Origin of the sequence: Nocardioides psychrotolerans, assembly GCF_943371775.1 — a bacterium.
GTDB lineage: Bacteria > Actinomycetota > Actinomycetes > Propionibacteriales > Nocardioidaceae > Nocardioides > Nocardioides psychrotolerans_A.
In genome coordinates, this window is record NZ_CALRWD010000031.1 from 1 (window position 1) to 45224 (window position 45224).

The window sequence follows — 45224 nt, forward strand, 5'->3', positions numbered from 1 at the left end:
GATCGGGCTCGTCCCGCCCGCTGAGTTCGAGGCCAACCACTGGACCCATCAGCAACCCAGAGTCGGACCCCAGCACTACCCTCAGACACCGGTCCCGATCGGGGCTGGTTCCAAGTAACCGAGCCTCCACGAAACCCGGGGCGATTCACAGGTCGTCGCCGATCACCGCTGTGTACCTCTCTCGTGCTGCTGGGTCAGTGCCGCCAGCGCGGCTGACCGAGAACCACAGGCGGTGGAGACATCAGCCGCCCCAAGCGTCGGCTCGACATCGAGTGACGTCCGCAAGAGGCAGCAATAGACGCTTACGCTATCGCTGCCACCCACCGGTCGCGATCGAGTTCCGGGCAGCGTCACGTGGCCTTACCCCGCCACGGTGTTGAGAAGGAGCTCGCGGAGAACAACGGCCTGTCGCAGCGCGCGTTCCCCGAGCTCGCCGAAATCCCTCCGCGCAGCCAAGACGGCCGATCGGCCATGGTCGGCCCCTACGGGCCGGGCCACTCCGACGGCGTCCTCAGCGGCGTCCGCGAACTCGGGTTCCGAACGCGCGGAAGGAAGCAGCTCGTCCCGAGCTGTGCGCGCGAAAGTCATGCTCGTCGGCGAGCTCTGGTGGCACGACGAGCATCTTTCCGGCTACACCGCCGACGTGATGGGGGTCCGGCCACACAAGCTCTGCGTCGGATCCGCGAACTTCACAACCAGCTCTAGGTCCAGCCTCGAGATGGGCATGTGGACCAACGACCCCGAACTCCTGACTATCGCCCGCGACTGGCTTCTCGGCCTGGTCGAGATGTCAGAGCCGCTCGGCTCCGGCCTCGACCACCTCGAGCCCGAGTTGCTCCCCGTCGAGTACGACGACGAGGCCATCCGCGAGTACATGGCCGAGACCGGGTGGGGCGCGTACCTCGACGAGGACGAGTAGCACCGGCACCCTGTCGGTCGGACGAGGAAGAATCGACGCGTGATCAGCTCCCCAGACTCCCAAGCGCGGGACGAGCTCGCAGAAGAGCTCAACCGCATCGTCGACGACGTCGACCTACTACGCCCTCACCCTGACCGCCTCCCCCGACGGCCGACTCCAACGAACCACCCAGACCCAGTTCGTCGAGCTCGGCACCAAGCCCATGTGGGAGATGCGAACGGCCAGCCCCGTCAACGCCGAGAACATGCGTTACCTCTGGAAGGAGACCGGCCAACCATCCGTCGTCGTGAACTCCGAGCGAACCCTGACGTTCTTCATGCGCGCCGGGGGAAACGCCGTCATCGCCGAACCCGTCTTCCGCCAGTGGTTCGGCAACCTCCTCGAACCAGTCGAATGCGTACCCAGCCGCGTCGGCGAAGGTATCCGCGCGGTGTCATCCGCCACCCCCGCCGAACTCCAGCACGCCCCGTCACGCAACATCCGCATGGAGGTCCTCAAGCGCGACCAGTTTCGGTGCAAAGCCTGCGGCCAGCGCCCCGCCGAGGACCCGAACATCGTGCTCCACGTCCACCACGTACGCCCTTGGGGCCAAGGAGGACTCACCGGGATGCACAACCTCCTGACTCTGTGCCACACCTGCCACACCGGCCTCGACCCACACTTCGAGTGGCAGCTTCTTACGATGGTCCCCGACGGCGTCGTCGCAACCATGCCGGAGCTGGAAGACAACCTGAAGGCCTTCGCCGAAGGCGTCCGCCGGTATCGCGAAATCGTGGCCGCCCAGCTCAAGACTCTCGAAGCCGAGACCCCCGCCTGACCCGCATGCGTCCCGGGTGAGCCGACACGGTTCGAGGTTGCGGAGGACGGGTCCGCTGCGCGGATCGGTGACAGCTGGCGAAGGCCGATAACGGCGCCACGTCGCCCAACAGGGGCAATGTGCTCTTCCACGCTCAAATCCTGCGGGTAGAACTCGCCCGCCAAAGTTGGAAAGGGAGCGTGCAACCACCGCGCCGTGCGATGGGGGTAAGGGCCTCCGACTATTTGGTTTCGCAACTCCCCCGCCGTTGGTCGCAACGCCACCAGCACGCCCGTCGGAGTAGCCCTTTGCGCCCACTTTGACGCAACCGGGATTTCACCGGATCGTGGCGACACGGACGCCACACGAGACCCTCGGCTATCTCGACGAAGACGCAACAAGGGGCAGCGAGGCTCGACCGTGACACCATGGCCTGATGGAACGGGACTGCTGAGGGTTTGGTTGTCACGGTGACGTGCCTTATGTGTTGGTTCCCCGATTGGCTGATGAATCGAGGGCCTTCTTGGAAGGCTGCGCATCGTGCCTCGTCCCTACCCACCGGAGTTCCGTCAGCGAGCCGTAGCGCTCGTTCGTGCCGGCAAGCAGATCAACCAGGTCGCCTACGAGCTCGACATCAGCGCCGGGTGCCCGCACACCTGGGTCCGCCAGGACCGCATCGACCGCGGTGAACTCACCGGGGTCACCACCACCGAGTCCGCTGAGCTCCGGGCGGCGCGCAAGCGAATCCGTGAGCTCGAGACCGAGCTGGCCATCATCCGCCAAGCCTCGAAGTCCCTGGCGGAGGAGAAGCCGCACCCAAAAGGGTTCACCCGGTGATCGACCGCCTCGTCGACGCCGGCATCCCGGTCAAAAAGTGCTGCCGGGTGCTGGGTGTCTCCAGTCCCGGCTACTACCGCTACAAGAACCGACCCACCTCGGCACCCAGCTGCGCCGTGAATGGCTGACCGGCCTGATCCGCGAGATCCACGTCGCCTCCCGCGGCACCTACGGCTACCGCCGCATCCACGCCGAGCTCACGATGGCGATGAACGTCCAGGTCAGCTCTCGGCTGATCTCGGTCCTGATGACCCAGGCCGGGATCTACGGCCTACCAGGCCCCGCGCGCATCAAGCGGTTGCGTGGTGTCGTCACCAGCGAGGACCTGATCAGCCGCAAGTTCCACCGCTTGGTCCCGAACGAGTTGTGGGTCACCGACATCACCGAACACCCGACCCGCGAGGGCAAGGTCTTCTGCGCCGCCGTCCTCGACGCCTATAGCCGCCGGATCGTCGGCTGGTCGATCGACACCCGCCACGACAGCTCCCTAGTCATCAACGCCCTCGACATGGCCATCCGCAACCGCCGACCAGCACCCGCCGAGATAGTGCACGCCGACCACGGAGTCCAGTTCACCTCCTGGGCCTTCGGCGTCAAGATCCGCTCCGCAGGCCTCATGCCGTCCTTCGGCAGCGTCGGCGACGGTTTCGACAACGCGATGATGGAGAGCTTCTGGTCCTCGATGCAGATCGAACTGCTCAACCGCAAGAAGTGGAAGACCAGAGTCGAGCTGGCCAACGCGATCTTCGAGTACATCGAGATCTTCTACACCGCCAACGACGCCACTCCAGCATCGGGTACCGCACACCGATCGGGTACGAACTACGCTCCGAAACCACCACCGTCACCGCCTGAGATTCCAGACGTCAACGGGTAACCAGGCCGTGGGGCACGTCAGAGTGACAACCAGACCTTCAGCAGTCCCAGCCTCCCAACCATCAGCCGACTTCCTGGACCTTAAAGTCCTTTGGGCTGCTCGAGACCAAGAAGTCGGCGACGTCACGACGCCACAAAATCTGACGGAACGACTGCTTGCCTGCGCCAAACCACTCGGGACTCGCCACCACCCCGGGCTGCGCCGCGACGATCGACTCAGGGGGCCCGGGAAGCACGTCCATTCCGACCGGCATCCAGCGAGTCACCCCGCAGTCCGCGCATGTCTCAGAGGCATCCCCATGAATCGGCGCAATTAGCCGATTGAGGTCCGCCGAGTCGAACCATGAAGCGACCGATGACTCGATGACCACCTGGCTCGCCCCGATCGCAGGCTCACTGACGGACGCGACCGGCCGCAGGCCGATCCCGAAGCGCTCACTTACGACATCCGCGATTGACTGCGCAAGGCAGTAAACGTCGAACTGCCAGTTAGGCACCCAAGCACCCTCGATCTTCAACCCCTTGCGCTGGAGGATGATCGAGCCCGTCTGTGGATGTTTGGGCACGCCGCAGGACTGGCACCAGCCGTCCTCGCCGTACATCGGCGTCAGGCCCCATGTATCTTCGGGCCATGGCCATCCCCTATTCCTGCGGAGAATGATCTCGACATAATTGTTCATCCGAGCCTCAGTGCTTGAAGAAATTCTGGATAGTCGCGGTAGATGTTCCTTGCAGCGTTGTTGACCATGCTTGGAGTGACGTTCCTGCTTCCGTATGGGATCGCTTGCCTCCACGCGTTGGTGAAAACCTGATGCTCGACACGCGTGACCACGATCGCTGACATGTCGGCGGTGTTCTGCCCCATAACGGCGGCGAACCGCTTCTCGACGAGATGGTGCGCCTGAATGGCGCCGCCCTGACCGGCTGTGATCAAGCGTTGCGTGCTGTAGGGCGCGATGCCGGATGAGGCATGCGTCAGTTTCCCGAACTTGCTCGCGGCGTTTGCGGCTGCGGTTGCCGCGACAGCGGACTGCTCCGCCCTTCGAGCCACTACAAGTGCTCTGCCGAAGTTGAAAGCGCCGCCCCCCGCCAAGCTTGTGACCACAAGTTCCTGCATTAATGGGTTGCTAATCCATTTGCACCAAATGTAATCAGAACACGTGCTTTCCGGCTTACTGAGTTGGAGATGTATAAATCCCTCGCGAAAGTTGTTCAACTTATCGAGGCTATTGGCGTAGCCAGTGTCAATTTGAATGAGATCTTGCGCGATCTCCGGAGCGACGGTTTCATACAGGGTGTGATATTCGGCCGTTATGTCGCTCGACGTGACGCCCGAACTTGCATCCGGTGGCGTATAGGGGAAGGGCTGATCTGGCACGTCAATCGGATTCAAATCTGAGTCTGCTGGCTTAAGCCCTGACGGGTCGCTCTGAGCAATCGGATTGTTCCGAGCGTATGAGTAGGGATTAAGTGACAGGGGGTCCCGAGGAGCGAGCAGGGGATCTGGTGTGGTGAGGATGCTTAGTCTGCCCGTGTAGTTGCGGTGGTCGAGTCGCACGTCGCCGTTGGGGTCGACGGGCTTGTTGAGGTAGCCCCGTTCGCCGACGGGCGTAGTAGCGCTGGTGGGGTCACCGAATGGCAGGTAGGTGGGTCGGGTGTTGACTCCATTGGTGCTGCGGGTATAGCGGGTGGTGTCTTGGGCGTCGGCGAGGAGCCATGTCCAAGTTGGGCTTCCGCCCGACGGGGTGCTCTCTTGGATGGCGAGGGGGGTGCCGTCGGTCGATGCGTAGTTTCGTCGGGCAGTGGTGAATGGGGTGGTGCTGCCTGTGACTGTGACTTCGGTTGCCCCGAGGTAGTAGACGGTGGCGGGGTTACCGCAGTTCTGGCTTCGTCGGGCTGTGCGGAGGCCGTCGCCGTCGTAGGCGTAGGTGAGCTCGGCGTTCTGTGTGCTGGTTTGGCAGGGGTATGTGGTGGTGCGCAGGGTGCCTACGGGGTTGTATGTCTGCGTCGTGGTGGCGGTTCCTGCGGAGCCGGGGAACGTGGTCCGGCTGATGATTCTGCCTGCGTGGTCGTAAGTGAGGGTGGACGGCTCCGGGAGGTCGGGGTCGAGATTGGTGTCAGTGAGGCCGGTTCCGGTGATGGTGCTGGTGGCGTGGGGAGAGGTGGTGTTTGCGTAGTTGTAGGTGAGTTTCTGTCCGGTGGCCTCTTGGGCTTTGGACGTGACGGCGGTGAGGCGGTCGTCTTGGTAGGTGTAGGCGAGGTTCTGGTCTCCGCCTGTGATGGTGTCGGCGTCGGTTCCAGTGCCGCAGTTGGTGCTGTCGTTGGCGCCGGTTTTGGCGGTGCTGAGTCGGTTGAGTGGGTCGTAGGTGTAGCACCAGGCCGCTGACTGTGCGCCGCTGGTGGCGGCGATCTTGGTGGGGTTGCCGACGAGGTCGTAGGTGTATTCGAGGGCGCCGAAGTTGCTACCTTGCATGCGGGCGAGGCGGCCGGTGGCTTCTTCCCACTTGTAGGTGCGGTGGAGGCGTCCGGTGGCGCCGGTGACGTTGAGTTCGTTCGCGGGCGCGGATTGGAGGCCGCGGGGGCGGCCGTTCTTGTAGTAGGTGGCGTCGGCGAGGTAATAGGTGGGTTGCCCGGTGCCGGAGGTCGCGGTGATCGCGTCGAGCGCGGCGTTGTTGGTGTAGCTGTTGGTGACGGTGGTGGCGGGGAGCCCGCCCACGGCGCTATACGTGGTCGTGGCAGGTAGGTCGTCTGTGTAGGTGTAGCTCTCGGTGACGCTGGGACCGCCGGTGACGCTACTGGTGCGGCCCCGGGGGTTGCCGTTCTTGTCGTAGCCGTTGATCTTGGTGGTGAAGTCGCCGAGGTCCGTGTAGCTGGTGGTGGAGACGAGACGGCCTTTGAGGTTCTCGGTGCTCCCGGTGGTGGCGGTGTCGTAGGTCCAGTCGGCGAGCTTGGTTCGGGTGCTGCCGGCGCCGTCGGAGATTTGGGTTTGGCGTCCGCGGTCGTCGTAGTCGGTGCGGATCGTGACGAGCATTGGTGCCCCGGTGGTGGGACCGCTAGGGCTGGTCACGGTGGTGTAGTTGTCGGTGCCGGGCTGGTCGTTGCGATAGGCGTAGGTGGTGGTGCCGGTGTCGGGGTCTTCGGCGCTGGTGCGTCGTCCGGCGAGGTCGTAGGTGTAGCGCCAGGTTCGGTCGGTGCCTGCGATGTTGCTTCTGATCGTCGCGAGCTGTCCGGCTGCCGTGTACGTGTAGCTGGCTGCGTGGGCGACGGATCCGGCGGTGTTGTCGTCGTATTGCTCGACGCTGGTGGGTCGGTCCCAGAAGTCGAGGGTCGTGACGGTGCGCCCGCCTCGGGCGGGTCGTTGGATGACCGTGTTGCCTTGGAAGTCGGTGCTTGTCTCGCTGTGGACGTTGCCCCGGTTCATGGTCGCAACGCGGGTCGCCCGTCCGAGTGCGTCGTAGTCAGTGACCGTGTACGAGGGGTTCGCGGCGGGGTTGGCGTTGAGGAGCTGGCTGCCGGGAGCGTTCTGGTTGTAAGCGAGCGGGACCTGGAGGGTGGGTAGTCCTCGCTCGTCGTAGCCGGTTGCGGACACGAGTCGACCGCCCTCCGGGCCGGCTGTCTGGGTCTCGATGGTGCGTCCCCAACCGTCGAGGTAGGCGTAGGAGGTGTCCCACTTAGTCCCTCGACGAGTGCTGGTGGTGACCTTCGAGGGCTGGGAGGTGTTGATGTCGTAGGCGTAGGTGACCGAGGCGTAGTTGCTGCCCTGGCGCTCGGGGGTACGGACCTTCGTCAGTCGACCGAGACCGTCGTACTCCATCGTGGTGGACGCGTTGTTCTCGTCGACCTGCTCGATGGGTTGCCCCCGTCGGGGGTCGAGCCGAAGGACCGTGGTCGGCCGTGTCCCGTTCGGGGCGGCGGCGGGTCCTGTGGTGGTGACGCTGCGAAGACGGTCGTTGACGCCGAGCCCTCCGGCGTTGACGTTGTAGGCGATATCGGTTGCCTTGGCGCGAGCGTCGATGCTTTGGGTGAGACGGCCGTACTCGTCGTAGGTGGACTGGGTCGTGATCGTCTCGTCACTCGGGTCCGGGCCGGCTTCGGTGACGACACGGGTCACGTTGCCGCGGCTGATTCCGTCGGTCAAGTTGGCCGGGTTGGTGCCGAAGTTGTCGTAGTAGTTGGTGGACTCTGACACCACGGTGGAGCAGGTGCTGTCGCTCTTGAGGGTGGATGCGTGGGGGGCACGGATCCAGGTGGCGTCGTTGATGGCCCAGGCGGTGATCCGGCAGACGGGTCCGCCCTGGGGGTAAGGGGATCCAGTCTCCTTGGCTTCGAGGAGGGTCCCGGCGCGGAGGCTTCGCCCTGCGGTTCCGCTTCCAGCGGATCCGTCGTGGAACGTGCGCTTGATGATGCGCGTTCTCGTGGCGCCAGCGCCTTCTCCGTGCGAATACGTGCGGGTCACGTTCTCCAGGACCTGGTGCGCGTAGTTGCCGTCGGGGTCCGCAGCGGTGCGCAGAGACTGGTATCCGTGGTAAGTCCGGTTGAGCCAACCGCCGTTGCCACGTAGGGACACCTCCTCGACGACGCGCCCGGCGAGCCTGTTGAGGTCCTCGATGCCGTCGGGATGCTCGACGCTCTTCACGACGACCTGTGCGAAGTCACCTTGGGGTGAGGTTCGGCTTCGGCTCATCCCGCGGTACCGAGTAATGCGCTTGATTCCGACGGAACCGGCCTGGAGCTCGTTCATCTCGTAGTTACGAGTCTTGATGAGTGTCGTGGCGTAGCCGCGCCAGTCGTTCCACCCACGCTTCTTGACCGGGATGTTCTGAGAGGCGTCGAATCGCCACGCCGGGGCGCCCTGGTACTCATAGTCGATGCGTTGCGCAGATCCCAGGCTGCGCATGGGGACCAGAGACGCCGGCAGCCCGAGGGTGTCGTCCCCGATGGTCAGGGACTTCACGAGGTACTTGTGGAACCAGACCCACTTGGGAGTCGCGTTGGGTGGTGCGTACTGCTGGGCAAAGCATTCGCGGTCGGTCTGATGGGGCGCCCGAGCGTCCACGGTCGTCGCGTCGCATGCGCGCCCGTCGGCGTGGCCGTAGGCCACCTGCACTCGTCCGCCTGTCTCGTTGCGAATCTGGTGGACGCGGAACTTACGGAAGGCCCGCGCACCGGCTGGGACCGACACACGGTTACGCAGCGCGACACCGTCGAACCGCACGGGAGGCACCGAGACACCGCCACCGCTGCGACTGATCTGGTTAAGCCACAGGTCGGGTTCGTCCTTGCCAGAGAGCCCATCGGGGTCAGGCATCGTGTACGTCAGGTCATAACGCGCTACCTGCAACGTCGCACCCTCAGACACCACACTGGTCTCGATGCTGTCGTAGCGGTACGTGGTGAAGAAGCTCGGCGAGACAGTGGGGCACTTCCCGCTCGCAGTGCAGATGAGATCTCCAGGGACATCAGGCCACAGCTTCGGCCGCTCCCGCGGACCGTTGGCAACGGTGTCGTTCTGAGCAGAGTCCTTCGTGTCGCAGTCCCCTGCGGCGCTGCGCAACAGGTCGGTACATCTCAATGCGGAGTTGATCTGGACGCGGACTCGCGCCGGAGCTCCAGCGTTGTTACCGCGCGGGAACGCATAAGAGATCGACGCGACACGGCCCGCCCGGTCGTAGGCGACCCGGTCGTTACCCCACCTCTTGTAGTGGTTCTGCTCAACCTCGTAGGTGTACGTCACCACGTTGCCGTTAGGGCTAACGACCTCCTCGAGGTTCCAGCGCCACGCCTGCTGGCACGAAGCATTCGCCGGGGTCGCGTTGAAGCAGGGCTCGCCGGCGTTGTTGCCGAACACGGGTACGGTCCACACCGAGTTCGCGCTCCAACCGAAGCGGTACTTGGTACCGTCGGGGCTGGCGATCTCGATCGCCTCGTTGTTGTTGTCGTCGTTGACCGGTCCGTTGGTGGCGCCGAGTTCGTCTGTGCCGTCTTCGGCGTTGAAGTAGACGACACGCCATCCGGGGTCATCAGCGAGGCGCCATTTCCTGGACGCGGTGTCGCGGACCAGGCGTGAGGTGCGCCCCGCGACCGAGACGGTGAGCTCGTTGACCAGGCGCCCGTTGAGGGTCTTCCAGCACTGGTCCCCCTTCGTACGATGTCCGTCCTTCGCGCACGAGGCGTAGCTGCGGGAAACATACCCGGGCTCCATGGTCCATCCGAGACCGGCTGCTGATGCCTGTCCGCTCTCGGCACGGCTCATGCCGTCCACGTTCGCGGACGAATAGGTCATCGCCAGCTCCGGTGCCTCATCGGCCATGCCGGCAGGAAGGTCGATCGGGTAGGACCAGGTGAACTCGCCCGAACCCTCGCCGACTTGCCATGTGCCCGAAGGGTTGACTGCGGTCGCGGTCAGCGAGTCCGCGTATCCGCCCGCAGACGCGGTGACGCTGTAGACCAGGCCTTTGCAGTGAGCGGCGTTAGACGTGATTCCCCAGCCCGCCTCCGGACCCGGGGAGTCAGCCGTGGGGTCGGTGGCCGACTGCTCAGGCGACGTGCCGCCGTCGCTTTCGACGTCCTCGACACCGTCGTTGTTGTCATCGAGATCTTCATCGACCGCACTGTCCGGCGGGAGAGTCGAGTCCGAAGGCGGCGCCGGAATCTCACCTTCCTCGGTCAGCCCGTCTGTCGCGGACTCCTCCGCCTCCCCCAAAGGGGCCGGCGTGGTGTCATTGGCCGTCCACATGCTCTCGGCGTTCTCAGACATGTCGGGGAAGCACGACGTCACCTGCCCCGGAACTCCGGTCGTGCCGACAGCGTCGACGGGCCCAGCCGAGAACGCGAGCGTTTGCGAGGTCGGGTTGTTCACGGTGGGAAGCACGACGCCCTCGCTGCAAGCCGCGTCATTCGGAGTGACCGCGTAGCACTCGGGAAAGGCGGTCACCATGAGCCGCTCAGACCAGCCGCCACCGAATGCGGAACTCATCGACCCGTACGCAATGCGGGCAGCAATGCCGGTTGAGGTCGCGGTCTCAGTCTGAGCATCAGCCGAGGCCCTCGTTTGACCAGATGACAACTCGGCCTGTCCGAAAGTCAGTAGGAACTCGCTGGGAACCGAGTCGACGTCAGGCACTACCGGGGTCCACGTAGCACCTACGGACGCCCCCGCCTTGACGGCCTGATCGGCAGACGGACTCTCCACCATCGATCCCGATGCGGTGCTCGTAGAGGCACGCTGACGAATCTGAACAGGGCTAGTACCGACGTCCGTCCACGTCGCGTTGATGCGAGCCGTGCCTGTCTTAGCGACCACGGGCACTGTGCCATCGGGCAGGTCCAGAATCTGCTCCGCGGGGTCTACCGTCTCCACGACTGCCGGAGTCCCCACCGGGTCGGCAGCCGGCCAGTCATCGACCTCGCCGTCGTCAACGTCGGCGGCATACCAACCCTGAACATCGACGATGATGTGCACCGGCGCACCGCTGCGGTTGCGCACCTTGATCGTCCCTGCCGCGCTGAGAGCCACGATCGCGGTGTTCGACACCACCGCGCTGGCAGCGAAGTTCAGAACCGATGACACAGGCTCCGGGTCGTCAGACCGCCAGGCCGTCAAGTACCCGCCGGAAGCACCCGGCACCACCGCAACGGTCGTCGTGACCGCCGACGCGCCCGTCGCCGGCACTCCGCCGACACCAGCGATCGGAATCTCCAAAGTCGCGCCCGCCGCGATGGGAGCGGCGGGACCGGGCTGAGCCGGCGGGACAGCCGGTGTCGAAACACGGGTATCGACGATCCGTCCACCCAAGTTGGCCGTGTAGCCGCCGCCCTCACCTGATCGGTTCGCAGCCGTGAAGTACCCCGTCACGTCAGCGATCAAGTGCGCGTTCGTCCCCACCAACTTCACCTTGAAGCTACCGGCGTCGTCGCCGCTCTGAGCCAGCGGAACCACCCCACTGACCGAGTCTGCAGCCACATTCGGGAAGTTGAAGCCGCCCGTCGGCACTGCCGCATCCGTCGGAAACGGCGTGATGTACCCGGCAGCGGTCTGACCCGTAATCGTGAAGTTCACGGCCAGAGCTGAAGCATCGGCCGGGACCTCATAAAGACTCCCGGTGGCAACCGTGGGAGAGGCCCCGTTCTGGATCATTCCGGAAGGCAGGCCAGTGCCATCGCGAGTGTCGACCAGCCGCGTCGGGGTGATCGGCACGTAACCACCACCGGCTGTTGCCCCCGACGTGTAATAACCCTGCACGTTGACGACCAGGTGCGTGCCCGCCGACGGACGAACCGAAATCATCCCGCCGGTCCCCAACGGCACGATCCCCGAGTTGGATTCGGTGCCGCCAGCCGTGTAGTTCAAGAACGAGATCGTCGTCGGCGCGACACCCTTGGGCGTCGCGTACAGGACACCGCCCGCCGAGGGCAGGGCCACCGTGAACGTGAGGGCAACAGCTTTCACTCCCGTAGTCGGGATCCCGGCCACCCCACCGATACTGATGTCACGCCACTGCCCACCCGTCAACGGCGGCGGCGTCACGGTGCTACCCGCGGCCTTCTGGCGAGAGTCGAAGACCTGGGCCTGCAGCGGCACAAACAGGCCGCCGTCGCCAACAGGCGCCGCAGCCGCAGGGGCCACTGTGACCGCACCAGCGGGCACCACCGGCAGGGCTGGAAGAGTCCCGACCCACAACGCAACGGCCAGGCATGAGACGAGGAGGTAATTCACCCGGGAGAACAGCACCGGCGGATCATGCATCCCCGCAGGCAACGTGCCAAATCGTTACCGTTCCGGCCCTGAAGCAGTAACGGTGCAACACACGACTCGCGCCAGTCGCTCGCTCGCCTCACCACTCCCATCGGGTCCACTGCCCCCCCCCTGAACACGATCGGTCCGCTTTCGGTCCAGGATCGAAGGACTCGCTCGCCGCAGCGATCTCGAGGCACGACCTCAGGCGCGGGAACTCACCCCGGCATCTGCACGCGCCCATTGCTGCCGCTCCCACTCACAGATCTGGACGCGGACCGCATCGTCCGCGCGGCCAGGGGCAAAACTCAGGAAGCGTGTCTTTCGGACTTCTGAGCCAGGCCACTCCCCCACTCTCGTGGCGGTGGACGGATGCCCTTCCTAGAGCGGCCGACCGCAGCCATCGCAGGCGGGGTTCTGCTGTGCGGATCGGCGCTTTGACCCAACGGCACGGGAAGCTCCAACAGCGGCACAGTGCATGTTCACGCTCAAATCGCGAGGGGTAGCGTCGCCCGCCACAATCTCAAAAGGAATGTGCACATTACGGTCCGGGTCGAGACGCCACCGACCGACTTGCCGCACCAGGTCAGCCCAAGGTCGGATCACGCTGTCACCGGTTCGTGCAGCAGTCCCTTGCGGTGCTCCGCAATCTAGGGTGGGTCTTTCCGCCTCGAATGGCTGCCGCAGGGGCCGGGCGCACCGTTCTAGATGCGTCGTCACCCGACGCGCTACGCCGGCTCGGGTGAGGAGCCAACCTGCTTTGTCGGCAACTTCTTGAGCGCTCGCCCGATCTGAATCCTCTCGATCCCTGCCTCGACCCCGATGCCGACGCCCCCCCCGATGATGCCGAGCGTGACGAGAGCCCAAGGAGCATCGAGATCAAGCGTCACCGAAACCCAGCCAAGCGACAGTGCGGTCAAGACGACGGCTGCGCGAGACAGCCAAGCGACGGGGCGCTTAGCTTCGGCGGCTCGACGAGCGCTGTAGGCCTGGACGCTGTTACGCGCGTGCGCTTTGACTTGATCGATCATCGGGTCGTCTGGCCCAAAGAGAGCCGACGCCTTCTCATGCAATTGAAGGTCCTCTAGCGCTGCCGTTCGAGCGCGTCGAAGCCGCGTCCCCCGATTCAAGAGAAATGCCGCGATGGCGCCGATGACGGGCACCACAAACGGCACCCACATTGAGTTCTGCACAGCGGGCGACCATACATGCCATCACCGACGCGGCATCGAGAAGCGTCAAGACTCGTTGATACCGACCGCAGACCCATTGTCTTGGCAAACCGCCCTAGGCCATTCGCCGACGAGACTGCGTTCACACCGACGGGCCGACATCAGGGCAAGTCAACGGATAGCAGCCGAGTCGCACGCCCAACGCACCCGCGTCTTAGCGCCGCGTGAGGGCGGCTACGCCTGAGACCCGCTGCTGGTCACCCTCTTGTTGGCGATTTCGGCCCGCCAGGAGGATCACGGTGACACCCTGCGAAGGTCACGCCGCTATCGTCCGGGGGTCCCCGTCATGGCTTGGTTCGATCGCTTCCGCCGCTCAGCCCGAGTTCCGCGCCCTACGGGCGCGACCGAGCCGAGACCGACAACTCTGGCACCGGCCTCACAGACCGCGCCCTCGTCAGTTCCGCGTCCTGGTTCCCACCCACGATTCGTCGTGCTCGACGTCGAGACCACCGGCCTGTCGGCCACCACCCATCGCGTGCTCGAGATCGCGCTGGTCACGACCGACCCATCGGGACGCGTGCTTGACGAATGGACCACCAGGCTGAACCCCCAGGGCCCGGTCGGCGCCACCCACATCCACGGCATCACCGACGCCGACGTCCGTCACGCCCCCCTGTTTCCCGACGTCCTCGATGAGCTCAACCAACGGCTCACCGGCGCCGCCCTCGTCGCGCACAACGCCCGCTTCGACCTCGCCTTCCTACGCGCCGAGTACGCCCGCGCACAGTGGCGCCTGCCCTACCTCCCAGCGCTCTGCACCCTCGACGCCTCATCCCACCACCTGCCGAACCTCCCACGCCGCCGCCTAACCGACTGCTGCCACGCAATCGGCCACCCACTCGTTCACGCCCACTCCGCTCTCGGCGACGCCCGAGGCACCGCGGCCCTCCTCGCGCACTACCTCCACCCCCACCACGGCGTCCCAGCGCAACCCGAACACCTACGGATGCCGCACGATGCGCTAGCCATCACCTGGCCCTCAGGTCCAGAAGCGGCACCCGTGCCCGTCGCCACCGGCGCCAGATCCGCGAGCCTCACACGGCGACGCGATCTGACGGACCGAGCGCGGCGCAACGTCGAAGCGCTGAACCTCACCACCGTGCGCCCGACCCAGCCCCTGGTGCAGCTGGTCGAACGATTCGCCCTCGCTGACGCCATCGACGAGGGCGCGCCGACCGGCGCGCTCGCCTACCTGGAGAAGCTCGCCGAGGTCCTCGAGGACGGAGTCCTCACTCCCGACGAGGCCGCTGACCTCGACGAGGTCGCATCAATGCACGACCTCGACCAGTCCTCGATCACCCTCACCCACTGCGCCTTCGTCCTCGCACTCGTCCACGCCGCACTCGCAGACGGCAAGGTCACTCGCGCAGAGACCGACGAAGTCCGCGTCGTCGCCGCATTACTCGACGTCGACCCCACCGTCGTCCGCACCCTGGTCACAGAGGCCGAGACCACACGACAGACCCGCCTGTCCGCCAACCTCGGACCACTGCCGGACGACTGGGCACACGGCGAACCACTCCGCGTCGGCGACCGCGTCGTCTTTACCGGATGCGAGGGCGCCGGCCGCGACGAGCTCGAGCAACGGTCAACCGAGCTCGGTGTGCGAGTCATCGGAACCGTGTCCTCTAAGACCGCGATGCTCGTCACCGACGGCACGATGCTCGGAGGGAAGTACCAGAAGGCCACCAGCCTCGGGATCCGGACCATCGGCCCTACCACCTACCGCGTCCTGCTGCAGCATCTGCAGCCCGCGGCAACCCCACCTCGCGAGGAGACCCGTCGAACGCAGCTCGGAGTCTTAGCGCCCAAAATCGCAGCCCTTCCCACCGACCCCCCGACCGCACCGGTCAAGGTCGCTACCCCAGCGCCTTCCGACAACCTCAACGCCGCGGTACCCCCGGCCGCGGTACGCGCCTGGGGACGCGACAACGGCTGGGAGGTCGGACAGCGGGGTCGGCTACCCGCTGGTCTGCTCGAGGCCTACGACGCAGCGCGACAGGACTAGGTCAGCGGCGGCTTTCCATTCATCAACTCTGCCGCGTTGAGGGTGCTGCGCTTGCCGTGATCTGCCGCAACCCCCGCGCGCGAGGCGGTTGCGTCTTACCGCCGCGTGTGGACGCCGTATGACTCGCGTCGACACGTCGCCATGTCCGTCAGCCTGCGAGCGACATCACTCGGTCTGTCTCACAGGGTCAGTCGGTCGCGCTCTTCTGGGCCGGGGCCTTCTTCGCGGTGCGCTTCTCTCCCGGCTTGGCCAGCGCTGCGCGGGTCACGGCCGACGGGCCCGCTCCGGGCTGCTCCCGCTTGTCCGGCGCTTCTGAAGGCCTGGTGTCCCCGGCATCGGGCGGGAGTCCGAGGCCACGCTCGAGCGCGATCAGCGCCTCACCTGTGTAGACGGCCAGCCGCTGTAGATGCGGCACCGCTTCCCGGTCACCGATGAAGCCGAAGTTCATCGTGTCGGCGTAGGTCTCCAGGGTGATGTTCAGCGCCATCCCGTGCGCCGGGATGGACACGGGGTAGACCGCCTCCAGGCGCGAGCCGCGCAGGTACAGCGTCTTCTTCGGCCCGGGCACGTTCGAGAGCACCAGGTTGAAGGTGGTCGGCAGCGGGTTCTTGACCCCGGCGATCGCGGCCAACGTCTGCGCGAGGCTGGGCGCCAGCAGGTAACCGGAGTAGGCCAGTGCGGGCACCTGGCCCAGCCCAGCCATCTGTTTCTTCGCCTGGCTGGTCGAGTCGATCACCGCCTCCAACCGCCCCACCGGGTCCTCCACGTCGGTGCCCATCGAGGCCATCAGCACAGCGACCTTGTTGCCGCCGCCCTCGTCCCCCTCCTCGCGGATGTTCACCGGAACGAAGGCCACCAGAGGCTTCTCCGGCAACTCGCCAAGCTCCTCGAGATAGGCGCGAAGCCCGCCGCCGCAGACCGCCATCACCACGTCGTTCAGGGTGCCGCCCGAGGCCTTGGCGATGGCCTTGAACCGGGAGGTGTCAAACTGTTGGGTGGCGAACCGGCGGGTGCGGCTGGTGCGCTGATTGAGGATCGAGTCGGGCGCGCTCCACCCGCCCTTCAGGTTCTTGTGCTCCTCTCCGCGGCTGAGCTCGAGCTTGGCGACGGCCTTGGCCACACCGGCCGCGGACCCGACCGCGCCGAACGCGCCCTTGGCCACCCCGGAGGCGGTGCCGCTCACAGCGCTGACCAGCGACGCCGACTGCTTCGGCGGCTTCGAGCGCTTCGGCGGGTCGAGGCTGAAGAAGAACTTCCCCTTGCTCTCCGGGTCCTCCGAGAGCGAGCGACCAAGCATCTTCACCGCGGTGAAGCCGTCCACCAGCGCGTGGTGCACCTTGGTGTAAAGAGCGAATCGACCACCCTCGAGACCCTCGATGACATGCAGCTCCCACGGCGGGCGGGTGAAGTCGAGCTGATGGCTGTGAAGCCGCGAGACCAGGATGCCCAGCTCGCGCTCGTCGCCCGGGCTGGCCAGCGCGGAACGCCGCACGTGGTAGTCGAAATCGAAGTTCTCGTCCTCGACCCACGCCTGAAGCGGATGGCGCAGCAGGAACGGGTGAGTCAGCTTCATGTTCCACGGCGACAAGACGGGCTCCTCGCGCGCCTCGTCCAGGACGTCGCGCAGGTACGTCGGTCCGGCATTGGCCGGCGGCGTAAACGGCATCAACGACGCCACATGCATCATCGTCTCCGGCGTCTCGGTCCACAGGAACATCGCGTCCTGCGGCGGAACCCTGCGCTTCTTGCTCATGGGCCGATCCTGCCGCACCCGCGATGGTGCGTCATTCCCCCGCGACTGCATCATCTTATGGTTCTCGCGGCCGATGCCGGAAGCCTTGTAGCCACCGAAGGCCGCATGCGCGGGATAGGCGTGGTAGCAGTTCGTCCACACGCGTCCCGCCTGGATCCCGCGGCCCATGCGGAAGGAAGTTCCTGCGTTGCGCGACCACACACCGGCGCCGAGGCCGCGCCCGCGCTCGATCAGGTTCGAGACCTGATCGGCAGACAGGGCGTCGGAGGTGACGAGATCTCCGGTCGACATACCGGCGTCGACCACCTTGAAGGCGAGGCCGGCGGCTGCTGCGGCGACTGCGCCGGCGGACGCACCGACCTTGCTGGCTGCAAGTACGTCCTCGGTGACGGACTCGTGGTGGGCGGAGACGTCGTAGCTGGTTACTGGGTGCCGGCCCGCGACCAGTAGCAGCTGTCCGGTCGGTGCGGTCTGGCGGCGACTTCCCTGCATCGCGGCCTCGATCCGGTCGACGTAGCGGTCCAGCACCCTGAGGGGCCCGGCGGGGTGAGCAGAGGGTCAGCCTCATCTCGAGCGCGCACCACGGCGGCGCTGGCGGGCGCCAGCAGACGGGACGGCGGCACCGGGGTGGCCTCGCTCCAACGCTCGGCGAAAATCGCGTCGTCGACCGGCTGGCGCCGCGACCACCCCGCTCGTTCGAGACCCGAGGCCGGGGGACGTTCGCCCGGCCAGCCCAGACAGAGCCACCCGAGCGTCGCCACTCCTTTGGGCACGCCGACGAGAGTCTCAAGCTCCATCTGCTCGAACAGGGTCACCCATCCCACGCCGAGCCCTCGGCCCGCGCGGAAAGCCAAAGGTTCTGAATGGCACAGGCACACGACCACATGTCGGCATCGGGAAACGTCGCCCGGCCGAGCACTCCCGCAGCCGCCGTACGCCGGTCACCGGCGACGACCACCCCGATTGGCGCCATGCGGATCCCCTCGAGCTGCAGGTCCAGCAACCGACGTGCCGCGTCCAGTTCCATCTGGCGTGCCTGCCGCAGGCGCTGCTCGTCGGCCATCCGGGCGGCCCGTCCTTGGTGGCGGGGTCGAAGACCACGATGAAGCGCCACGGCTGGCTGTGCCCCCCCGACGGCGCCGAGTGGGCACCCGCCGCACGAGTTCGGGGTCGACCGGGTCGGGGCGGTAGCGACGTACGTCGCGCCGGGCACCGAGGACTTCGTAGAAAGCCTTCCGAGCGGCCGCGGGGAAGGCCCATCCCCCGACGTTGGAGGCACGTTGGCGCGCCGAGGTTGAGTCGCCGACAAGAGGCAGCCGGTTCCACGTCATGGGGCGCGAGTGGGGGTGGGCTCCTCCAGATAGATCGAGGAACCCAACTCCACGAACTGCGTGGACTTCTCGGCCATACCGGAGGCGACGTAGTCCCGGACGTCTTGGCTGATCCGCATCGAGCAGAACTTGGGGCCGCACATCGAGCAGAAGTGGGCGGTCTTGCTGGCTTCAGCTGGCAGCGTCTCGTCGTGGAAGGACTCTGCGGTGTGTGGGTCGAGGGAGAGCGCGAACTGGTCGTGCCAGCGGAATTCGAAGCGCGCCTTCGACAGCGCGTCGTCCCAGTCGCGGGCACCGGGGTGGCCCTTCGCGATGTCCGCAGCGTGGGCGGAGAGTTTGTAGGTGATCACGCCGGTCTTGACGTCGTCGCGGTTCGGCAGCCCAAGGTGTTCTTTGGGGGTGACGTAGCAGAGCATCGCTGTGCCGTGCATCGCGATGGCGGCTGCCCCGATGGCCGAGGTGATGTGGTCGTAGCCCGGTGCGATGTCGGTGGCGAGCGGGCCGAGGGTGTAGAACGGCGCGCCGTGGCACCAGTCCTGTTGGAGTACGACGTTCTCCTCGACGAGGTTCAGTGGCACGTGGCCAGGCCCCTCGACCATTACCTGCACGTCGTGATCCCAGGCCCGTGCGGTGAGCTCGGCCAGGGTGCGCAGCTCGGAGAACTGGGCCTCGTCGTTGGCGTCCGCGGTGCAGCCGGGGCGCAGTCCGTCTCCGAGTGAGAACGAGACGTCGTAGCGGGCGAATATTTCGCAGAGCTCGTCGAAGTGGGTGTAGAGGAAGTTTTCCTCGTGGTGGGCCAGGCACCATCCGGCCATGATCGCGCCGCCGCGCGAGACGATTCCGGTGATGCGCTGGGCGGTGAGTGGGACGTAGCGCAGCAGCACGCCGGCGTGCACGGTCATATAGTCGACGCCTTGCTCGCACTGCTCGATGACGGTGTCGCGGTAGATCTCCCAGGTCATCTTCGAGGCGTCTCCGTCGACCTTCTCCAGTGCCTGGTAGATCGGGACGGTGCCGATCGGGACCGGCGAGTTCCGCACGATCCACTCGCGGGTGGTGTGGATGTCGTCACCGGTGGAAAGGTCCATGACGGTGTCGGCGCCCCACGTCACCGCCCAGGTCATCTTGTCGACCTCCTCAGCGATCGAGCTGGTCACCGCAGAGTTGCCGATGTTGGCGTTGACCTTCACCAGGAACCTCTTGCCGATGATCATCGGCTCGGCCTCGGGGTGGTTGACGTTGGCCGGGATGATGGCGCGGCCGGCGGCGACCTCGGAGCGGACCACCTCGACGTCCATACCCTCGCGGATGGCGACGTACTCCATCTCAGCAGTGACGACGCCCTGACGGGCGTAGTGCATCTGGGTGACGGTGCGACCGGGCTTCGCGCGCCTCAGCCGGGCGCGTTGTCCACGCCACTGCTCACGAGCCTGGCCCCGGCGCACCGCCGCCTTGCCGTTGTCGAGCAGCTGGGCCACGCGGCCGTCGTACTCCTCGGTGTCGCCGCGCTCCTCGACCCACGCGGTGCGCAGGGCGGGCAGACCGACCTCGGGGTCGCTGCCGGGTCCGGCGGTGGCGTAACGGTCGAAGGTGTCGCCGTTGGTCAGCGCCACACGGGTGAACGGCACGGCGACGTCGTCGCGTGAGCCGGTGCGGTGGACAGTGCTGTGCGAGGGATGAATGTGCATCAGTTCTCCTTGTGGAAATGGGTGATCACGTGGGCGACCGGGCCTCGGCCGTGGCCGAGCTGCCAGGTCGCGGAGGTAGCGAGCGCGTGGGCCACGAAAACCTGCGCTTGCCGGGCCGCGGTCTCGAGGTCGAGGCCGCGGGCGAGGTGGACGGCGAGGGCGGCGCTGTAGGTGCAGCCCGTGCCGTGGTCGTTGGCCGTCACGACGGCCCGGTGCTCGAGCACCGTCGTAACCCCGTCTCGTACGACGACGTCGCGGCACGTGCCGGCGCGTGGGTCCCCACCGGTGAGCACGACGGCCGGTCCAAGCGCGTGCAGCGCGAGCGCGAGCTGCTCGGGCTGGGTCTCACGCGGCAGGCCGGTGAGCGCCAGGGCCTCGTAGCGGTTCGGGGTGACGACGTCGGCGCGCGGCAACAAGACGTCGCGGTACGCCGCTACGAGGGCATCGTCACCGAGCACCGCGCCGCTCGTGGAGACCAGGACCGGGTCGATCACGAGCGGCACCACACCGGCGAGCAGCTCAGCGACGACGTGGGCGACCGGGGCCGAGCCGAGCATCCCTGCCTTGGCGGCCGCCACCGGCAGGTCGCCGAGAACGGCCTCGATCTGGGCGCGCACATCATCGGCGCCGAGCAAGATGGTGCGGTGGACTCCGGTGGTGTCCTGGGCCGTCACGGCCGTGACCGCACAGGCTCCGTGCGCGCCCAGCGCCGCGAAGGTGGCGAAGTCGGCGGCGAGCCCCGCGGCGCCACCAGAGTCGGTGCCGGCCACGGTGAGGACGACGGGCGGGGTCGTCATCGGCCCTCCAGCTCGGCCAGCAGCCCGACCACCACGGCAGCGGGGTCGGCGGCCCGCATGACGATGCCCATGACCGCGACGCCATGGGCACCCGCCGCCCGCAGGCCAGCCACCGTGGCCAACTCGACGCCACCGAGTGCGAAGACCGGTGTGCCACCTGCGGCGGCGACCGCGCGGCGTACGCCGTCGGTGCCGAGGGGCGGGCCGTAGCCCGGCTTGGACGGGCTCGGCGCCACAGGCGACACGGTCACCCAGGACGCACCCTCGCCCACGGCCCGGGCGACGTCGTCCGCGCCGTGGCAGGACCTGCCGTGGAGAAGACCCCGGGCATCGCTGATCGGCTGGTGGGAGGCGAGCTGGACACCGGCTGCGCACGCGAGTGCCGTGCGCGCCGAGACGACCTGCACGCATACCGCGAGGACCTCCGCGAGCTCCGCGCGCTCGCCCTCGCACAGGTCGAGCTCACGCAGCACGACGGTCGTCGCGCCGGCCTCCGTACATCGGGTGATGGTGTCGACGAGCCCCCGACCATCGGGCAGCTGCCGGCGGTCGGTGAGCAGGAGCAGACGGGGCGTCGTCACCGACCCACCCGCCCGCGCATCGGGCTGGAGGCGCGTGCGCTCTCCCGGCGTGGGATTCGTCCGGCCCCGCGGGCGAGCCCACCGGCCTCGACCGCGAGCCGCATGGCCCGGGCCATGACGACGGGATCCTCGGCCCGGGTGACTGCGGTCGCCACGAGCACGGCGTCGCAGCCCAGCTCCATCGCCTGGGCCGCCTCGCTGGGTGTGCCGATCCCGGCGTCCAGCACCACCGGGACGTCGACCGCCGCCCGTACCGTCTCGATGGTGTGGGGATCCGCGATCCCGCGCCCCGAGCCGATCGGCGAGCCCAGCGGCATCACCGCGGCGCAGCCGACGTCGACCAGCCGGCGGGCCACCACAGGGTCACCGGTCGTGTAGGGCAACACCGTGAAGCCCCGCCCGACCAGGGTCTCGGCGGCCTCGAGGAGCTCGACGACATCGGGCAGCAGGCTGTGCTCGTCGCCGATCACCTCGAGCTTGACCCAGTCGGTGCCGAGAGCCTCCCGGGCCAGCTCGGCAGTCAGCACCGCCTCCCGCGCCCCCAGGCAGCCGGCGGTGTTGGGCAGCACCCGGACGCCGAGCGCGCTCAAGGTGGCCAGCAGGCTGCCGTCCCCCGTGTCCGAAACCCGCCGCAGGGACACCGTCACCAGACCCGGAGCGCCTGCAGCGACCACCCGTCGTACGGTCTCGAGGCTGGTCAGCCCCCCGGTGCCGAGCCACAGCGGGGCCAGCTCCTCACCGGCGATCTGCACGCTCCTCACCCACCCTGGTGGGCGGTGACGACCTCGACCCGGTCGCCCTCGTACAGCGCGGTGGCAGGCCAATCGGCGGCATGTACGACGCTGCCGTTGACAGCGACGGCGATCCCGCGGGGGTCGGCCGCCAGCGCGGCGACCAGCCCGTTCAGCACGGCGCCCTCGGGCAGCTCATGCGGTCGTCCGTTCACGCTCAGGTGCATGGGTCCTCGTTCCTCTCGAAGCGGTGAGTCTCGAAGCGGTCAGGGGTGAAGGGCCGGGCTGCGTCCGGCACGTCGAGGCCGTCGACGTGGGCGCGCAGCGTTGCCGCGGTCACCGGGGCAAGCAGCACGCCGCCACGGTGGTGGCCGCCGGCCAGCAGAACTCGCGCGGAACCGGGGCTCGCGACCGGACCTAGCAGGGGGCCGTTGTCGGGGCTGCCGGGCCGGTCCCGGGCGACCACCTCCAGGAGCTCGGCGCGGTCGAGCCCGGGCACCAATGCCCGGGCGGCCTCCAACAGCCGGGCGACACCGCCCACCGTCGGCAACGGCGTGCCCTGGCCGGCCGAGTGCTCCTCCTCGGTGGCCCCGATCACCAGCTCCCCGTCGGCCCTCGGCACGACGTACACCCGCTCGCCATGGACCCGCGCCCGCAGCACCCGCGACGGGGCGTCGTGCGAGCGGACCCGCACCACCTCGCCCCGCACCGGCCGCACGTGTGGCATCCCGACGGCGCCGGTGGCCAGCACGACAACGTCGGCGGTGATCCGGCTGCCGTCGTCGAGGACGACCCCGTCCGGCGTCGCTGTGGCGCGGGCTCGGACGACGCGCTCCCCCAGAACGATCAGCAGAGCGTCAGCAACGCGGCGCGGATTGACGTGGCGGTCGTCCGGCAGCAGCGCACCGCCCGCGACCCGCCCCGACAGCGTGGGCTCGTGGGCGCGCAGCGCCTGACGGTCGAGTTCCTCAGCGCGCACGCCGCTCGCCTCCAGCAGCACACAGGCCCGGCGGACCTCCGCGAGGTCGTCCCGGTCGGCGGCCACCAGCAAGGTCCCGGCCGCACGCAGGTCGACCCGGCGCCCCGAGCGCTCCTCGAGCACGGCGGCGTACGCCGGCCAGCGCTCGAGCGAGTCCACGCCCAGGCACAACAGCGCCTCCTCGCCGAACCACGCCTCGCCTCCCGGAGCCAGCATCCCGGCGGCGGCGTACGTCGCCCCTGAGGCGGGCGCCGGATCGAACAGGCGCACGTCGTGTCCGGCCCGGACCAGCTCGTCCGCGCAGGCCAGGCCAACAATGCCTCCCCCGATGACGACCACCCGAAGCCCGGGCGTCGTGGTGCTCACGCCGCGTGCACGAGCTCAGCAATCTCCCGGGCAGCACGAGGTGGGTCGGGGTCCTCCCAAACGGCCGAAACGACGGCGACGCCGTGCGCACCGGCCACCATCACGTCACGCACCCGATCGGCCGTAATCCCGCCGATCGCAATCGCCGGGATCTCGCGGGCCGTCGCCGCGAGCACGTCAAGGCCGAGCGGGTCCGGCAGCCCCCGCTTGGTCGTAGTTGCGTGGACTGGGCCCACTCCGGCGTAGTCGGCACCGTCTACTCGAGCCCGTGCCGCGTGCACCGGGCTGCGGCACGTCGCGCCGATCAAGAAACTCATTGGCACGAGCGCCCGGGCGTCCGCAACTGACAGGTCATCGCGGCCAAGGTGGACGCCGTCGGCACCAGCGGCCAGCGCGAGATCGAGACGGTCGTTGACGATCACCCGTGTCCCCATCGGTCGCGACAGGGCGACCAATTCCCGGGTCCAGGCGACAACCTCACGGCTGCTGGCCTGCTTTGCCCGGACCTGTACGGCATCCACGGCGTTGGCGCCGCTCCTGCAACTCGCGAGGACGGCGAGCACGCACGCCAGCGCGGCCTCGTCGAGGCTCGAAAAATCAGTGATCAGGTGGAACCGTGGCAGCACGTCAATCTCACTTCCTTCGCCGGCATTATCCGGAGCAGGTTCGACGGTCGGGGGCAGCTTCAGCCCCATCTCAGCCCGATGCGACGGGCTCCCGTGTGGATACCTGCGACCGTAGCACCGCAACGACGGATTGCGCGCTGCGGTTGTCACCAGGCCGTGTGAACCGGCCGCGGGTTCCTGGTCCCTCCGTCGCTTGGGAACACGAGTGCCTTCGTGCCGACGGAAGTCACGCCGAGAGGGCCGACCTGGCGCACATAGATCCCTGAGCAGAACTCCGTTGCGGTGCGGATGGCGAATCGAACCTCCGACTCTCCGCGAGTCGTGTGCCACGAATGTGCGTCCTTCCACCGCCTGTGACTGTGAAGATCAGCCTCAAGGTCGCTCATGGCTGGACTCGCCACAGTTGCTCGAGGTCGGGGTCATTGATGACGTCGAGGCGCTCCTCGGCGACGTAGGCCGCCGGCCTGGGCACCATCAGGCGGCGCAACTGACGCTCGGTGGGACTAGGCGGAGCCTCCTCGATCAGGTCGGTGTCGTCGTAGGTCATCGCGGTCTCCTCAGCGGTCCGGGGCGGGACGGTCGGTCATGGGCCGCGTGCGTGGGAGGTTTCCCTGCTGTTCGGGACGCTTGGGCATGAAGGACTCATCAAGCTCGCCGGCGAGTTGGCGCATCTCGGATTGGTATCGATCCCATTCGCGCGGGTGGATGCCGTTCTGCACGGCGGAGGCGACGATGGCGGCCATGGAGTAGGGCCGGTCCGAGGGCACCTGGTCGAGAGCGCACCAGGCCTTGGCACCGTCGCCATGTAGCCAGCTCGCGAAGCCGAGCATGGAGGCCGGCGCCGCGCGGACTTCGTCGGGGGCCCGGCGGGTGAGGTCGTTCCAAATCGCCATGTGCGAGGCGTGGTTCAGATTGGTCATGTTCTCCCAGAGCTCGTCGCGGGTGGCGATCGTCTCCAAGGCAACGAGCATCCGTGCCCCGTCGGCGTCGGAGAACCGGTTGCCGTCGGCGTGGAACTGCTCGAGACGGTCCAGGGCCCAGTCCCGCTCCGCGGCCGGCGTGCTGGCGGCGGCCGCCGCTCGAGCTGTCGGGATCACCTGGGCGATCGGCTCACGGTTGCCGACCATGGAGGCGGCCAGGGACGCGCGGCTGGAAGCCGGCTGGGCGGCGCCGGAGAGCACGGTCGCGGCCGCTACCCGCTCGGCGGTCGCCTGGGTCTGGAGCCCGGTGGCGCCGGCGTTGAACTCCCGCCACCGCTGCCCGTCGGTCCACAGCCGGATGGGGGTGGTGATGCCCACAGTCTCGAGTCGGCTGGACAGGTGCTGGCTGGCCAGCTCTGCGCTGCGGCGGTCATCGGTGAAGCAGAGGATGCCCAGCCGATCGCCGGAGCGGGCGTGGCGGCCGTAGGGGCCGCTGATGGCATCCCAGATTTCCTCACGGTCGGCAGCGCTCGAGGGGAGGTCGACGCGCGTGATCGGGAGCCCGGGACCGAAAGGGACCAGGACGATCGACTCCTCAGGCTTGAAGCCGAGGACGTGCGGTACTGCGGCGAGCAGCTCGTCCGGGGACTGTACGACGAGATCCATCAGAACCTCCGCGCGGTCAGCTGGCCTGGGCCAAGCGGGCGGCCCGCTCGACGCGCGCGGACACGTACATGAGCGAGACGCCGACCTCGCCGAAACGGATGTCGACAACCACGACGTCCTCGACGTCCTCGGTGCGCCTCTTGTAGGTCTCCTTGTCCGGCCAGCTCTTGGTGCGCTCGAGGCCGTGGACGAAGATCGAGTCGCAGGACCCGAAGCCGTCGTGCAGCTGGGTGCGGGCGAGCCGAAGATCCTGACGTCGTGGGTAGTGGGCTCGTCGTTGACCCACTCCCCCTCGCCGCTCGGCACGCGCCGGTTGACCGGGACCCCGGCAGGTGACGAACGACTCACCCTTGAGCGTGTGGAACAGTTCGGGAGCCTCAGCCAGGTTGCCTGCGAGAGTGACAGTGATGGACATGACTTCCTCCTAAGTGACTGCGAGACATTCCGAATCGGTCCCGCAATCACCTAGGTCCCATGGGGGTCCGGCAGCGATCACTCCAAGAGAACTTGTTTCGCTCAGCCTCGAGCGCGGGAGCTGCTCAACGAGGCCGGACGGCAGGCACTACTGCGCCGAGACCAGCCCTGCTTGTTCTTGGTCGCGCTCGACGCCACGACGTGCTCTCACCTGCCCCGCGAACCCAGGCGGACTGTGGCTGCGGTGCCCGAGCGCCGTGCCCTCGCGATCGGTCAAACGTTGCGCCTTACCGCGTAAGCGAACCGTAGACAACGATCGCCCGCACTGGCGCGGACCAGAACCCACCATGGTCACAGCCGTCAGGGCGCGCCGGCTCCGACGATCGCGGCCACCACCACCGCCAGGCCGGCGTCATCCAGCCGACGAACCGGCGTCCGCTCCCCCGCTCTCGGCCGTCGCGCCGGTCCCCGCTTCAACGATCGCGCCGCCTTCCGGGCCCCTGAGCCGCCGCAACCGCGTCGCCTCCCGCACTGTGATCGTCTCGCCGCACCACTCCACGGCCTCGCCCACGGACAGCCCCTCGACCTCGGTCAACTCCCGCAGAGCCTCCCCGGCGCGCTTCTCGGTCTCGGCCACCGCTGCGTCCCGCTGGCCGATCGCGATCAAGACCCGTTCGGCCAGGTCTATGACCCGTCGCTCCCGCTCCTTATGCTCGCGCCGCCTCTTGCCGGCCATCTCACGCGCCGTACGCCGGGCCTGCTGCTTGATCGTCTGCTGGCTCATCGGTCCTCACTCCCAGTCGAATGGACTCTGACAATCACCTATGACAGATCCGGGTCGCCGGGCGATCACCACCGTCCTAGAAACCTTCCGAACCCACCAGCCTCGACGCCAGCCAGCCCGTCCACCGCAACGAGTACGAGGACGACTCCCCAGGCGTCACCGACGCCCCTCCGCGTTCTCCCGAATTTTCGCGACCTTTCAAGTGCCACACACCTCTTGCATTCTCGGTTCGCCGATTAGAAAGAACACAACAGAAATCTGGCCGGAAGTGATCGCACAGCACGCCCGCGCGCACGTAGGTGACCGTGACGATGAGCCTCCACAAGCTGACGGCGGGGTCGGGGTACGACTACCTGACCCGCCAGGTCGCAGCGATGGACGCCACGGACAAGGGCCACACCGGGCTGGCGAGCTACTACACCGAGAAGGGCGAGACTCCCGGCGTATGGGTCGGCTCCGGCATGGAGGAACTCGAAGGGCTCGACGCCGGCGACGTCGTCACCGCCGACCACATGCAGAGCCTGTTCGGCTCCGGTCACCACCCGCTGGCCACCCAGCGGACCAAGGACCTGGACCTGCGCATCGGCCGCGATGGTGTCGACCGGCCGACCGACGCGGACTACAAGACGGCCCGCCAGCTCGGCACGCCGTACAAGGTCTACGAGAATGACATCAGCCCGTTCCGGGTCGAGGTCGCCAAGCGCATCGCGGCCCTCAACGAGGCCGCCGGCCTGCCGGGTGACTGGCCGGTCCCCGCGGCCGACCGGGCCAAGGTCCGCACCGAGGTCGGCACCGAGTTCTTCCGTGCTGAGCACGGCCGCGAACCCGCCGACGCACGCGAGCTGGCCGCCGCGATCGCCAAGCACTCCCGACCGAAGACCAACGCGGTGGCCGGCTACGACCTGACCTTCTCCCCGGTCAAGAGCGTCTCCGTGCTCTGGGCGATCGCCGACCCGAAGATCGCCGCGGTGATCGAGCGGGCCCACCAGGCGGCGATCAAGGACGCGCTGGGCTTTATCGAATCCAAGGCACTGTTCACCCGCCGGGGCACCAACGGCGTCCGCCAGGTTGACGTCCGTGGCCTGGTCGCCACGGCGTTCACCCACCGCGACTCCCGCGCGGGAGACCCTGACTTGCATACGCACGTCGCCGTGGCGAACAAGGTCCAGACGCTCGACGGCAAGTGGCTGGCCATCGATGGCCGGCCGCTGCACAAGGCGGTGGTCTCGGCCTCGGAGACCTACAACACCGCGCTCGAGCGGCACCTGGTCGACGCCCTCGGCGTGCGGTTCGAGGAGCGGCCGAACAAGGACGCCCGCAAGCGGCCGGTGCGCGAGATCGTCGGCGTCGACCCCGAGCTGAACCGCCGCTTCTCCAAGCGCCGCGCCAGCGTCGAGGACCGCCGCAAGGTCCTCGCGGCCGCGTTCCAGGCCACCCACGGCCGCCCGCCGACGCCGGTGGAGACCATCCAGCTGTCCCAGCAGGCGACGCTGGAGACCCGCGAGGCCAAGCACGAGCCGCGCTCGCTGTCCGAGCAGCGCGAGACCTGGAGCCGTGAGGCCATCGAGGTGCTGGGCACCCCTCAGCGGGTCAAGCAGATGGTCCACGGCGCACTGAACCCGAAGGGCGCAGCGCGGTCGCTGGCCGACTCGGCCTGGTTCGCCAAGACGACCGACCGGATCGTGGCGACGATGGAGGGAGCTCGGAGCACCTGGCAGTTCTGGCACGTCTACGCCGAGGCCCAGAGGCAGGTCCGGGGCGCCAACGTGCCCACCAACCAGGTCCCCAACGTCGTCGACCTGCTCGTCAGCGAGGTCCTCGACGGCCACTCGGTGAGCATGGCCCGCCCCTGGGCCGCCATCAGCGAACCGATCGAGCTGCGGCGCGCGGACGGGGCCTCGGTCTACACCCAGAGCGGCGCCGAGCTGTTCACCTCGGGCAAGGTACTCGCCGCCGAGCAGCGCCTGGTCGAGGTCGCCGGCCGGCACGACGGGTACGCCGTCACAACCGACTCGGTCGACCTGGCGCTGCTCGAGTCGACCGCCAACGGCATCACCCTCAACGCCGGACAGGGCACGCTGGTCCGCGAGATGGCCACCTCCGGCGCCCGGCTACAGCTGGCGATCGCGCCCGCCGGATCCGGCAAGACCACCGCGATGCGAGCCCTGGCCAGCGCCTGGGCTGATGGCGGCGGCACCATCATCGGCCTGGCTCCCTCAGCAGCGGCCGCGGACGCCCTGCGCTCCCAAATCGACACCCAGACCGACACCCTGGCCAAGCTGACCCACTCGCTCGAGCAGGCCCGCGAGTCCGGCGCCGCGATGCCCGCCTGGGTCGCCAGCATCGACTCCTCCACCCTCGTGGTCATCGACGAGGCCGGGATGGCCGACACCCTCTCGCTGGACGCGGCGGTCACTTACATCCTCGAGCGCGGCGGCAACGTCCGACTGATCGGCGACGACCAGCAGCTCTCCGCGATCGGCGCCGGCGGCGTGCTGCGCGACATCCGCGCCACCCACGGAGCACTGCAGCTGACCGAGCTCGTCCGGTTCAAGGACCCCGCCGAGGGCGCCGCCTCGCTCGCGCTGCGCGAAGGCAAGCCCGAGTCGCTCGGCTTCTACCTCGACCGCGACCGCGTCCACGTAGGCGACCTAGCCACCATGACCGAGGACGTCTTCGCGGCCTGGCAGGCCGACCATGCCGCCGGCCTGGACTCGATCATGCTCGCCCCCACCCGCGACCTGGTCAGCGAGCTGAACCAGCAGGCCCGCGCCCACCGGCTCGAAGGAATCGACCCGGCCGACGTCGCCGCCAGCGGCCCAGTCCGCCGGCTCGCCGACGGCAACGAGGCCTCGATCGGCGAACTCATCATCACCCGCGAGAACGACCGTCGCCTGCGTACTTCGGCCACCGACTGGGTGAAGAACGGCGACCGCTGGAACGTGCTGGAGATCCACGACGGCGGCGACCTGACCGTCCAGCACACCCAGCACGGCCGCACCGTGCGGCTGCCCGCTGACTACGTCGCCCGATCCTCCGAGCTCGGCTACGCGTGCACCGTGCACACCGCCCAGGGCGTCACCTCCGACACGATGCACGGCCTGGCCACCGGCAGCGAGTCGCGCCAGCAGCTCTACACGATGATGACCCGCGGCGCGCACGCGAATCACGTCTACCTCGAGGTCGTCGGCGACGGCGACCCGCACTCGGTGATCCACCCGACGCTGGTCCGGCCGCTCACGCCGACCGACATCCTCGAGTCGATGCTGGCGCGCGACACCACGCAGCGGTCCGCGACCAGCCTGCTGCGCGAGCAGGCCGATCCGGCCACCCGGCTCGGCGAGGCCGCACAGCGCTACCTCGACAGCCTCTACGTCGCCGCGGAGAACCTCCTGCGCCATGACCACGTCGGCCAGGACGCCAACGGCGCCCCGATCAACGTGGTCAACGCCCTGGACAACGCGGTCGAAACGCTCGTCCCCGGGCTCTCGGAGGAGGCCGCCTGGCCAACCTTGCGTGCCCATCTGCTGCTGCTCGGCGCGGCCGGCGAGAACCCCGTCGACGCGCTCCGGGCGGCCGCCGGCGACCGGGAGCTAGAGACCGCGCACGACCGCGCCGCGGTCCTCGACTGGCGCCTGGACGCCTCCGGCCTGCGCAACGCCGGCGCAGGGCCGCTGCCGTGGTTGCCCGCGGTCCCGGACCGCCTGGCTGAGGACCCGCACTGGGGCGCCTACCTCTCCCAGCGCGCTCACCTGGTCGAGCAGCTCGGCGACCAGGTCCGAACGCGGGCGACCGACCAGGCTGCATTGCCGGCGTGGGCACAGAACGGCCTCCGGCCCGAGGCGGCCACGGTCGCCAACGTCGAGGTCTGGCGGGCCGCCATGCAGGTCCCGGTCGACGACCGGCGACCGACCGGTGCACCGCAGCTGCAGAAGGCCTCCGCGACCTGGCAGCGACGGCTCAGCCGCGCCGTCACCGGCGACCACACGCCGGCGCTCAAGGAATGGCGCCAGCTGCTCTACTCGCTGGCCCCGCAGGTCCGCGACGACGAGTTCACCCCGCTGCTCGCCGAGCGGCTGGCCGCGATGTCCCGCGCGGGCGTCACCGCCCACGAGCTGCTGCGCACCGCCACTGCGGCCGATCACCCGGCCGGGCCGCTGCCCGATGAGCACGCCGCGGCGGCCGTGTGGTGGCGCATGGCCCGTCAGCTCACCCCGGCCGTTGCCTCCCAGATCGGCGACGGTTCCCACGGTGAGGGCGTCACCACCGAGTGGACTCCGCGGCTCGCGGATCTGTTCGGTCCCGAGCGCGCAGCGAGCATCCAGGCCAGCACCTGGTGGCCCGCGCTCGTCGCGAACGTGGACCACGGCGTGCAGCGCGGCTGGCAGGTCGAGGCTCTGCTGGGTGCCGGGCGGGCGATGCCGAGCGACGGCTGGGAGGGCGTCGACGAGTGCCAGGCGCTGGTCTGGCGGACCTCGATCGCGCTGGAGACCGCTCCCGACGAGTACGCGCACGAGTACCACTTCGACGAGCCGCCCGCAGACCTGTGGGACGGGATCGAGCCGGACCCGGCGACGCTCGTCGACCACGCCACCGACCCCGACTGGGGTGACTGGCCGCTCGCCGAGGACCCCGGCCCGTACGACGAGCCCGCGGCCGACGAGCACGTGGTCGACGCCGTCGCTGGCGACTTGGTCGACGTCGACGAGGACCAGTTCGTCGAGCCCGACCTGACGCTGGCCGCCTACATCCGCGACCTCGGCGGCAGCCGACTGGAGCCCACCGACGCCGACCTCCGGCTCATGGACCAGCGGGCCGACGAGTGGCACTCCTCCCCCGTCTCGCGTGAGCGCATGCTCGAGATCAACGACATGGCACAGGCCTTCTTCGAGGCCGGGTTCACCGACTCGTGGGGCCGCGACTACCTCACCGGACGGTTCGGCATCGACCCCGCCGGCGACGAGCGGTTCCGTCCCGGTCAGGCGCCAGCCGGGTGGACCAACCTGGTCGACCATCTGCGCGGCCACGGTGTCAGCGACGCCGAGATGGTGGCCACCGGCGTCGCCACCGAGGCCAGCACCGGTCGCCTCATCGACCGGTTCCGCGACCGGGTGATGTTCCCGGTGATCCACCAGGGCGAAGTGCTCGGTTTCGTCGGCCGCCGCCGGCCCGGCCTCACCGACGCCGACAAGGGCGGCCCTAAGTACCTCAACACAGCCGACACCCCGCTGTTCCACAAGGGCGCCCAGCTATTCGGTGTCGTCGACGAACTGCTCGCCGAGGGTGCGGTCCCAGTGATCGTCGAGGGCCCGACGGACGCCATAGCGGTCACGCTGGCCAGCGCCGGCCTCTACCTCGGCGTGGCGCCGCTCGGCACGTCGCTGACCGATGAGCAGGCCGCCCAGCTGGCTGCCGTCGGCCGCGACCCGATCGTGGCCACCGACGCCGACCTCGCTGGCCAGGTCGCGGCCGAGCGGGACTTCTGGATGCTCACCCCGCACGGCCTCGACCCCGGCTTCGCGCGGTTCCCCGAGGGCCTCGACCCCGCCGACCTGCTCGCCCAGCGTGGGCCCGCCGCGCTCACTGCCGCGGTGGCCAACGGCCAGCCCGCCTTCCGCTCGCTCGGTGACCAATTGCTCACCGAGCGGCTGGACAACCTCGCCCCGGAGCAGGCACATCTGGCCGCCATGCGGGTCATCTCGGCACGTCCCAGCCGCGCCTGGGAGCCGGGCGTCAACCAGGTCCGGGCCCGGCTGCAGCTCTCCCAGTTGCAGGCACGACGCGACCTGCGCGACGCGATCAAGACCTGGGATGCCGATCCGCGGAAGGCGGCACTGGCCGAACTCCACAAGAGCAGCGAGGTTCGCGCACGGCTCTCGGCCGCGGCCGAGAAGACCCCCGCCGAGCGGTGGGCCACCTTGGCTCGCGACCTCGACCCGCGGCTGCTCGAGCAGGGCGACTGGCCGGCCACCGCCGCGATGCTGCAGCAGGCCCACGAGCAGGGTCACGACGTCGGCGCCGCCATGCGCGGCCTGGTCGCTGAGAAGCCCCTGGGCGACAGCCCTGCGCGTGACCTGCGCTACCGGATCGTGTCCCGCCTTGAGATCCCGATCGACACCGGCGAAGGCACCCCGGCGCCGACCCAGTCGCCTGGCGTGGCACGAGATCGGCAGGACGTGAACCGTCCGCGGCCGCCCCGCCGCGGTAACCCACGCCGCTGACCCGCTCCGGAAGCCCGCAAGCTGGTGTCACGGTAAGACCAGCTGCACAATCCTGTGGTCGCGGTGACAGCGGCCTCCGCAGCCGGTCTCGTCGATCAACGTCTTGGCCTCCAACGCACTATCAGCCGTCTGGTGCAGGGACACGGCTCCGTGCCGGTACCTGACAGGCCCAGAAGGTCTGCACGCCACCAACGCGATAGCTCCTTCGCCGGAGACCCACGGAGCGTCGTTCCAGATGCACTTCGCCATCGTCAGATAGGCCCTGTGCTTACGTGAGCAATTGTGCTGCCGCCAAACTGGTCCCAGATCGGTTGGAGTCACGATCGTCATCCTCACGCAGCGAAGAAGTCAGGGTCTACCCAGGCCGCGGCCGACCGAACGACTACGTCGGCTGCCAGCCGCTGAAGGGGCCAACGGTCGGCCCGGCTGCTACCAGAGGTGTTCGCCGCCGCGTTCGAGAAGTCACCCAAGGCGACGGCGCATGGCTGCGAGCCGCGCCTCCAGCTGACCGACCAGGCGAGCAGGACCTTTGCAAGCGCCACGACCAACAGAACGGCTCCGCCGAGGTAGGCGATAGCCACGACGATGAGGAACGCTGAGGTCAGCTGATCCGGCATCAGTTCTACGCCTGGGAGGTCGAAGGGGCGAGAACGCTCAGAATGGCTCTCCCACAACGAAGCGGTGTGTGACTACCCGCTGGCAGGGGTTTCCGTTCTCTCAGCGGCGTTCTAACGCCGTCTTGAGCCCGTCGTGCCCACTTCATCGCGATGCAGTGGGCGCGAGCTCCACGTCTGGGGTCGACCCCGGCGGCGGGCCTGCGCGGTCCTCTGCCGCTCGACCGCGGGCGGCTGTCGCAGGCTCCTCGAGGTCCTCGGTCGCCTCGACCAGCTGACGCTGCTCCCCTGTGCTCGATACGCCGTAGCGGCGTTCGGCCATCGCCTCGACCTGTGCAACGGCGTTCCACACGTACTCACCCGAGCCGTGGGAGTAGCAGGCGTTGACGTGTTCGCGGGCGTGGCCGAGCTCCTTTTTGCTTGAGCGCGGGTGCTCGCCGAGAGCCTTGAGGGCGCGCTGGGCTCGGCCGATGGCTCGGAGCGTTCGTTCACCTGCATCATTCGCGGGGTCCCTTCTCGGTGCGGGTGCGCGGCTGAGCGCCGCCCCGCTCGTCGTCGTGGATTTCGCCGGTGTCGAGGTCGACAAGGCCGAGCCGCGGTGGACCGGCCGGGGGTTGTTCGTGTGCCCGCCGGTTGACGGGCAGAGCGTCGATGTCGTGGGCGAACGTGTTCTCGCGGCGCTGGCGGCTGGTGTCGGCCAGGTGCTCACTGTGGCGCGGCTTGGCCGGCCAGCTCTTGTGCTCGTCGTCGCAGTGGGTGCGCAGCCTGTTGCGCATGCGGTCCGTGAACGCCGGCAGGGAGTAGCGGTGCCACTCCTCGAGCGCGTCGCTGGTCATCGCCAGGCCGGCCCGCCGGCGCTGGTCGGCCAGGACGGCGATCTCGTGGACCAGGTGCGGGTGCAGAGGCCAGCAGCTGGGGATGAGCCCGGAGACGTCCCAGGTGTACTCGCGGTTGAGCCAGATCACGACGTCCTCGAGCCACTCCCACAGGTCGTGACGCAGCTCGGGGTCCAGGCAGGTCGCCGGCTCCCAGGGCCGCGACAGCAGCGCGTGGTGACCGAGGGCCTTCTTCTCCTCCTCGGTGCCGTTGATGGCGATGTGGAGCTCGCGGTAGGCGAGCCGGACGTGGTCCCCGGGGACGGGGAACGGGAAGACCATCAGCGTGGGTGCCGCCCGGCCGGTCTGTTGCTCGGTGGTCACAGTTCACTCCGCGCGTGGTCGGTCTCGTCGTCGACGAAGCCGAGACGGCGTGCCTCGACGAGCGCGGCGGTGGCCCGGGCCTCGGGGGTGATGACCATGCGCCGGTCGTTGGTGAGGCGCTCGCGCAGCGCCCGCTGGTCGGCCAGCAGTCGTTCGCCGGCCTTGCCTTCGACGCAGCGGTGCAACTTGGCGATGATCGGCTTGCCGTTCTCGGCGACGACCAGAGCTTGGCGTTCGGGCAGTTGCCGGACTTCCTCGGGCCGCATGATCGGGATGTCGTCGCCGGAGAAGCTCCGGCCGCCGCCGTTGAACCCGCCTGAGGAATGGGTGACCCGGCCGATGCGGACGGTTCCGAGGAGGTCGGAGATCTCCTGGTTGAAGGCGACGTCCTTGGAGCCGCCGAACATCACCAGGGCGTTGGTGAGGCCGAGCAGTGCTCGTGCCTCGTGCTCGCCGAAGATGCTGGTCAGCTGGGGCCGAGTCTGGGCGGCCCAGATGAACGACAGCCCCTGGGCGCGTTCGTTGGCCATCCGGGTGCGCAGCGTGGGCAGCGGTGCGGTCGAGGGCAGCTCATCGAGCACCGAGACCAGGGGCGGGCACAGGCGGCCTCCCCACGAGGAGCTGTTGGCCAGCAGCAGGCCGGTGTCCAAGACGTGCTCGGCGACGGCGGTCATCAGCGGGCTCGCCGAGGCGTAGGGGTCTTCGCGGCCGAGCAGGTAGATGGTGCCGCGGCGCCGGATGACGTCGGCCAGGTCGGTGGCTGGCCGTCCGGGGCTGGGAATGCAGCGTCGTCGGATGTCGGCCTGGAAGAACAGCGAGACCGACTGCTGAACCGTGGTGATGGTGTTTCCGGCGGTGCGGTCGTCACCGTTCAGCGCCCCGTGCAGGAGGCCGTGCCAAAACGGCTCGGCGTGCGGGTGCCGCCGCAGGATCTCCATCGGCTGGGTGGCTGCCGTGGGGTTGGCGACCCACTGCAGCACGTCCTCGAGCGTCCTACCGGTCAGCGCCGCGGCGTGGAAGTAGCCCTGCAGCACCTTCGCGGACTCGGCGGCGTAGAACCGCGCAGCATCGTCGCCGGTGCCGCCGTTGATCGCGCCCTTGACGGTGCCGGCGGTGAAAGCCTTGGCGCGCCGCTCGGCGACCTTCGGGTCCATGCAGCCGGCGATCGGGTCCCAGATCAGCTCGTCGATGACGCCCTCGGCCAGGCCGAAGGGGTCCAGCACCACGCAGGGCCGGTCGTCGCGGGAGCGCTCGGTGAGGCTAAGCAGGAGGTCCTCGACCTTCGTCAGTGTCACCAGGGCGGCACCCGGCGCGCCGAGCAGCGCAGGGGTGAGCAGGTCGAGGGTCTTTCCGGATCCCTGCGGGCCGATTACGCCGGCGGTGCGGTCCCACGGCACCCACAGCTCGCCGCCTCGCGGCTCGTGGGCATCACCGATGCGCCAGCCCACGTCCCAGGGGTCGAACCTCAGCTTCATCGCGCCACCTCGGGAACGGTTTCCCCGCACGGGGCGAGGCATCGACGGCAGATCACCGCACTGCCGCGGCGTTCTTCTGCTCGGCGACCGAGGAGCAGGAAAGAGGCGTCGGACAGCAGGGCGCGCGCCTCGCAGAGGAGTTCCACCTGGCCGGCAGCCACGTAGTGGCGCTCGACGAGGACCGGCCGGTGTCCGCGGCGGCGACAGCTGCTGCCGCCCAGGCGGCGGCCGCGAGTTCGAAGTGTCGGGTTGCCGTGCAGTGGGGTCTCGTTGCTCATCGGTCTTCCTTCGTTCGCCGGCCGTGCAGGAGCCACGGGCTGAGGCCGTGGCCCAGATGCGGGCCGGGTTGTTCGGTGAGGTCGCCGGCGGTGCGCTGGACCGGTGCCGGTGTCGCGGCGGCGTGCTTGCCGTAGAGGTCCGGGCGGACGATGCCGGCGACCTTGCGGAGCCGGGTGACGCCGAGCAGCTTCTCGGCCTCGGCTGCGGTCGCCATGCCGCGCATGCGGCCCGGGCCCCAGCGCTGGTAGGCCCACGCGCCGAGCCAGATGGTCGCGGTGAGCAGCGCGATCTCGACCAGGGCGAGGCTGACCCAGACCAGGCCGCTACCGGCCAGACCGTCGGGAGTGGGGCTCGGCAGCCCGGCGTCGGCGTGTCCGCCGAGGACGCCAGGAAGGCTGGTCCAGAAGGCGGTGCCGATGGGTGAGGGAAACGGGCCGGCGTTGGCGTCGGGCCAGGTCCATCCGGCGCCGGTGAGCAGATTGGCGACTGATCGGCCGAGCTGGATGCCGATGACAATGACGAACAGGGTCGCCAAGGCCACCGCTACGGGGATCTCCCAGGTCCACGGGTAGGGGTCTCGTCGTCGCTCACGCTGCATCGGTCTCGCCACCTCCAGGCGGTCGTGGGTCGTTGGGCCTCGCTGGTCACCTATGTGCCGTCAGGGCTCCGGTGCGATCACACGGCGCGGCTCGGGCGTGATGCGTTCTCTGCGAGCCAGGCCGAGGGATCGACGTTGTCGGGGCCGTAGATGGAGCCGTTCTTGAGGTGGACCTCGAAGTGGAGGTGGCAGCCGGAGACGTTGCCCTCCCTGCCGACCTGGCCGATCGGCTCGCCGGCTGCGACGGTCTGGCCGCGGCTGACGCTGACGGTCGCCATGTGGGCGTACCACGTTGTCAGGGACCCGGCGCCGGTGGTGACCTTGAGCAGCTGCGGCCCAGCCCAGGAACGCTGGGTGGTGTCGATCTCGATGGTGCCGGCGTGGGCGGCGTAGACGGTGGTTCCGCAGGGTGCGGAGAAGTCGGTGCCGGTGTGCCACTTGGACCAGTACGCGCCGGTCTCGTGCCAGTTGTGGTTGTCGGTTCCGACGTACTGCGCGGGCACCGGATAGACGACCTCGTCGCAGGAGGCGCCCTCGAGGCCGACCGGCTGGACGGAGGCGCCGGGCTTGACGTTGATGTGGATATGGTCGAGGTGGTTCTCGGTAGCGCTCCCCCGGTCCTCCATCGGCCGCCAGCCCTCGCCGGCGCGGGCGACCGACCAGATCCGCTGGTACCAGATGATGTAGTCGATGCCGAGCTTCTGGGCATTGGCCTTGGCGTAGGCGGCGAGACGGTCGCCCTGCGCGCGGCCCGCCGCGTTGAGCGGCACCATGAAATCGGCCGCGAGCCCGGCCGGGTGGCCGTTGGGGTCGGTGGCGCTCTCGCGGTAGCCGCCGACGGTCTTGATGTCGAACATGGGGCCGAGGATGTTGACCAGTTGGGTCAGCTGCGGCTTGACCGGGCCGAGGTTGTACTTGGCCTCCGCTGTTCCGGAGTCGACTGCGCACCCGGCGCTGCTGCCGGCGGTGGTGGCGGTCACCAGCGGGTGGTCGGCGATCTTGCTGGCCTGGGTGCTGGTGTCGACCTCGGCGCCGGCCCAGGTGAGGTTCGCGCCGTAGACGTGGTCGATCGGCGCGTCCTGCTTGGGCTTCTTGCAGGGCTCGGCAGAGCCGCCAAAGGCGTTGTTCAGCTCAGGGGTCAGTGCGCAGTGCGAGGCGTTGCTGCCGTCCTTGCCGTCGTTGAAGTCGCCCAGGATCACCGCAGGGGTGCCGGTGCCGGCGAGCTCGGTCATCGTGGCCAGCTGGCGACGCAGCGCCTCCTGGCGGTGCCCGGCGGCGTTTCCTTGAGTGTTGGCCGGGTTGTGGATGCTCCAGACCCAGATCACCTGCCCGGTGGTCGTCGAGGTCAGCTGCACCAGGGGCATGCCGACGTCCTTGCCGCCGAAGTACGGGATGTCGACGAGGCGGCCGTCGGTCTGCTCCCACTCGTTGCGGTCCCAGATCACCCGGTTCTGTGCCGTCCCGCTGGCCGGGTACATCCCCCACTTGGCCGCGTACTGGTTCTCCAGCGCCTGGGCCTGCGGGACATGCACCTCCTGGAGGCCGGTGATCGTGACGCCGGCGTTCTCGATCGTGCGCATGGCGCCGGGCAGTCGCTTGTTCCAGATGTCGTACCCGGGCCGCTCCCCAGGCTTGTCGGTGTGGCCGGCGCCGAGCAGGTTGAGGGTGCCGACGGTGATGGGGTTGACGGTCTCGCCCTGGCAGTTGGCGACGTTCGTGGTGGAGCCGTCGTCGGGCAGGTCCGGCAGGTCGCCGCCGAGCAGATCGGTGATGTCGCCGGCGACGTCCTCCCACTGGGCGTAGGCGTCGGGGTAGCCCGAGCGCTGTACTGCCTGCGCGGCCTGGGTGAGCGACATGTTCTGCCAGCCGGGGATGTCGAGGAGCCCGGGGTTGCCGGTGTGCTGGGCCCGGCCGAAAAACGCGCGGGCCGCGAGGACGGCGTTGGTGATCTCGGCCCGGCTTCCCCAGCCGGCCGAGGGGCGCTGCTGGAACCGGCCGCCGGAGTCGCGGTCACCTCCGGTGAGGTTGACCAGCCTGGACTCCTGGATCGCGGCGGCGATCGCGATCTGCAGCCCGTAGCGGAGAATCTCGAAATCGCGGGCGACCTGGGCGATGGTGATCGCGTTGCGGGCCTGCTCGTCGGTCATGGTCGGGTAGTTGGACGCGAATCGCAGCCGCATCAGCTGGGCGAGCACGTCGCCGGCCGGCGGCTCGGCGGACGTCCGGGCGGTGGTCGCCGCGGGCACGACCCCGTCAGTCGTGGTGGTGGTCTCGGGAGCGCTCTCCGGGCCGGCGCCGTTCATCGCGATGCGAGCCGAGAGCCAGTGGTGATCCGACACCATCGTGCCGTCCCAGCCCTGCTCGAGGCGGGCGCCCTGGTGGTGCGAGAAGAAGATGAAGTCGACGCCGTGGTTGTGCCATCCGTAGCCGGCCGCCTTCATCTTCGCGGCCGCCGTCCAGGGGATGTCGGTGTAGGAGGCCTGGGTGTTCATGTCGCCGCCGATCAGCACCGGACCGTGGGCGGCCAGCGAGTTGCGCAGCTGCAGCAGGATGTCCATTCCGGCGCCGTACTGCTGGGGCCGGGTCAGCGGCGGGTTGCCGTGCTGCTTCGGCCAACGGTGCGGGTTGGTCATGTGGTGGGTGGAGACCACCGAGACCACGGAGCCGTCCGCGCGGCGCAGCATCACCCATGTCGCGAAGCGATCCCACGTGACCGGACGCCCGTCGTAGAAGGTCTTGTCGTCGTCGACGAGCTGGACCCGGCCGCCGTTTACCTTCGTCCAGGTCGAGCTCTTCCAGAGCACGACGTTGCCCATGGCCTGCTCGGCGGCGGTGCCGGTGCCGGCCGGGGCTGCCACCCGGAAGGCTGAGTAGCCCGGCGTGGCGGCTTCGATCTGCTCCAGGCTCCAGCCGCTGGCCTCGTTGAGGGTGACGAACTCGGGGTTCTGGGACAGGACCTTGGGCATGGAGGCCCGGAACCCGTCGAGGCCGGAGCGGCGCGGGATGTTGGCCTGCGCCATGGTGATCTTGCCGTTGACCGGGCCGCCCACCGGGCCGTCGATGCCTCCGAGGTCACCGAGCTCGGTAGGTACGGAGCCTTGGCTGCTCCTGGTGCGGCACTCGGCGGCCGCGGTGGTCGTCATCACCACCATCAGCGTCACCAGGAACGGCAGTCCCATGAAGATGATCAGGACGGGCAGTCCCGCGAGCAGCAGCTTCTTCATGACAGGTCAGTCCCGAGGTCGCGCGCGCTCAGGCGGCGGACTCGATGGCCTCGTTGGTGTAGTAGAGCTTCTTCTCCAGCGGGTGGAGCACCGTCTGGACCTTGTAGGTGGCGTCGCCGATGCACCACAGGGCGCGGCCCTTGTCCTGCATGGCCCACCCGGAGACGAGGTCCTGGGCGATCGGGCCGAGCCCGAGCATGGAGTCGAGCTCGCGGGCGACACGGGGCTTCTGGGCACCGAGGATCTTGATGTCGGCCAGCTCGAGGAGGTCCTTGGCGATCATCGCGGCCTGGGAGTCGGCGTCGCCGACCGAGAGCAGATCGGAGGGCTTGTGGAGGTTGCAGAACTGGATGTCGCCGCCCTTGCCGGCCATGCCGCGTGAGAGCCGCAGGTCGGCGTCGAAGCTCGCCACTGCGGCGGTTCCGAGGCGCATCTGCTTCCAGACCTCGTCGCGCACCACGATGCGCAGGTCGCCTGGCTCGGCGATCTCCCGCAGACCACGCCCCCACGAGTTCATGCACAGCAGCGCGATGCCCACGGCCTCATCGCCCAGGCCGTCGAGCCGGGATAGGCTGAACGACTGGATCGGGGCCCGCCAGTCGACCTCGATGTTGGTGAAGTCGTCGAAGAGGCCGGCGAGGGTGCCGGTGACCAGCTCGCCGAGCGCGTTGCGCAGCAGCCGGGTCTCGTCGAGGAACTGGCGGGTGTTCGCGTATTCGCAGGCCCGGACGAGCTCCTCGGTGGGGTTGCGCAGCAGGTCCCACAGCCGCGGGATGGTCGTCTCCTGCAGGACGCTGTTGCCGGCGGCGTAGCCGGTGAGGATCGCCAGCGCGTTGCGCACGACGTCGCTCTCGTCGGGGCCGAACGGCACCCGGCGCTCGTCGTCGATCTTCATGCTGCCGACCAGGCCTCGGACCAGGACGAGCCACCGCTTGAAGATGATCGTGGCGCGGCGCTGCGCCTCCTCGGCCGAGAGCTCCTCCCACCCGTCGCCGAGCGGCCCCATGGACAGCGGGTTGACCCGGGCCCAGAAGCCGGGGGCGATGACGAAGGGTTCGACACCGAGCGCGCGGCACAGCGACTCGTACTCGTCCTTGACGTCGCCAGTCACCAGGGTGCGGTAGCCGAACGGCATCATCCGGGTGCAGAACGCCTTGGTGGTGCCGGACTTGCCACTTCCCGGCTTGGCGAACTGGAAGATGTTGGGGTTGGTCGCAGGTACGTCGTCGCGCAGCACCCAACCGAACGGGTCGCAGTAGAAGCTGCCGCCGGAGAGCTGGTCGACGCCCATCTGGGCGCCCGTCGGGGGCAGGGCGGGAGCGGAGACGAAGGGCCAGAACACCGGGGCCTGGTCGCTGGTCATCCGCCATGCCATCGCCGGGGCGGTGGCGGCGGCCCAGCCTCGGCCGCGGCGGGTGGCACCGCGGCGCGGCGCGTAGCGGAAGAGCCGGGGCTCCTTGGCCTCCGGGGCGAGCGTGGGGATCGTGGGCAGGTCGTGCCCGAAGTCGGAGAGCAGGGCAGCCATGTCGCGGCCGCCACGGCGGTTCCGGCGGGTGGTGGTCATCAGGCGTCTCCGCTCCGGGTCAGGCTCGTGCCGAGGGGGATGGTGGACGCGGCGAACCCGACGTCCTGGGCGAGGTCGAGGCGCAGCGGTGCGAACCCGGCGCGTCGGACCGAGGCGTCCAGGCGGCGGCCGAACTCGGTGATCCGCATCGACTTGGGGACGGTGACCGTGCACACGCCGTAGGGCCGGGTCAGCGAGTTGCCGCGGGCCAGCTTGGCGTCCAGGCCCCGGGCCTTGTGGGCTTCGTCGCGCTGCTTGGCGCGGGTCTTGCGGCCGAGCTTCTCGTTCATCCCCTCGGCCAGGTCGGCGGCCCACTCGGCGTTGCCGGACTGCCGGTCGGCCTTGGTCTGGGAAACGATCGGGTACGCGACGACGAACGATCGCCGCTCACCGAACTCGCTGGGGGTGAGGATCGGTGCCAGGGCACCCATCGCGACGCCGCGGGTCGGCAGCTTGATGGTGGCGCTGACCGAGTTCCAGGCGTCGTGGCTGTAGTGCCGCACCCTGGCGTCGGCACCCGAGGGGCCGGCCATCGCCCACGGGACGTCGGCGTTGACGCTCGGGTCCTTCTCCCGCAGCGAGAGGGCCTCGACGATGCCGGCGCGGTCGCCTGGGGCGAATCCGGTCCGGCAGGCCAGCGCGAGCTCGGGGCTGGTGAGCCAGCGCACCGTCGTCATCCCCATCGGGCCGCGCAGCTGGGCATCGATCTCGGCCATGAGCAGGTAGAGCTCGCGGCAGCGGCCCTCGAAGCCGCCCCCGGACTCTTTGGCCGACCTCGCGATCCGGGTCTCCGGGATCACGATCGTCACGAACTGCTCGGTGCGCACCGATGCCTGGGTGAGGCCGTGGGCCAGGTCGCTATTGACGACCTCCGACAGCTCCGGGGCGTTGGGGCGGCGGTGGCGGTTGACCCACAGGTCGCGCTCGGCGCCGTCCTCGGGGACGGTGCGCACCATGAAGAGGATCTCGTCGACCTTCTCTGTGCGACCGGCGACGTCGAGCAGCCCGGCCAGCGCCTCGCCGTAGCGGGCGCGCTCTTCGGTGTCCTTCATGCCGATGCCGGGGTGCACGATCGAGGCCGTGACCGCCCAGGTCTTCATGGCGTGGTCCTCCATGATCGCTACGCGCTGCAGCTGCGAGCCGTGCGGCGGGCCGTCGTGGATCTGGACGCCCTGGAGGACCCCGGGCAGGTCCGGGGTGTCGAGGTCGTCGCCGCGGCCCTGGGTGGCCTTGGCGCGGAACGAGGTCCAGCCGAACAGGCCGCCGACGGCGTACATCGTCGAGGCGAACACCCAGCCGGTGGCCGAGCGGCCGCGCACCGGGATCACGGTGATGGCCAGCAGGAACACCCAGACCAGGGCGAACAGAAACGCGGAGAACCACGCTCCGCGGCTGATTGCCCAGAACGCCGGCAGGCTGGCCAGCGTCAGGAACATCAGCTGGCCTCCGGAGAGGCCGAAAAACCAGCCGATGCGGTCGCGCTGGTAGTCGGCGTAGGTGGTCATCGTCGGCTTCCCTTCTGGTCAGTGAGGTCGGTGGGTGTCGATCGGCGCTCGAGGTGGGGCGGTCGCCGCATCGGTTACACCGCCACCGGTGGGATGCCGCCAGCTGCCGCGCCGGCGCCGCCGGCACCTCCTGCTGCTCCCCCGCCGCCGGCGGCCGGGGTCTTGGGAGCGGCGTCAGCTCCTCCGCCGCCCTGGCCGCCTGAACCGCCGCCGGGTCCGCCGCCGGTGGGCAGCGTCGGCGGGGTGGGTGGCGCAGGAGGCGTGGGCGGGGTCGGCATCGACGAGTCCTCGTCGCTCTGGTCGCCGTTCTGCGACCCGGGGTGGGTCCCGCCGCCCTGGCCGCCGGACTGGCCACCGGACTGCCGTCCACCCAGGCCGCTGAAGTCGGGGCCGTAGGTGCTCTGGCCGACACCGGCCTGGTTGGTCTCGTCCGACATCAGCGAGGTCGCCTTCGCGCCGGCGGAGTTGATCCAGCCCATGCCGGTCGACAGGGCCTGGCCGACCGGGCCGAAGCTGCCCAGGGCGCCCTGGGTCGACTTGCTGAACCGGTCGCCGGTCGAGGCTTCGGCGCTCTGCTCGCCCGAGGAGCGGCCGTTGGCGTCGGTGCTCGACGCAGCCGACGAGCCGCCACCCGCGCCGCCGCCGCTGAGCAGGCCCTGGAGGCCGCCCTGGATGGCCATGCCCTGGCGGAACGACGCGCCGCTGGGGGTGCCGGGGTCGACGAAGGCCAGGAGCTTGAACAGGGACAGCGGAGCGACGACGCTGATCAGGATCGTCATCACGGCCGGCAGCGCGGTGCCGAACGCCTTGGCGGTGTCCTCGGCCAGGTGGGCGGCGACTCCGTTGGCGAACTGCACGCCGATGCCCAGCACCATCACCATCAGCACCGGGGTGAACGCCGCGGCGTGGAACCAGCGCAGCGACTTCCAAAACCAGGAGCGGGTGAACTCCGAGACCAGGCCGGCGGCCGCGAGCGGCCCGGTGGCGGCGAGCACCAGCAGGGACGCCGCGCGTGCGAGGTAGACCAGGACGTGCCCGATGGCGGCCAGCCACAGGAAGATCCCGAGGAAGGCAAGAGCGGTGGCCACGCCGGCGTCGGTGATGTCGTCGATGCCGAGTCCGCCGAGCGGGTCCCAGTCGGGCCAGGTCTGCACCTTGAGCAGCGACTTCATCAGCGCCTTGGTCAGCGCCCCGCAGGCCGCGATGATCATGACGCAGTACCCGAACCAGCAGGCGCACACCAAGACGAACTGGCCGGACCCGATGAAGGCCCGGGCGACGCTCTTGCCCTCGCGCTTGAAGGCCGCGGCGCCGAGCTGGATCATCGCCAAGATGACCACCAGGGCCAGCGCCAGCCACAGGGTGAAGGCGTAGACGTCCTTGCCCGGGCCGTCGGCGCTCAGGTCCGGAGTCAAGAACAGCTCACTGAACGTGAGCACGATGCGCAGCACGAACAGGCCGGAGTTCCAGATCGCGAGCATGGCCGCGGTCCAGGCGTCGGCCGCGG

The 45224-nt window shown here is 68.8% G+C and carries 29 protein-coding genes, 2 pseudogenes and 1 riboswitch; of the genes and pseudogenes, 5 read left to right on the forward strand and 26 right to left on the reverse strand.

From position 1 onward, the window contains the following. The first annotated feature begins 586 nt into the window (after positions 1 to 586). The 3 genes and pseudogenes from AAG827_RS10715 to AAG827_RS10725 all read left to right on the forward strand — a co-directional run bounded on the left by AAG827_RS10715 (position 587) and on the right by AAG827_RS10725 (position 3407). Positions 587 to 919 carry a hypothetical protein gene (locus AAG827_RS10715; RefSeq protein WP_341925947.1) on the forward strand — a complete coding sequence of 111 codons (333 nt, stop codon included), beginning with the start codon at positions 587 to 589 and terminating at the stop codon, positions 917 to 919. A 202-nt stretch (positions 920 to 1121) separates the two neighbouring features. Then, the gene (locus AAG827_RS10720) at positions 1122 to 1736 is read left to right on the forward strand and encodes an HNH endonuclease signature motif containing protein (RefSeq protein WP_341925948.1); all 615 of its coding nucleotides are present in this window, start codon (positions 1122 to 1124) and stop codon (positions 1734 to 1736) included. A 519-nt stretch (positions 1737 to 2255) separates the two neighbouring features. After that, positions 2256 to 3407 (forward strand): annotated as a pseudogene (locus tag AAG827_RS10725) (IS3 family transposase). A gap of 83 nt (positions 3408 to 3490) precedes the next feature. Here AAG827_RS10725 and AAG827_RS10730 read toward each other — a convergent pair. From AAG827_RS10730 to AAG827_RS10740, 3 genes are all read right to left on the reverse strand, one after another. Further along, positions 3491 to 4108 carry a hypothetical protein gene (locus AAG827_RS10730; RefSeq protein WP_341925949.1) on the reverse strand — a complete coding sequence of 206 codons (618 nt, stop codon included), beginning with the start codon at positions 4106 to 4108 and terminating at the stop codon, positions 3491 to 3493. After that, positions 4105 to 12174 (reverse strand): RHS repeat-associated core domain-containing protein, encoded by an 8070-nt coding sequence (locus AAG827_RS10735; protein WP_341925950.1) that lies wholly within the window; start codon positions 12172 to 12174, stop codon positions 4105 to 4107. Before AAG827_RS10735 ends, AAG827_RS10730 begins: the two co-directional genes overlap by 4 nt. Positions 12175 to 12890: 716 nt before the next feature. After that, positions 12891 to 13355: a hypothetical protein gene (locus tag AAG827_RS10740; protein ID WP_341925951.1), complete on the reverse strand. Its 465-nt coding sequence runs from the start codon at positions 13353 to 13355 to the stop codon at positions 12891 to 12893. A gap of 469 nt (positions 13356 to 13824) precedes the next feature. Between AAG827_RS10740 and AAG827_RS10745 the strand changes: the two genes are divergently transcribed. Then, positions 13825 to 15402: an exonuclease domain-containing protein gene (locus AAG827_RS10745; RefSeq protein ID WP_341925952.1), complete on the forward strand. Its 1578-nt coding sequence runs from the start codon at positions 13825 to 13827 to the stop codon at positions 15400 to 15402. A gap of 187 nt (positions 15403 to 15589) precedes the next feature. On the opposite strand, the gene AAG827_RS10750 is transcribed toward AAG827_RS10745, so the two are convergent. The 14 genes and pseudogenes from AAG827_RS10750 to AAG827_RS10815 all read right to left on the reverse strand — a co-directional run bounded on the left by AAG827_RS10750 (position 15590) and on the right by AAG827_RS10815 (position 27038). Next, positions 15590 to 17209 carry a wax ester/triacylglycerol synthase family O-acyltransferase gene (locus tag AAG827_RS10750; RefSeq protein WP_341925979.1) on the reverse strand — a complete coding sequence of 540 codons (1620 nt, stop codon included), beginning with the start codon at positions 17207 to 17209 and terminating at the stop codon, positions 15590 to 15592. Continuing rightward, positions 17204 to 17692, reverse strand: a pseudogene (locus tag AAG827_RS10755) (aldehyde dehydrogenase family protein); the annotation flags it as partial. The pseudogene AAG827_RS10755 and the gene AAG827_RS10750, both read right to left, overlap by 6 nt. 274 nt (positions 17693 to 17966) lie before the next feature. Further along, complete coding sequence (locus AAG827_RS10760) at positions 17967 to 18218, reverse strand: nitroreductase family protein (protein WP_341925953.1); 252 nt, start codon at positions 18216 to 18218, stop codon at positions 17967 to 17969. Between the two features lie 264 nt (positions 18219 to 18482). Next, positions 18483 to 20174 (reverse strand): phosphomethylpyrimidine synthase ThiC, encoded by a 1692-nt coding sequence (gene thiC / locus AAG827_RS10765; RefSeq protein ID WP_341925954.1) that lies wholly within the window; start codon positions 20172 to 20174, stop codon positions 18483 to 18485. Continuing rightward, complete coding sequence (gene thiD / locus AAG827_RS10770; protein ID WP_341925956.1) at positions 20174 to 20971, reverse strand: bifunctional hydroxymethylpyrimidine kinase/phosphomethylpyrimidine kinase; 798 nt, start codon at positions 20969 to 20971, stop codon at positions 20174 to 20176. Before thiD ends, thiC begins: the two co-directional genes overlap by 1 nt. Next, positions 20968 to 21552 carry a thiamine phosphate synthase gene (locus tag AAG827_RS10775; protein WP_341925957.1) on the reverse strand — a complete coding sequence of 195 codons (585 nt, stop codon included), beginning with the start codon at positions 21550 to 21552 and terminating at the stop codon, positions 20968 to 20970. The genes thiD and AAG827_RS10775 overlap by 4 nt, the downstream gene beginning before the upstream one ends. Further along, on the reverse strand, positions 21549 to 22313 hold the full coding sequence (locus AAG827_RS10780; RefSeq protein WP_341925958.1) for a thiazole synthase: 765 nt from the start codon (positions 22311 to 22313) through the stop codon (positions 21549 to 21551). The genes AAG827_RS10775 and AAG827_RS10780 overlap by 4 nt, the downstream gene beginning before the upstream one ends. Beyond that, complete coding sequence (gene thiS, locus AAG827_RS10785) at positions 22310 to 22510, reverse strand: sulfur carrier protein ThiS (RefSeq protein ID WP_341925959.1); 201 nt, start codon at positions 22508 to 22510, stop codon at positions 22310 to 22312. The genes AAG827_RS10780 and thiS overlap by 4 nt, the downstream gene beginning before the upstream one ends. Further along, the gene (gene thiO, locus AAG827_RS10790) at positions 22501 to 23628 is read right to left on the reverse strand and encodes a glycine oxidase ThiO (RefSeq protein ID WP_341925960.1); all 1128 of its coding nucleotides are present in this window, start codon (positions 23626 to 23628) and stop codon (positions 22501 to 22503) included. The genes thiS and thiO overlap by 10 nt, the downstream gene beginning before the upstream one ends. Beyond that, complete coding sequence (gene thiE, locus AAG827_RS10795) at positions 23625 to 24254, reverse strand: thiamine phosphate synthase (RefSeq protein WP_341925961.1); 630 nt, start codon at positions 24252 to 24254, stop codon at positions 23625 to 23627. Before thiE ends, thiO begins: the two co-directional genes overlap by 4 nt. Beyond that, positions 24249 to 24359, reverse strand: a riboswitch (TPP riboswitch). (Overlaps the previous gene by 6 nt.) Before the next feature lie 277 nt (positions 24360 to 24636). Beyond that, complete coding sequence (locus tag AAG827_RS10800; protein WP_341925962.1) at positions 24637 to 24801, reverse strand: hypothetical protein; 165 nt, start codon at positions 24799 to 24801, stop codon at positions 24637 to 24639. 10 nt (positions 24802 to 24811) lie between these two features. Then, the gene (locus tag AAG827_RS10805) at positions 24812 to 25840 is read right to left on the reverse strand and encodes a DUF4192 domain-containing protein (RefSeq protein ID WP_341925963.1); all 1029 of its coding nucleotides are present in this window, start codon (positions 25838 to 25840) and stop codon (positions 24812 to 24814) included. Between the two features lie 16 nt (positions 25841 to 25856). Next, positions 25857 to 26255 (reverse strand): hypothetical protein, encoded by a 399-nt coding sequence (locus AAG827_RS10810; RefSeq protein ID WP_341925965.1) that lies wholly within the window; start codon positions 26253 to 26255, stop codon positions 25857 to 25859. Positions 26256 to 26666: 411 nt separating this feature from the next. Continuing rightward, positions 26667 to 27038, reverse strand: a complete 372-nt coding sequence (locus AAG827_RS10815) for a hypothetical protein (protein WP_341925966.1) — start codon at positions 27036 to 27038, stop codon at positions 26667 to 26669. Between the two features lie 311 nt (positions 27039 to 27349). Between AAG827_RS10815 and mobF the strand changes: the two genes are divergently transcribed. Beyond that, complete coding sequence (mobF, locus tag AAG827_RS10820) at positions 27350 to 33259, forward strand: MobF family relaxase (RefSeq protein WP_341925967.1); 5910 nt, start codon at positions 27350 to 27352, stop codon at positions 33257 to 33259. Between the two features lie 332 nt (positions 33260 to 33591). Here mobF and AAG827_RS10825 read toward each other — a convergent pair whose 3' ends face one another. The 9 genes from AAG827_RS10825 to AAG827_RS10865 form a co-directional block, all read right to left on the reverse strand. Then, positions 33592 to 33876, reverse strand: a complete 285-nt coding sequence (locus AAG827_RS10825) for a hypothetical protein (protein ID WP_341925968.1) — start codon at positions 33874 to 33876, stop codon at positions 33592 to 33594. A gap of 494 nt (positions 33877 to 34370) precedes the next feature. Beyond that, positions 34371 to 35072, reverse strand: coding sequence for a hypothetical protein (locus tag AAG827_RS10830; protein WP_056886535.1), 702 nt, complete (start codon positions 35070 to 35072; stop codon positions 34371 to 34373). Then, a complete protein-coding gene (locus AAG827_RS10835; protein ID WP_341925969.1) occupies positions 35069 to 36547 on the reverse strand; it encodes a TraM recognition domain-containing protein in 1479 nt (492 codons plus the stop codon). The genes AAG827_RS10830 and AAG827_RS10835 overlap by 4 nt, the downstream gene beginning before the upstream one ends. Then, positions 36544 to 36825 carry a hypothetical protein gene (locus AAG827_RS10840; protein ID WP_341925971.1) on the reverse strand — a complete coding sequence of 94 codons (282 nt, stop codon included), beginning with the start codon at positions 36823 to 36825 and terminating at the stop codon, positions 36544 to 36546. Before AAG827_RS10840 ends, AAG827_RS10835 begins: the two co-directional genes overlap by 4 nt. Then, positions 36822 to 37424 (reverse strand): hypothetical protein, encoded by a 603-nt coding sequence (locus AAG827_RS10845; RefSeq protein ID WP_341925972.1) that lies wholly within the window; start codon positions 37422 to 37424, stop codon positions 36822 to 36824. The genes AAG827_RS10840 and AAG827_RS10845 overlap by 4 nt, the downstream gene beginning before the upstream one ends. Positions 37425 to 37501: 77 nt before the next feature. Then, positions 37502 to 40648 carry a peptidoglycan DD-metalloendopeptidase family protein gene (locus AAG827_RS10850; protein WP_341925973.1) on the reverse strand — a complete coding sequence of 1049 codons (3147 nt, stop codon included), beginning with the start codon at positions 40646 to 40648 and terminating at the stop codon, positions 37502 to 37504. A gap of 28 nt (positions 40649 to 40676) precedes the next feature. Further along, a complete protein-coding gene (locus tag AAG827_RS10855) occupies positions 40677 to 42212 on the reverse strand; it encodes an ATP-binding protein (protein WP_341925975.1) in 1536 nt (511 codons plus the stop codon). After that, positions 42212 to 43717, reverse strand: coding sequence for an SCO6880 family protein (locus tag AAG827_RS10860; RefSeq protein WP_341925976.1), 1506 nt, complete (start codon positions 43715 to 43717; stop codon positions 42212 to 42214). Before AAG827_RS10860 ends, AAG827_RS10855 begins: the two co-directional genes overlap by 1 nt. Positions 43718 to 43791: 74 nt before the next feature. Then, a partial coding sequence (locus AAG827_RS10865) for a type IV secretion system protein (protein ID WP_341925978.1) occupies positions 43792 to 45224 on the reverse strand: 1433 nt, incomplete at its 5' end.

Bases quoted from the DNA above. Each gene is read 5' to 3' on its own strand.
- AAG827_RS10715 (WP_341925947.1), top strand. From the start codon at position 587: ATGCTCGTCGGCGAGCTCTGGTGGCACGACGAGCATCTTTCCGGCTAC.
- AAG827_RS10720 (WP_341925948.1), top strand. From the start codon at position 1,122: ATGTGGGAGATGCGAACGGCCAGCCCCGTCAACGCCGAGAACATGCGT.
- AAG827_RS10730 (WP_341925949.1), bottom strand. From the start codon at position 4,108: ATGAACAATTATGTCGAGATCATTCTCCGCAGGAATAGGGGATGGCCA.
- AAG827_RS10735 (WP_341925950.1), bottom strand. From the start codon at position 12,174: ATGCATGATCCGCCGGTGCTGTTCTCCCGGGTGAATTACCTCCTCGTC.
- AAG827_RS10750 (WP_341925979.1), bottom strand. From the start codon at position 17,209: ATGATGCAGTCGCGGGGGAATGACGCACCATCGCGGGTGCGGCAGGAT.
- AAG827_RS10760 (WP_341925953.1), bottom strand. From the start codon at position 18,218: ATGGCCGACGAGCAGCGCCTGCGGCAGGCACGCCAGATGGAACTGGAC.
- thiC (WP_341925954.1), bottom strand. From the start codon at position 20,174: ATGCACATTCATCCCTCGCACAGCACTGTCCACCGCACCGGCTCACGC.
- thiD (WP_341925956.1), bottom strand. From the start codon at position 20,971: ATGACGACCCCGCCCGTCGTCCTCACCGTGGCCGGCACCGACTCTGGT.
- thiS (WP_341925959.1), bottom strand. From the start codon at position 22,510: ATGCACCTGAGCGTGAACGGACGACCGCATGAGCTGCCCGAGGGCGCC.
- AAG827_RS10800 (WP_341925962.1), bottom strand. From the start codon at position 24,801: ATGACCTACGACGACACCGACCTGATCGAGGAGGCTCCGCCTAGTCCC.
- AAG827_RS10805 (WP_341925963.1), bottom strand. From the start codon at position 25,840: ATGGATCTCGTCGTACAGTCCCCGGACGAGCTGCTCGCCGCAGTACCG.
- AAG827_RS10810 (WP_341925965.1), bottom strand. From the start codon at position 26,255: ATGTCCATCACTGTCACTCTCGCAGGCAACCTGGCTGAGGCTCCCGAA.
- AAG827_RS10815 (WP_341925966.1), bottom strand. From the start codon at position 27,038: ATGAGCCAGCAGACGATCAAGCAGCAGGCCCGGCGTACGGCGCGTGAG.
- mobF (WP_341925967.1), top strand. From the start codon at position 27,350: ATGAGCCTCCACAAGCTGACGGCGGGGTCGGGGTACGACTACCTGACC.
- AAG827_RS10825 (WP_341925968.1), bottom strand. From the start codon at position 33,876: ATGCCGGATCAGCTGACCTCAGCGTTCCTCATCGTCGTGGCTATCGCC.
- AAG827_RS10835 (WP_341925969.1), bottom strand. From the start codon at position 36,547: ATGAAGCTGAGGTTCGACCCCTGGGACGTGGGCTGGCGCATCGGTGAT.
- AAG827_RS10840 (WP_341925971.1), bottom strand. From the start codon at position 36,825: ATGAGCAACGAGACCCCACTGCACGGCAACCCGACACTTCGAACTCGC.
- AAG827_RS10845 (WP_341925972.1), bottom strand. From the start codon at position 37,424: ATGCAGCGTGAGCGACGACGAGACCCCTACCCGTGGACCTGGGAGATC.
- AAG827_RS10850 (WP_341925973.1), bottom strand. From the start codon at position 40,648: ATGAAGAAGCTGCTGCTCGCGGGACTGCCCGTCCTGATCATCTTCATG.
- AAG827_RS10855 (WP_341925975.1), bottom strand. From the start codon at position 42,212: ATGACCACCACCCGCCGGAACCGCCGTGGCGGCCGCGACATGGCTGCC.
- AAG827_RS10860 (WP_341925976.1), bottom strand. From the start codon at position 43,717: ATGACCACCTACGCCGACTACCAGCGCGACCGCATCGGCTGGTTTTTC.